The following is a 56,708-nucleotide window of genomic DNA, read 5'->3' as shown; positions in this document are numbered from 1 at the left end:
CATCGTAGCTTTCACGCAGGGTGCGCGCAGCATCGGTGAGGGGCTTCATGGCAGGCAGGAAGATCCAGGGCCAGAAACTGGCGGGCTGGGTCAGCAGGAAGGCGATGGTGCTGACCAGCGCCGCCCCCAGCAACAGCCAGTGGTAGGCGATGGCACGGTTGCGACCCAGCCGCACCGCCAGGGTGATCTTGCCGCTGACCGCATCCGTCTCTATATCCCGCACATTGTTGATGTTGAGCACGGCGGTCGCCAGCAGGCCGCAGGCAGTGGCCGGCAGCAGCAGATCCCACGCCAGTGTCTTGGTAAACAGATAGTAGGAGCCGAGTACCCCCAGCAGACCGAAGAAGAGGAACACCGAGATATCCCCGAACCCGCGATAGCCGTAAGGGGTCTTGCCCACCGTGTAGGTGATGGCCGCGACTATGGCTGCGCCACCCAGCACCACGAAAGTGAGGATCTGCAGCCACTGATCGCCAAAGGCGCAACCCAGCAGAGAGAGGCCGCTCACCACGGCAGCCAGGGCGGTCAGCCCCATAGCCACGCACATCTGCTTTTGGGTGATGAGACCCGAGACCACGGCGCGCTGAGGACCGATCCGCTCGCCATTGTCCGCACCGGATACCGCATCCCCGTAATCGTTGGCCAGATTGGAGAGGATCTGCAGCAGTATGGCGGTCAGCAGGGAGAGTGCCATTATGGTGCCATCGAAGGCCCCACGACTGGCCGCCAGCCCCGAGCCCAGCAAAATGGAGGAGCACGCGAGCGGCAAGGTTCGCAAACGCGCCGCCAGCAACCAGATAGAGAAGGTATTTGTCATATTGTGATGGCCAAACAATCAGATATTGATCGTGTTAAGGGTTATCGAACTGGATTTCGGTATACTTGGCGCCTCGGGAGGTAAGCTCCCCGGGCGATTTACATGGACGAATGGGCAGATAATATATAGGAATAATCGCTCCTTTGGCATAAACCAACGGCATCCTTCTGCAGGATTGACCGTCACTATCGGCTCATAGACGAAATCCATGTTGGCTCAGACCCATATCAAGCAACAACTGGACGCCCTGCGTCACAGCAACGCCAGCGGCTTCGTCCGGCTGCGCGTGGCGATCGAGGTAGGCTCCTTTCTGGGCTGGCTCGCGGCGCAGACTCTCTATCCCCGCATCTATTGGCATGCCAGAGGGCACGACAAGCCCGAGTATGTGGCGCTGGGCTGCATTCGCGAACTGACCCGTCCACAAGACATACAACAGGTCTGTGAGCACGCCAACCAGCTCCACGATGACAGCCCGCGCTACTACGGCGGGCTGGCGTTCGATCCCGCCCAGCCCGGCTGGCAGGGATTCGGCCCCTGCCGTTTCGTGCTGCCCCGTATCGAGCTGGTGCGCCGGGGCGAGTGTGTCAGCCTCTGCCTCAATCTCTGGCTACCGGAGCAGCAAGCAGTGGCCGAGTTCGATGCCGAAATGCTGGCCGCCGAAGCAGCGCTTGATGCCCTGCTGCCGGAAGCGCCGCTTTCCCCCTTGCTGCGGCGCGACTGGCAACGCCAGGATTGCCCTGCCCAGCCGCACTGGCAGCAACTGGTGGAACGGGTCACAGCCCCCGATTTTCAGGCGCACACCCCCAAGGTAGTGCTGTCACGGGAAAGCCGTCTTACCCTGGATGACGCAAGGACCGATGCCACACATAATGCCGGCAATGCCGTCTCCCCCTGGGCCCTGCTGGCACAGTGGGCACAGCATGCCCAGGACTGCTTCCACTTCGGCTTTCAGTTTTCCCCCGAGCAGAGCTTTATCGCCTGCTCCCCCGAGCGGCTCTACCGCCGGGAACAGGATCATCTCTTCACCGAGGCGCTGGCAGGCACCATACGCCGCTCCGGCGATGAGGCGACCGATGCAGCCCTGGCCGCGGAGCTGCTGGCCGACAGCAAGAACCGGCTGGAGAACAGGCTGGTGCATGCCGACATACTCAGTCGACTGGCCCCGCTCACTACGGGCGCCAGCCTGACCGAGCCGCGCATTCTGAAACTGCGGCTGTTGCAACACCTCAAGTGCGACATAGAGGCCGAACTCAAGCCTGGTGTGTGTGACTGGCAACTGCTGGACGCCCTGCACCCCACCCCCGCAGTGGGCGGCGCCCCGCGCGAAGCCGCTCTGGCCTTCATCCGCGAGTTCGAGCCCCATGATCGCGGCTGGTATGCCGGTGCCTGCGGCATGCTGAGCCGGGAGACCTCGGAGTTCTCCGTCGCCATCCGCAGCGCCCGCGTCACGGCGCAGACCATCACACTCTATGCCGGGGCTGGCATAGTGGCGGGATCCGAGCCCGCCGCCGAGTGGGCCGAACTCGACAACAAGATCGCCAATGTGCTCTCCCTGCTGGGATAGCGTTTTCTCATCGACCCCTCATTCAGCGAGAGCCTCATGTTTGCCAGTCAACATGCCACCTTCAATCACGTCTGGTCTTCCCTCTTGCTGGAAGAGCTCTATCGCCTCGGCGTGCGAGACATAGCGCTGGCCTCGGGCTCACGTTCGGCACCGCTCACCATGGCCGCAGCCGCCCATGCCGGCTTTCGCCGCCACCTCCATTTTGACGAGCGGGGCCTGGGGTTTATGGCGCTGGGGCTGGCCAAGGGCAGCGGTCGACCGGTGGCGGTGATCATGACCTCGGGCACAGCGGTCGCCAACCTTTGGCCCGCCGTGGCAGAGGCGCAACTCACAGGCGTGCCGCTGATTATCCTCTCGGCCGATCGTCCGCCCGAGCTTATCGACAACGGCGCCAACCAGGCGATCGATCAGCAGGGGATCTTCGGTCGCTACCCCGTCTATCAGCAGAACCTGCCGAGCCCCACCCCGACCATACCCGCGGCCTTCGTGCTGAGCTCGGTGGATCAGGCGCTGGCCCAGCAGGCTCTGACGCCGGGGCCGGTGCACTTCAACTGCATGTACCCCGAGCCCCTCTATCCCGGTGATGAGTACCTGGATTTTTCCGGCTATCTAGCCCCCCTCGGCGACTGGCTCCATTCAAACGAGCCCTGGAGCCCCTGGCAGCAGAATGAACAGATCTGTCCCCGCCAGCCCGATTGGGCGGCCTTGCAGGGCAAACGCGGCATCATAGTCGCGGGACGCATTCAGGATCCCGCCCAGGCGCAGGTGGTGGCCGAGCTGGCCGAGCGCCTCGGCTGGCCGCTGCTGGCGGACCTGCAGAGCCAGATCCGCTTCGATGCCCGCAACCTCATCCACATGGATCTTGCCCTGCAAAACAGCTGTTTCGTGGCCGAGCTGGCCCGCGCCGAAGTGTTGCTGCAATTCGGTGCCCGCCTCATCTCCAAGCGGCTCGGCCAGTTCATCAAGCAACATCCCTGGCAGGATTACTGGCTGGTGGACCCACAGCCGGCGCGGCTCGATCCCGATTACCGGCTGCGCCGCCGTCTGGTATGCGAGCACGCCGTCTTCGCCGCGACCCACAAAGTGAGCACTCGCCACCTGCCCTGGCACCGGCTGGCGGAGCGCCAGCAGAGCGCCACCCGCCAGATCCGCAGCGCTTGCGATCGCTTCTCCGAGCTCGGTGTCTGTCATCGGCTGGGCAACCTGATTCAAGGCCAGTTGTTTGTCGGCAACAGCATGCCGGCCCGGCTGATGGACATGCTCGGCGAAGCGGGCAAGGGGCCGAGCCGGGTGATGACCAACCGCGGCGCCTCCGGCATCGATGGCCTCATCGCCACCGCCTATGGTTTTGCCCAGTCGAGCGACCAGCCAACAACCCTGTTGATTGGCGATCTCAGTGCCCTGCACGATCTCAACAGTCTGGCCCTGCTCGGCAAATCGAGCCGGCCACTGGTGGTGATCCTGCTCAACAACGACGGTGGCAGCATCTTTCGCATGTTGCCGGTGCCCACCGGCGATCGGCTGCTGGAGACCTACTACTGCCTGCCCCACGGCCTGCACTTCGAGCACGCCGCCGCCATGTTCGGCCTCCATTATCGGGCGCCAACCACGCTGGCTGAATTCGAGCTGGCCTACACAGCAGCCCTGAAAAAACCGGCGCTGGAAAAGAAAGTAACCCTGATTGAAATCAAGGTACCGAGCAGCGAAGTCGCCGAGGATCTCAAGGCACTGGGGGCGGCTATTCGTGGCCTCTAACCCGAACAGCCAGGAACTGCCTCTGGTACTGCTGCACGGTCTGCTCGGCGATGGCCGCGACTGGCAGCCAGTGATCGAAGCCTTGCCTGGAATAGATTGCCACGCGCTGGATCTGCCGGGCCACGGCAGCCATCAAGGGGTGAGTGTGACCGGCTTCGAGCAGGCTAATCAGTGGCTCTGCGATGAGCTAAAAGCACTCGGCATCGAGCAGTACCGACTGGCCGGCTATTCGCTGGGCGGGCGGCTCGCCCTCTATCATGCCAGCCAATCCCCTGCCGGATTGCAGGCACTGCTGCTGGAAAATTGCCATACCGGCCTGCCGCTGGCCGAGCGGGCCGCTCGCATCGAACACGACGAGTGCTGGGCCCGGCGCTTTGAGCGCGAACCGCTGACAGAAGTGCTGGCCGACTGGTATCAGCAGGGAGTCTTTGCCGATCTCGACGAGGCCGCTCGCGCCCGCCAGATAGCCGGACGCCTTGGCAATCAGGGCCCGGCCGTCGCGACCATGCTGCGCGCCACCTCGCTGGGCCAGCAGCCAGACCTCGCGCCCTGGCTCGTCAGCACCCGGTTGCCGGTGACCTGGCTCTCCGGCAGCCGGGATCACAAATTCCATCAGCTGGCTTGCCAGTTGGTAAAGCAGGGCTGCAATATCAATCACTTGACCCTGGATGGCGGCCACAATCTGCACGCCAGCCAGCCCGAGCGCTTTGCCTCGTGCCTGCGCGACTGGATTGCGAGTACGCCATAAAACGGCATGACACCCTTTACCCGAGCCGGCGTCGCGGGCTTATCACCAACAAGAAAAAGAGAGTGCACATGATTGATGCAATGACGGAAGCGGGACTGTATACCCTCGTCCAGCATGACGATATTGCTCAACTCTATTGTTCAACTCTGCTCTACCAGATCAGAAGGAAAAAACCATGATTGAGGCAATGACGGAAGCGGAACTGTACGCACCTGTCGAGTGGCGCGATTGCTCCGCCGGTTACGAGGACATCCTCTATCACAAGTCCGGCGATGGTATTGCCAAGATCACCATCAATCGCCCTCAGGTACGCAATGCCTTCCGCCCCCGCACCGTCAAAGAGATGCTGCAGGCGCTGGCCGATGCCCGCTATGACGATCATATCGGCACCATCATACTCACCGGCTTCGGCGAGAAGGCGTTCTGCGCCGGTGGCGATCAGAAGATCCGTGGCGACTACGGTGGATACCAGGACGACGAAGGCACTCACCACCTCAACGTGCTCGACTTCCAGCGTGACATCCGCACCTGCCCGAAACCCGTGGTCGCCATGGTGGCCGGTTACGCGGTCGGTGGCGGCCACGTGCTGCACATGATGTGCGATCTCACCATTGCCGCCGACAACGCCCAGTTCGGCCAGACAGGTCCGAAAGTCGGCTCCTTCGACGGTGGCTGGGGCGCCTCCTACATGGCCCGCATCGTCGGCCAGAAGAAGGCCCGCGAGATCTGGTTCCTCTGTCGCATGTACGATGCCCAGCAAGCGCTCGACATGGGGCTGGTCAACACAGTCGTACCTTTGGCCGAGCTGGAGCGCGAAACCGTGCGCTGGTGCCGCGAGATGCTGCAAAACAGCCCGATGGCGCTGCGCTGCCTGAAAGCGGCCCTCAACGCCGACTGCGATGGCCAGGCCGGCTTGCAGGAGCTGGCGGGGAATGCCACCATGCTGTTCTACATGACCGAAGAGGGTCAGGAAGGGCGTAACGCGTTCAACGAAAAACGTCGTCCCGACTTCTCCAAATACAAGCGGAATCCCTGATGAAACTCGCTCTCTATCGCTACCAACTGCCTTTTACCCAGCCCCTGACCTTTCACGGCAAGGTGGAGGTGGCGCGAGAGGGCCTGCTGGTTCGCGTTGACAAGGGCTGGGGGGAAATAGCTCCCCTGCCCGGTTTCTCCAAAGAGACCCTGGCCGAAGCGCAAGCCGAAGCGCTCGCTTGTCTGGAGCAACTGGCTCAGGGACAGCCCATCTCGCCCCTGCTGCCTTCGGTGCAATTTGGGTTCGATTGCGCGCGCCGAATCTGGCCTGAACAGACCGCCACCCTGCCCGCACCCTATCCCCTTATTCAAGGTTCCCCCCAGGAGCTGCTCAAACACTGGAAGGACTGGCTGCATCAGACGCCCACCAAGGCCAAGCTGAAAGTGGCCCGTTATCCCATGCGCGACGAGCTGGCGCTGATCCGCCTGCTGTGCGATCGCATCCCCACTCTCAAGCTGGTGCTGGACGCCAATCAGGGCTGGACCCGTGAGGAAGCCTGGGCCTTCTGCGGTCATCTGGATCCGAACCGGATCGAATATCTGGAAGACCCTTGCGCCAACTTTGACGACATCGCCTTCGTGGCAAACCGCACCGGCATGCCGGTCGCCATCGACGAGCTGTTGGCACAAGGCAAACCCTGGGAGCCCATCCCGCAGCTGAGAGCCCTGGTGCTCAAACCCATGTTGCTCGGCTCGCTGGCCAACAGCGAAGCCCTGGTGGCCCGCGCCCGCGAGCTGCGCCTGAAAGTGATCGTCTCCTCCTGTTTCGAGTCCGGGGTCGGCCTCGGCCAGCTCGTCCGTCTCGCGGGTGAATGGGCGCCGGATCAGGCACCGGGCCTGGACACCAAACGCTGGCTGGCAAGCGACCTGCTGGATACTCAAGGCAAACCCGACCTGAGTCTGTTGGAGCCCCTGTTTCATCGTGACTGAAGGGGCCTGCATGCTGCCGACATCGGACCATCACTCCCATTTAGAGCCATGCCCGGTGCGCCACTGGGCACAAGCCGCGCCCCACCGGATCGCCATCCACACAGCAAGTCCCCTCAACTACCAGCAGCTGGATGCAAGGCTCAACAGCCTGTGCCTGCAACTGGAGGGGGCCGGCTTGAAAAGCGGCGACCGGCTGGCTGCCGTGGTGCGCGGCGCTCTGCCAGACGTCTTGCTGGCCTGGGCCTGCGTGCGCAGCGGCATCATTTTCTGCCCGCTCAACCCCGCCTTTCCACTGACCAGACAGGCCGAGCTGGCACAGCAGCTGGACGTGGCCGCCTTCTGGTCGGCGGGCGAAATTCCGGCTGGAAGTGGGTGCCCACTGCGGCTGGATTTCAGCACAGAAGTGGCGGCTACCGAGCAGCCCTGGCCACTCGCGCCTGCCCAGTTGAACAACATGATCCTCACCTCGGGCTCCAGCGGCGCACCGAAAGCCGTGGTGCATCGTCTCGCCAACCACCTGGCCTCGGCGCGAGGCTCAGCCTCCCTTATCCCGCTGGATGAGGAGTGCGGCTGGTTGCTCTCCCTGCCGCTGTTTCACGTCGGCGGCTACGCCATCCTGTTCCGGGTCTTTCTGGCAGGGGCCAGCCTGGTGCTGGACGAGCGCAGCCAGCCCCTCAAGACGCGTCTCGAATGCCAACCCATCACTCACCTGTCGCTGGTACCGACCCAGCTCTGGCGGCTGATGGCTGAGGGTTTTGACCCCGCTCGCACCCGCTTGCGCGAGCTGTTGCTCGGTGGCGCCGCCATCCCGCAGCCGCTGGTTGCTCGCCTCACGGCCATGGGCTTCACCCCCAAGTCGAGCTATGGCCTCTCCGAAATGGCCAGCCAGGTCTGTACCGGCCTGCCGACCACTGCGGGTCTGGTCGGCAGGCCGCTGCCAGGGCGGGAAGTCTGCATTCAACAAGGGGAAATTTGCGTACGCGGTGACACCTTGTTTGCCGGTTATTTCAAGGAGGGCGTACTGGAGCGACCGCTCGACGAGGCTGGCTGGTTTCACACCCGCGACCAGGGGCATGTCACCGCCAACGGAGAGCTGGTGGTGGAGGGGCGGATCGACAATCTGTTTATCTCGGGCGGGGAGAATATCCAGCCAGAGACCATAGAGCAGCGACTGGTGGATCACCCTGCCGTGGCCCAGGCACTGGTGGTGCCCATACCGAGTGAGGAGTGGGGGCAAAGACCCGCCGCCTTCATCGACTGGCATGGGGAACCTGTGCCCTATCCGGAGCTGGCCGCCTGGCTCAGGCAGACATTACCCGGCTTTATGGTGCCGGACCTCTGGCAACCCTGGCCGGACATGGGCGGGGCTCTCAAACCACAGCGAAAGCTGTATCAGCAGTCAATCTTCAAGCAATAAACCGCCATACGACAAGATCTGGCACAACAGATCCATCCGATCCGCACCGTATTCAACAAAACTCGCGAACGAGGCCAAAAACATACTCAGGCTGCAGGCTAAGTGAGAACGATTACATAAACGGCCATCTTTTTGAGTGTTTTTTGAACCAAATTAATAACCTGTAGTACCATACCCGCTGCCAGGCACCTCAATGGAAACCTAAATAATTGATAATTAAAGATATTGTAGTTTTTTCATTATTTGAACAACTGCCACATGATGGTAAAATGCACTCCTTGGCGGTAAGACGAGTCACACATGAGTAACAAAAATTATAAAATTGCAGAGGATATTATTTTCTCCGCTGCAATATTCAAGCTCTCAAAGGGAGAAAGAGACATCAAGCTCAGCAACAAGGAAGCAGAGCTACTCGAAATGCTGTGTGATGAGGCAGGCAGTGTCATTGCCAGAGGCAAGCTGCAGGAGACCTTGTGGCCAAATCAGGACAATACCGATACCAACCTTAACCGTCAGATCCTCTCTCTGCGCAGAAAACTGGAATCCATTGGTTTACTGGACGCAATCGATACTATTCCGAGAGTCGGTTATATCTTCTGTGCACCGGTTGAGATCAGCGGAGAAGAAGAGGAAACGGTAGCTACTGATAACATAGTGCCAACGCCTGCAAACATGCCACAACCAAGACGACAATATAGCCGTAGACGATATGACCGCTATTTCAGTCCAAAACGCATCATGCTGTTTGCATTGATCATGGTATCTATTACCTCATTGGTGATATTAATTTACCACTATACCAATGCCAATACCCTGAGAACGATCAATCTCAGCCATGTATCTCTTTATATGACCAGTGATACAGAGCAAACCCTGAAATTGAAGATAGAAAACCTGAAACCGCTTGCTCAGCGCATCCCTCATTATGAAGATGAACATGTTTCCATTCTCATCGGAAAGGAAGCTATCAGCTACTTTTCCATTGACAATAAAAACAAACTTCTGTCAGAAAATATTTTCCTGTTGAGAGCGGGCCACCCTGTCATGGAAGAGTTGCAATGTGTCGTAGCAACGATGGCGTTGCAGGGAGAGAATGTTTCCCACAATTATTATAACAATCCACATACCGTTGTCAGATATCATAGCAGCTGCCTGGCGCCAGAGAACTGGGTAGAAATAACCAGAAAGAGCAAGATGATTGTCACCATGAACAGAGAGATTGTGGTAGCGACCGTGATTGCAACCGATCATAAGGGACAGACACTGTTCAACCTAGATTCCGTCGGGGATGTAGAACGTGATGATGATGATATTGCGGTCGAAATAAAGAATACCATTGTCAACTTCATTGACCAGAAAGCACTCATCAATAATAGCATGGTCGCCACTCTGGTCGCAGCCTTGACGCCACCAAAACAGAAGGCGCTGTTCATCCAACTGCCGGGTGGAATATATTTATCCAGCTATATGGGGGGCGTTCTCTCCTGGCCCAGCAGAGAAAACTTGAAGGTCATCCAGCGCAATGACCCTTGAGTTATTCATAGGCAACAATGAAATTGGCCACGGCGGTATAATCGCCAGGTTTGATATTCCTTGCGGCGATGGCATCCGGGTGGCCTTCAACCCGAGCGAAAAAATTCAGCTCATTCTCTGTTGAATTGCCCAGCACATAGCCACGGGAAGGAGTACCCAAATCCAGCGGGGATTGAGTGACATCATACAACCGGATACCCGCCCCCTTGGCAGAACCTGCGGAAAAAGCCAGAGCACCGCTCATCTGCTGATCTGCCGAACCGCTGAAGGTCACCTTGGCCATGCGGAAGATGCCTGGCTTGCAGTTGGTCAGGCGGATAACAAAAGGCACCTGGGCCCCGGCACCGGCTGAATAGAGTTCCCTGACGTCAACTACCCCCATGTCGACCGACTGATCGGCTGACTCGGGTGATACCAGGCATGGCTGGTCAATAATTCGGCCATGCAGGTTGAGTGCGCCGCCAAGGAGTTCAAGGTCGTCAGCCGCAGCACTGACCCATAAAGGGATAATTAGCAACCCGAAATAGACTAAGCGCAACATACCCCCCTCCTACTGAAATGAAGCAACGATCGTACCGGTCGCATAAAAATCACCGGCTTCGACTTCAACACCGGCAGGACTTACAGGTGCCGCAATAAACCCCCAGTCACCGATATTTCCCTGCATGGAAACTGGATACCAGTCATTCAGGTTGAGAGGCGCTCCATCCAGTTGTTTGAATTTTATACCCAGGTTATTAATGGTATTTCCACCCTGATAGCCATCTCGAGTGGTTCTCAAATAATTTGAGTTAAAAGAAACCGGCTTGCCAGAAATCGCCAAATTTATTTTCATTGATGCATCTTTATCAAACACCCCGCCACTACAAACAAAGCTTAGCGGAACTGTTTTTTCATAATTATTGCCATCTAAACCGACCCCTGGCAGATCACCAAATTCAACTTCTATTGACAGACCGCCATTAATAGTACATTTTTCTGGTACATAAAGCACAGAAGACTTGATGACTATTCTTGACATGACGTCATTATTGAAGCCAACATCAGTTTTACCCAATCGACCAAACATCTCGACTATCTCATGGTCAGCAATTTGCACACCATTGATAATTGGCTTGCGAACGCGGAAGGTCACTTTTCCCTTGCTACCACTTCTAAAACCAAATTGTGCAGAGCCATTTCTCTTGTAGCAGGTGAACCTGCCCTGATTGGATTCTTCATTAAAGGGGGCCGTTACATATGCCTGACGATTACCTTCAATCCAGATATCAACCTTGAGATCCAGAAATTCATTCAACTTGACGAATCCACCGCCAACGCTGGGTAACCCTGCACTCATGACTGCTTTGTAATAGATTGGTTGATTGATAATGTCCTGGGCAGGACAGAATGCCGTACCAGGGTAAGTACCATTCAAATCCCACTTGAATTCTTTCGTTGCATTGACCTGGTTGGCTATATCTTCCTTTGTCAGTTCAATGTCATAGGTTTTTGTGGTTGCCCTAACCTCACCATTAATGGCCATCGCTGGCATGGACAAAAACATGACACCAAGTACGCCTGCACGAAATATCATGTTCATGTCCCCTTTATGGCTTTACAGGCATTGCCGACACACTGGTATTTGATATCCATATATCCGCCGTAATCGTTTACATAGCTGATTATGAATTCACTGCCCAACGTCTCGGGGATCTTGGCATCCAGCTCGGATTTGGGGGCCACCATAAAGGCAGAGAAGCCTTTAATGGATGTTTTCTCTTTGCCCTTGGGATGAGCCAGACCGACATAGGTGACGTAGTAAGGGGTCGGGTTATTGACCTTCAGGGTTGTGCCCTGTTTGGTGATCGTCACTTGATCCTGCCAGACGGCACCACGCTCCGGGAGGATGGCCTCGGGGCGGTAGAAGAGCTTTATCTTGGATTGCACGGCAATCTGCATGACGTTGCTCTTCTCGCTCTTGGGCGGGATCTCGCGCAGGTTGAAGTAGTAGATAGATTCGCGATCTTTTGGCAACGTCTCGATCGCAGGCACAGAGGCGATCCTGACAATCGACTTCTGATTGGCATCCACCCGCTGCACTGGCGGCAGCACCACGAAAGGCGAAGCGATCTTCTGCCCCTGGGCATCTTCAATCCAGGCCTGCGCCAGATAAGGCAGCTTCTGATTTTCGTTTTTGATGTTGAGACTGATGGATTTGGCACCACCAGGATAAACGGCGCGAGTACGATCCAGCACAATCGCGGCACTGACGTTCAGTGACGTCATACCCAATACGGCCAGACAGGTAAAAGAGAGCAGCTTTTTCATCGGGTTCCCATTACTTACAAGTGAGCGTCTTCATCGACAGATCGGTTACTTCGTGCGGTGCCGCTATCTTGCACTGACGGGCACCACCCCAGGAAAGTTCAAACGATTCATCCGGTTTTACTCCCGCCAGATAGACAAGGCCATCCTCATCCACAACGGAGAGTACCCGTCCGGCGTCATTGACGACGGTCGCACCGAAGGGCGGATAGGAACCATTGGGCAGCCTGACGCTGGCCAGCAACTTGAAGCCCTGGGCAATTTCAAAGGCATTATACCCAATCGCACCTTCCGTCAGGGTTCCCTGCTTGATGGCATTCATGGCATCTATGTCATCGCTCAGCTGGTCCACGTCGATACGGGTATCGCTCTTGCGATAATCGGTCATGTCGCTGATCACGGCCACGCCAAACCGGTTCGTTACCGCACGCCCATTATTGAAAGAGACATCGGCGACCTTGCCGGTATCGACCATCATGCGGGTTCCTCCACGTCGGGTCGCCTGATGCAAGGCGGCGCCATGTTCGGTCGCCGTCAAACCGCCCCGCATGCTGGCACCGACCGAGGTGTATTCGCTCTGTACGCTGTAGGCATTGAGGCTGACGGCGCCGATGTCACTGTTGTGGTTGTAATAGCCTCGCGCGACCGCATGACCATTGCTCTGCACCCCGGCCCCCAGCTGATAGGTATCATCCGGCCGGCTGTAATCCTGATAGGTTGCCAGGTGGGTGACCTTGCCGTTGGAAGACTGCACGCTGTATCCCGCACTCTTCCTGTCCCCGATCGGCATGCTGACCGTCAGCATGACACTCTTGTCATCCTCATAATTCTCTGTCTTGGTCTTGTAAGCAGACAAATAGAGAGAGACATCCTTGAAACTGCCAATATTCACACTCTTGTTGATGGACAGGCCGTAACGATCTTCCGCATCGTGATTCCAATAGGTTCTATGGGTGTAATCCATATACATGGTCAATGCCTTGGCAGCATCATCAGCCCAGAATGTCTTGTTGGCAGTAATGGTATATAGCTCTTTATCACCCCAGGTATTGTAATCATCACTCGACGCAACGTTATTATTTTCCAGTCGGTCCTTGTTATTCAGGAACTGCGACATTGTCATGAAGTTGTGTTGCGAGAAACGATAACCCGCAAAGGTGATGGAGCTGTTGTATTCATCGAACTGCTTGGCATAGTTCAACCGAAATGACTGGCCAATCTTGGTAGATAAACCCGGTAATTTCGCAATGGATTGGGTCAAGTCAGCAGAAATAGCACCGAATGCATACAGGTCGCGACCAATCCCCAGGCCCATGGAGTTATATTCGCCAGCAACCAGACTACCACCATAAAGAGACCAGGAGTTCGCCACCCCCCATGAGAAGTCCCCCGTCACAAAACCAGGACCATGGATATCGTGAGCAGAGTCACCCAGTTCTGATGGGGCGCCGACCGAGATGTTGTAGCGAACATACCCTGGCCGGGTCAAATAAGGCACGGTTGCCGTATCCACCTGAAAAGAGCTGACGCTGCCATCCTGCTCTTCCACCCGCACATCGAGGCGACCACGCACAGAACTGTCCAATCCCTGAATACGAAATGGGCCGGCAGGCACGTTGGTCTCATAAATGATGCGGCCAGATTGGGAGATGGTGACTTTGGCGTTGGTCTTGGCGATGCCGCTCACCTCGGGGGCATAGCCTTGCAAGCTGGGCGGCAACATGCGCTCATCATTGGCCAGATTGACACCTGTATAACGAAAACCATCGATCAATTGGGAGTTGAGCTGTTGTTCGCCCACGGTCAGCTTGGCGGCCATGGTCGACAGAGGCCGGTATGCGTAGAGACGGTTAAGCTCGGCTGACGACCGCTCGTCATCCCCCCAATAAGCGCTGGCCTGGTAATCGCCACGCAGGCGCCAGGGACCATAGTTCACCCCCAGGGTACCGTAACTGCTGAGGTTGCTGTTGGAGTAGTCGCGCCCTTCATTGACCTGGGCATTGAGGTTGTAATCCAGCATCAGACCAGTGACGCCGACGTCCCACTGCTCGGGCGGAATCCAGTTGGGGTCACTGTATTTCAGCCAGGCCTGGGGGACGGCAATCCTCAGCAAGCCGTTACCAATATCATTGGAGATGATGACCCCATCCAGCGCCAGAAGGTTGGCACACTGACCCTGATGCCAGCTGTCAATCTTGGCGATGGCTTCATCCGTCAGCGCCATCCTGGGGACAAGATCCTGAGGCAAGCAGGCAACGCCGCCCTTTCCCTTGCCGTCTTCCACTTCATAAAAAGGGATTTTCTGGAGTGGTAGCTTGTTCTTGTTGACCTCAATCTCAAGATAGTAATCACCAGGCAGGATATAACCTTCATCTGCAAACTGGGAAAGGTCTATCTTGGTTCGCTCGTCCAGATCAAGCGCATCAATATTAAACTCCGTTTCTGCCAACGCGTTATTTGCCACTGCCAACAGGCAAGGCACGCATAGCATAAAAGCCATTTTTAGATAATGTGTTCTAACAGAGTTTGATGTTGAAACGCTCATATATTCACTCTAGGGGTAACATAACGGTCTCACATAATGAGGTATCTACACTAAGCAATCGGGTTGCTTACATATAGTTGAGTTCAAATAGGGCTGTATTGCTCGGATAGAACAGCACACCATTATTCACCCTCAAATCAAGTTCCATATCACGGTTGACAATATCGGAGATAATAAAGTATTCCCCAGATACCTTGTGATATTTCCCGTCACTGACAATACCCAGTTCATCATTCATGACACCATGAACAGACATGGATATAAAAGGCAGTGAGGTATCCGCTCGCCCTTCTATCTGACACCCACTGACTTTCAGTACTCTGTGGTTGGCTTGTTGCTGGGGAGTTTTTCTTTGTTCATCCAAAGTGCAGCCTGACTCGGCCAACCCATCCGTTACTTCATTTGCATACGCAGGCATTGCCATCATCACAACCTGCAACACGACTGGCACAATCATTGGAGTTTTCATGGTCAAGGCACGATGTGGGGGAAACCATGTGTGAAGTTGTGGTGGTTTGCACCACCACAACCCGTATCACACGTTAAGGCAGACTATTACTCGTAGGAGAGAGTAAAGTTGGTCACTGCAGTGAAAGCACCGGCAGTCAGCGGGTTGGCAGTCTGGTCGGCATAGCCTTTCAGCACGGCGCTGAAGGGCAGCTCGTTATCACCATTCACCAAGCCAAAGGCGGAAGTCGGGGTACCCAGTACGATCGGGGCGCCGCCCGGAGCTGTCATCTTGATACCAGCACCAGCTGCCTGGCCGCCACCGATCACCAGCAGGCTGGAATCGACAGGATCTTTGGCGCCGCTGAAGGTCACTTTAACAGCATCTTCATCAGGGGTAATTTCACAGTTCAGCAGCTTGATGCTGAACGGCTTGGAGTTGGACTCACCACCTTTGACCAGCTCTTTGGTGCTGATCTGGCCCATTTCAACAACCTGGTCAACAGACTCGGGAGCAACAGAGCAAGGGGCATTGATAATTTCACCGTTAAAGGTGACTTTACCTGAACCAGCACCGCCGGCAGCAACAGCAGAGCCGCACAGCAGCATGGAACCAACACCCATAGCAACCAAAATTTTATTAGCGTTCATTCTTTATACCTACATTAACGTGTGTTTTATCTCATCACCTAAACCATGCTGGAGTCACAGTGTTAAATAATGAGGCGATATGCCACAAAGCTACTCTTGCATGACTTTCTCTTCATTAAGCCGGTGAAGATATGAGCCAGACAATCAGTTGATCTGTGTATGTCCAATTTTATCAAGCCAAGGTAGAAGACCGTATCAAAGGCAGTTCCCGCTACCTTTTATATCTGCACGAATACATATCCATGTAAGCCGTGTAGAAATACTGCTTTCAACCTTTGCTTGGGAAACAAATTAACGACGCATTTGATACATATCAAATACATTTTGATTTTTATAAATCTTTTTTTAAACACTTTAAAATCATGCACTTAAGCTCATCTTGTGACACTTTAAAATAACAAAAAACCATTAACAACTCTGCATTGAACATTGGCGATATTAAATTAACCAATAACCTAATCACACAACAAACCAAATTAACAAAAAAACAACATCGAGCACGATAAATATACTCTCCTGGCCATGCTTCTGATCACGCTCAAGCAATCAGGCAATCAGGCAATCAGGCAATCAGGCAATCAGGCAATCAGGCAATCAGGCAATCAGGCAATCAGGATTATCTGAAGCTGACTGTGATGCACAAGAGGTCACACCTTGCTCTCACGGCAGGGATAACATTCAACGTTTCCATGTCAAATAACATTGGCTTTAAAACATCCGCAGTTGTTGGCTCACTCTTTACAGGCATTCATAACAATTAATTTAATTGGAAGGAAATAAAAAATCATCAATATGGAACAGGCATATTTTCCCACCAATACTAATCGGCACTTGTGAGGTGTGACTTATATCCCATCTTTTTTTATAGCGATTGATTTCTCAAAGTGGGGTGTTATCATCCGAACATAGAGTAAAGGGCAAACCGATCGAAAGGTCGGGACGCAAAGCCACCGGTCTAAGGGTGTAGATACCTAAGACAGCGGAGCTGCCAACTGAGAAGAGTGATGTCATGATCTGAATGCCATTCTCTTTGATTGCGTTGCCCTTTTCGTACAACGACATGTGACGAAAAGGACATAAAATGAACACTTGCATCCCCTCCACCGGTTCTGTCCGCAAAAGCATTATCCGTTGCGCTTCCTCAGCCGCCACCGCCTTGCTGCTTGGTGCTGCACTGTTGCCAGCTACCGCGTCGGCTTACGATGGCACAGTGACCCTGACTGGCACCATTTATGAATCACCCTGTGACTTTTCTGACAACAGCGTGACCTGCTATTCCGGCGCACAGCGCCAAACCCTGGATTTGGCCAGCCTGCGACAAACTGGCAGCCTCAACGCCATCAATGGCACCCTAAATTACAAGCTGTCAGAAGGCAGCAATAGCATGGCCATAGTGACCGTCAGTTACCTCTAGTTTCCTCCTGAGCCTGGCTCAGGATTGCTTGAGGATAAGGGCCGGCATACCGATTGGTTTGTCGGCAGCCTGCCTTGGCCACTGGCAAAGCAACCTCTGTTGCCTTTGTGTCGCGTCCCTCTTGTCAGTCTCGGTTGCCCCTCTGCTCCGAGTCCTCTCGATCTGTTCCCCTTCCCTATTCACCCTTTCCTGGGTCACAGCATCATGACCACATAAACGCCTGGCGATCGCCAGTACAGAGCCTCCATACCATTCGGACATGAGGCCCACCTGCCCACGGCACAGCAAACCTCAAACGAGAGCTGGATCACATTCACAGCGTGGAGGCTTAGATCCCCCCCAGATGGCAGATGAGTCCTTGCTATCACTGCAGCCCCCAATGAGACTCAATTTATTTTGATAGATGCTAAATAAATGATTTATATGGCCTGATTGGTGAGTTGATACCCTTTTGGAACTGAGTACATTGCCCGCGATAACCACGCAGACTCTCATCCAAAGGGATAAAAATGAACAATCTGGGTACAAGGTTGCTGCTTCTGGTAGCACCGGGCCTGCTCGCCACCTCGGCGCTGGCCAATTACTCCCCCACCGACTGGCAAGCATACCGGCTGAACGGTGAATCGAGCCGCCAGCTGAGCGATCGCGTCACCGAAGTCACCTACGAACTCAGCGCCCGCAATGACGATGCCCCCTATCAGCAACTGCGCGTCTATCGCCGCTTCGACTGGAACGATAGCGACCTCAGTGCTCTGGCGGAGCAAGTCTGCGGCGAGCCGCAGCTCAGGATTGAGCAGGGCTGGCAGATCCGTTACCTCAGCTGCGAGCAGGTGGTGCCGGCAGGCAAAGCCATCCCGGCCAGCAGCTATGACTATGGCTACGGCATGGAGCAGGGCCGCTGGGAGCCATTGACCGGCACCCCAACCGCACCTCGCCAGGATCGTATGCCGCTGGCCGAGCGCATCATACTGGGTCACAGCGAGCAGGAGCTGGATCGCTGCGAGCTCAACGCCCAGGGCCGCTGCGCCGAGCAGGTTTGGCAATATCAGCCGCAAAACTGGCAGCAACTCAGCGTGCTGGAAGAGACCCCCAACGAGCGGGATGGCCGCCTCGAGCAGATCTTCTTCCGCCTGCAACCCGTGCCAGGCAGTCAGGCCGCCAGCCAGGTGAGCGAGATCCACGTATGGCGCAAGTACAGCTGGCAGCTGGACGAAACCAGGGCCCAGCAGGAGTGCGATGAACCCCAGACCCGCCAGGAAGGGGACAAGACCATCAGCTATCGGGTTTGCCGCCAGACCCTGCCCGCCGGCAGCGAGGTGCAGGTAGTACTGAAAGACACCGGCTATCAATACCCGGTCGGTGGCAGCGAATGGCAGACACTGCCGGAAACCGACGAGTGGCAAGAGAGCCGGGTGCTCAATCGCCCCATAGTGCTGGCCAGCAAGGAGGAGCAGCTCGACTGCCGTCGCGCCGATGGCCGCGCCTGCTCCGAGCCGGAGCAACCGGGCACGGATCTGCTGGATACCGATGCCGCCAGGATAGTGCAGGACGCCAGCGGTCAGCCCGCTCCCGTCTGGCAGGAAAACTATGGCCACGATGACACCAAGCTGCTGGCCGTATCACGGGGCATGCAGAGTCTGCTGGCGGCCAATCAGCCCGCCCATCCGGCCATGAAGCTGCTGCTCGAATATGTGCGCGCCCACAACTATCACAACTACGGCAAGCACAAGGAAGATGGCCCGGCCGCCGCCGAGGCGCTGGCTGAAGCCCTGACTGCGCTCGGTGCCCATCCGCTGCTCTATCCGGAGCAGGTCAGCGATGAGGTGGGAGCCGTCATGGGTGCCTGGAGTATCGCCCTGCATGGCCAGTTCAAAAGCCCGGCGGTGCAGAGCCGGTTCGGTACCCTGCTCGGCCAGTTCAACCAGATGCTGGCTTACAGCACCCGCCACGCCAGCGAGATCAATGGTCAGCATGCCTGGGCAACGGGTCTGTTTGATCTGCTCAACTTCCTCGACTTCGCCAGTGACTACAGTGATGCCTTCGCCACCGATTTCCGCCAGCAGGATGGTGAGCTGCGCAAACAGCTGCACGCCCTCGGCATGAGCGAGCTGTCGCTGTGGCAAGGACGGGATGGCAAGGATCTGTTCCTGCTCAACAACGTGCTGGATGCCTACACCCGCCTCTATCGGGTCACCCGTTATACCCGTCCCGACGAGAGCGAAAACTATCGCAAGCTGCTGGATGGCTCAGTCATCGACCTCATCCGTCATCACAGCCTGATCCCGGGTGGCCAGCAGAGCCAGGATCTGCTGGAGGACATGTCACTGACCCTCTCCACCTACTATCTGACCTACACGGATCGCACCAGCGAAGCCTGCATCAGCGGCGAGTTTGCCGGTCTCTGCACCCCGATACGGCTGGAGGATGTGCTGCCGTTCGAGCACACCTGCTCGCCGACCCTGCGCCTGCGGGCCCAGGAGCTGAGCCAGGATCAGGCCGACGGCATCTGCCGCGAGCTGGGCGCCGAGGAGCAGCAGTTCCATCAGCAAATGGAAACAGGCTGGCAGCCGGTGGCGGATGACAACAACGAGGCACTGGAGCTGGTGATCTTCAACTCCTCCGCCGACTGGAAACGCTACGGCGGCGCCCTGTTTGGTGGTGTCTCTACCGACAACGGCGGCATCTACATCGAAGGAGATCCGGCTCGCCCCGGCAACCAGGCCCGCTTCTTCGCCTATGAGGCTGAGTGGAAACGCCCCGCCTTCCAGGTGTGGAACCTGCGCCACGAGTATGTGCACTATCTGGATGGCCGCTTCAACCAGTACGGCAGCTTCGGTCACTACCCGCTCAATCGCACCACCTGGTGGTCGGAAGGGCTGGCGGAGTTCATCGCCCACGGTCAGTGCTTCGCCCGTGGCATGGACAATGTGGCGGGTCGCCCGGCGGCCGAACGACCGAGCCTGGCCGACATACTGCACCTGGATTACGACAAGGGTGGCGAGATGGTCTACTCCTGGTCCTATACGGTGCATCGCTTCCTGAACGAGACCGGCCGCGGTGCCAGCTGGCTTGCCATGGCCCAGGCCCTGCGCAACCCGGATCAGCAGCAGGCGATGAGCGCCTTCGAAGCCGAGCTGGATCAGTTGATCGCGAGCGACAGCGAGGCCTACCAGAGCTGGCTGAGCCGCGATCTGCTGCCCTGGTGGGAGGCCAACAAGGAATCTGACGAGTGCAAGGCCAACGACTCCTCCCACTGAGGGTGAGACGTTAGCGACAGAGGGCAGCCACGGCTGCCCTCTGTTTTTATATGAGTACTTTATATAAGTGACGGATCAAGCGGTTAGAAGACAGCCAGATGCGACAGCCTCTGCCCGAGTGACGCCATAGGCAGTTATCAAGCCTGACGCGCAGCGGCAACTTGTAATAGAATGACCCTCTGTCACCTCCTACTTCAGACCCGAACTGCACCGCGCATGAAGAAGTTTGCCAAGATCCTCCTCGCCTGCTTTTGCCTGTTGCTGGTAGCTGCCGCCATGCTGCTGGGCTACAGCGAGTGGACCGTCTCGGACACCCGCCACTACACCTATGACGACGTCGATGCGGTGCCCTACAACAGGGTCGCACTGGTGCTCGGCACCTCCAAGTACCTGATTGGTGGCAGTTCGAATCACTACTTCAAATACAGGATCAAGGCCGCCGCCGAGCTCTACAACAATGGCAAGGTGGACTACATACTGGTCTCCGGTGACAACGCGACCGTCCAGTACAACGAGCCACGCCAGATGCGACGCGCCCTGATCCAGGCAGGCATTCCGGCCAAGGTGATCTACAGCGACTACGCCGGCTTTCGTACCCTGGACTCCATAGTGCGCGCCAAGGAGGTGTTTGGTCAGGCCCACTTCACAGTGGTGTCGCAGGCCTTTCACAACGAGCGCGCCATCTTCATCGCCCGCCACTTCGGCATCGAGGCCGTCGGCTTCAACGCCAAGGATCCCAGCGCCTATCAGGGTATCAAGACCCGGGTGCGCGAGGTGTTTGCCCGGCTGATGGGGCTGCTCGACCTCTATGTTTTGGACAAGGGACCCAAATTTCTCGGCGAGCCCATCGTCATCGGCGGCCCGGTTCCCTGCCTGACATTGAGTACCCTGGGTATGAGCCAGCCCTGCCTGCCTATTCCCCCTGTGACGCAGGACAAGCAGCCGCGCGACAAGACCACTCCCGCCGTCAATGCCGCCAGCTCGGCCGCGGCGACCAGTGCCGCATCGACCACGAGCGCAGCAGCAACGACAGGTACATCGCCTGCAACCAGTGCTGCCACAGCGACCAGTTCGTCGGTTGCAACCAGTGCTGCCACGACAACCAGTGCATCAGCTGCAACCAGTTCAGCCACATCGGCCAGTGCGTCGGCGGCAACCAGTTCAGCAGGCGCCAATCCAACACCCTGACCAGACAAAAAGAGACCCGCCGGATAGCGGGTCTCTTTTTGTGAATGGAACAAGACGCTAGCAGATCAGGCCAGCGCCTGCCGGTAACGACGCTCCACCTCGTCCCAGTCGATCACCTTGTAAAACGCGGCTATATAGTCGGGACGCTTGTTCTGGTACTTGAGGTAATAGGCGTGCTCCCACACGTCCAGCCCCAATATGGGGACATGGCCCTGCATCAGGGGACTGTCCTGATTGGCACTGCTCTCCACCTGCAATTTGCCCTCCTTGTCGACCACCAGCCAAGCCCAGCCGCTGCCGAAGCGGCTCAACGCCGCCTGGGTGAAAGCCTGCTTGAAAGCATCCAACCCTCCCAGATCCCGCCGGATCGCCTCCGCCAGCTCGCCAGTCGGCTCACCGCCGCCTTGCGGGCTCATCACCTGCCAGAACAGGCTGTGGTTGGCATGGCCCCCCCCATGATTGCGCACCGCCCCCTGCACTTTGACCGGCAGGCTGTCGAAGCGGGCAAGCAGCTCATCCACCGGCAGGGCGGCCAGCTCGGGGAACGCTTCCAGTGCGACGTTGAGGTTGGTGATGTAGGTCTGGTGGTGACGACTGTGGTGGATCTCCATGGTCAGCGCGTCTATGTGGGGTTCCAGCGCATCGTAGGCGTAAGAAAGGTCTGGCAGGGTATGGCTCATGATCACCTCTTTTTATTGTGATTAATGCAGTTGATGGGCGGGCTCGGCGTGGCACAGGCACTGACCGAGGCAACGCTGAATGGCATCCTGAGTGCCGTGCTTGCGCACGAAGGCGATCAGCTCGGTATGGGTGCTGCGGGTATGGCGCAGAGCCGCGGCCCGCAGTGGGCTCGGACAGGCGGGGGACTGACTGGTAGCAAGCAGGCAATCGTGGATATGGCACAGCAGATCGGCTGCGCGGTCCGGCAGCGTCATGGCGATCAACAGATCCGCCAGATTGTGGTGAGCCACCACCAGGGCAGCCACTGCCTCGTCTGCATCGTGCCAGAAAGAGAACTGCTGGCGAGCCAGCCACAGCGCCTGCTGATAATAGGAGAGTGCCTTGGCGTACTCGCCGGCATCGAAATAGCGATTGCCACTCAGGGTCTGCTGCTTCCAATGCACCATGCTGCTGTCCGAGTCGGTTGTCCCGACCCATCCCTTCACCCAGGTTCCTGTCATGATCCCAGCCACTCAAATGATAATAATTATTATTTAATTTATGTGATGGCCGAATACAAGGGATACTTGATCTTCGCCGGCCTGACGCCCTCACCCCTCCTGCCCATATGGGTAGGGCTTTTCTGAATCTGTCTGTTTAGTGATCACTTGCACAGATGCAACTGGCCGGGTTAGCCATGCTGGCGGGTACTGGCATGAAGCCGGTGGCTGTCGGATGGACAGCCTATTTCACAAGGATGATGACGATGAAAAGATGGCTATTGGTGCTGCTGTGCGCCCTGCCCATGCTGGGTCAGGCGGCAGGTTATACCCAGACCCGTTACCCCATGGTGCTGGTGCATGGATTGTTCGGCTTCGACAAGCTGCTCGGGGTCGATTACTTCTACGGAATCCCCCAGGCCCTGACCCGGGACGGTGCCCGCGTCTATGTCGCGCAGGTCTCGGCTACCCACAGCTCGGAACTGCGCGGTGAACAGTTGCTCAAGCAGGTACAGCAGGTGCTCGCCATCACGGGGGCTGACAAGGTCAACCTCATAGGTCACTCCCACGGCAGCCCCACCATACGCTATGTCGCCTCTGTCGCCCCGGAACTGGTCGCCTCCGCCACCAGCGTGGGGGGCGTCAACTATGGCTCCGAGATAGCAGACCTGGTGCGTGCCAACGTAACCCCTGGCTCGATAGCCGAGAAACTGGCGGTCGCGGCCGCCTCGGCACTCTCTGGTGTCATCTCGCTGCTCTCCGGCGGCAGCGATCTGCCACAGGATCCTCTCGCCTCCCTCGATGCGCTCACCAGCGTGGGAGCCCAGCGCTTCAACCAGCACTACCCCGAGGGGCTGCCTAGCCAGTATTGTGGCGAAGGGCCGCTGCGCGCCGCCAACGGCGTCTATTACTTCTCCTGGAGCGGGCGCGGCAGCATGACCAATGTCCTGGATCCGGTGGATCCTGCGCTGGCCCTCACCAGCACCTTTTTCAGCGAGCCCAATGACGGCCTGGTCGGGGTATGCAGCAGCCACCTCGGCAAGGTGATCGGTACCGGCTACCGGATGAACCATCTGGACGAGGTCAATCAGTCGTTTGGCATCCATCACCTGTTTGATACCGATCCTGTCACCCTCTACCGCCAGCACGCCAACCGCTTGCAGGGTCTGGGGCTATGAAGCGATCCCTCCTTCTCGCCCTGCCTCTGGGCGGAGCCTTCTTGCTGGGGGCCGCCCTGTTATGGCCCGACCCGCCGCCGAGTCTGAATGCCGCCCCCGAACAGGGAGCCCTGCGTCATCAGCTGGCCCAACGCCTGGAACAGGGCGAGGCTGACGCAGAGAGCCCACTACTGGCCCGCTACCAGGTTTTTCTGGCGGCGGAGGGCCGCCTGACGGTGCCGACGGCTCCGGACCTCGCCAGCCTGCAGCAGCTGTTTGACCAGCGTGAACAACTTCGCCAGCAGAGCTTCACCCCGGCCGAGCAGGATCAGCTGTTTGCCGAAGACAGACTGATGGAGCAGTGGACCCTGCGCCGCAAGGCGCTGGCCCAGGCGAGCGAGGCCGACAAGAAGATGCTGGCCGATGAACTCGAACTCTGGCTGACGGAGCAGCCCCAATGGTTCAGAGAAGCAGAGGTCAACAGCCGCCTGCTCAGCGAGTTGCAGACGCTGGCGCAATTACCCCCCGCCGAGCGAGAAGCCGTGCTGCTGGAGCAGCTGGGACCAGAGGCCGTGGATCGGCTGCATCAGCTGGAACAGAGTCAGCAAGGGTTCGAGCAGCAGCTGGCAGGCTATCTGGCCGAGCTTACCCCTTTGCCCGCCCTTGATCGGGCCGAGCAGCAACAGGAGATACTGGCGCGCTGGTTTCCCGCCGAGCAGTGGCGGCGGGTCGAGGCACTGACCCGACTGCGGCTCGAAGAACAGCCATAAACAGCAAGGGGGCCGCGATGGCCCCCGTGTTTCATGCTGCAACCGCACTCATTGTCGCTTGTTGGCGCCGGGCAGTGGCTGCCAGGTTCAGGGGAATAGACCATAACGACAAGGGGCCCTGACGGCCCCCTTGTTTCATGCTGCAACCGCACTTATTGCGGCTTGTTGGCGCCGGGCAGTGGCTGCCAGGTGAGACGGGTCACCTGGGTGCCTTGCACGTCGCACTTGAGGTTCAGATCCTGCCAGCCCTTGTCCTGGCGCAGGGAGACCTCTCCTTCGATGCCCGATTCACTCACCTTGAGCGTCTTCTGCTCGAAGGTCACCTTGTCGCCCCTGGCCAGATCCATCAGCTTGCCGTTGCAGAGCCAGTGGGTGAGTTCGGCCCCTTTCAGCTTGACGCTGCCACTGCTGGCTTTCTGCTCCGCAGGGCTGATGGCAAACAGCCTGGCCAGGTCAGCAGATCGCTTGGTGAGCCAGGCTTCACGCTGTTGCATGCTTATTTTGCTGACGAACTCGGCAGGCTGTCCCTTGTTGTCAAGCCAGTGAGTCAGCTTGCCTTGCTCATCGAAGGCAAACTGGGCGGCAGGTTCTCTGACCCCGAACAGCTTGCCCCCCTTGAAGTAGTAACGGCTCTCCCCTTGCAGCTTGCCCTGCTCGTTCATGATGGGCACGGCTATGATGACGGGGGTGCCATCGATCCAGGCCTTGATCTCCACACCGTCATGACTGAACAGACGAGTGTCGAGGGCGCTCTCGGCCCCCCGGTCGATCAGGGTGAACTGCTCCGCAAGAGAAGCGGCCAGAGAAGGTAGGGAACAGAGTCCCAGTGTCAGAGCAGTCACTGTGTTGCGCATTATGTTCCTATGCATGGTTTTCCTGTGGTGGGCCAACAGGCCAAGGTTAACTCTCTATCAGCCAGGCCCGCAGCGCTTCCCTGTGCCTGTCACTCAAGGGCAGGGATTGGCGGGTCTGATAGTCAAAATGGATCAGGGTCGTTTCGCCGGTGACGGCCAGCTCACCGCCCTGCCAGGCTTCCTGCCAGAGCGTAAAGGAGCTGGAGCCGATGCGGCGCACCCCTGTGTTGATCGATACCTGCTGACCATAAAACAGCTCGCGTTTGAACTGTACCGTATAGCCCGCGATGATCAGGTGCCAGTTATGCACATCCAGCTCGGGAGAGAAGATGCGAAACAGGGGATCCCGCGCCGCCTCGAACCAGACCGCCGGCACCGTATTGTTGATGTGGCCGAGGGCATCTGTCTCTTGAAAACGGGGTTGGATCTGCATTTCCAGCATGGGCGACTCCTTGTCAGCAGGGGCTTGGCAGCTAGCCATCATCAATGAATCAAGATGTTACCTGATATCCAGTCCAAAAGGACAGGGGCGGCACTGCTCTCCGGTACTGGCCAATCTCTGTCGCAACCCCAGGCAAGTCTTGGCTCAGGACAAAAAAATACCCCGCACACCCGGGTGTGCGGGGCCGTCGGGTCAGCCTTAACTCATCAGATCAAAGCGGTCCGCATTCATCACCTTGTTCCAGGCACTGATGAAATCGCAGACGAACTTCTCCTTGTTGTCATCCTGGGCATAGACCTCGGCGTAGGCACGCAATACCGAGTTTGAGCCGAACACCAGATCGATCCGGGTCGCCGTCCATTTCACCTTGCCGCTCTTGCGATCGCGCACTTCATACAGACGATCTCCCGCCGGGTGCCAGGTGTTGGCCATGTCGGTGAGGTTGACGAAGTAGTCGTTGGTCAAGGCCCCTTCCCTCTCGGTAAAGACACCGTGCCGGGTGCCGCCATGGTTGGTGCCGAGCACTCGCATGCCGCCCACCAGTACCGTCATCTCATGGGCCGTCAGCCCCATCAGCTGGGTGCGATCCAGCATCAGCTCCTCCGCAGTGACCGCATAGTCCTTCTTCAACCAGTTGCGGTAACCGTCGGCCAGCGGCTCAAGCACGTCGAACGACGCCACATCGGTCTGGGCCTGACTGGCATCACCGCGACCCGGGCTGAAGGGGACTGTCACCTCGACTCCGGCGGCCCTGGCCGCCAGCTCAACACCCAGGTTACCCGCCAGCACTATCACATCCGCCATGCTGATCTGGCTGGCGGCGGCGATGGGCTCGAGCACCTTGAGTACCCGCGCCAGTCTGGCCGGTTCATTGCCTTCCCACTCCTTCTGCGGGGCCAGCCGGATACGGGCACCGTTGGCACCGCCACGCAAATCCGAGCCCCGGAAAGTACGGGCGCTGTCCCAGGCGGTACTGACCATATCGCTGATGGAGAGGCCACTGGCGGCAATGCTGGCCTTCACCGCAGCCACGTCATAATCGGTACGCCCGGCAGGCACAGGATCCTGCCAGATAAGATCTTCAGCTGGCACATAAGGCCCCACATAGCGGCTTTTCGGCCCCAGATCCCTGTGGGTCAGCTTGAACCAGGCGCGGGCAAAGGCATCCGAGAAAGTCGCCGGATCAGCACGGAAACGCTCGGCGATCTTGCGGTACTCGGGGTCGAACTTCAGCGCCATGTCGGCGTCTGTCATGATGGGGTTGTGGCGAATGGCAGGATCTTCCACATCCACCGGCTTGTCCTCTTCCCGTATATTGACGGGCTCCCACTGCCAGGCACCGGCCGGGCTCTTTTTCAGTTCCCACTCGTAGTTGAACAACAGGTAGAAGTAGCCGTTGTCCCAACGGGTGGGGTGGGTGGTCCAGGCCCCTTCAATACCGCTGGTCACCGCATTGCGGCCAATACCGCGCTGGGTCTTGTTGAGCCAGCCCAGCCCCTGATCCTCGACTGCGGCACCTTCCGGCTCGGGCCCGAGCAGCCGGGCATCCCCATTGCCGTGACATTTGCCTACCGTGTGCCCCCCGGCCGTCAGGGCGACCGTCTCTTCGTCATCCATCGCCATGCGGGCAAAGGTGACCCGCATGTCCTTGGCGGTTTTCAGAGGATCCGGATTGCCGTCGACCCCTTCCGGGTTGACGTAGATGAGCCCCATCATCACTGCCGCCAGCGGGTTGTCCAGATCCCGCTCGCCAGAGTAACGACCGCCGGGCTTGCTGCTCGGTGCCAGCCACTCCTTCTCCGCGCCCCAATAGATGTCTTTCTCGGGGTGCCAGATATCCTCGCGGCCGAAGGCGAAGCCGAACGTCTTGAGCCCCATGGACTCATAAGCCACGGTGCCGGCCAGAATGATCAGATCGGCCCAGCTGATCTTGTTGCCGTATTTTTTCTTGATGGGCCACAGCAGACGCCGGGCCTTGTCCAGGTTGGCGTTGTCAGGCCAGGAGTTGAGCGGAGCAAAACGCTGATTGCCGGTACTGCCACCACCACGGCCATCGGCGATACGATAGGTGCCGGCCGAGTGCCAGGCCATGCGGATCATCAGGCCGCCGTAGTGGCCCCAGTCTGCCGGCCACCAATCCTGGCTGTCGGTCATCAGGGCGGTCACATCCTGCTTGAGGGCGGCCATGTCGAGCTTCTTGAGCTCTTCCCGGTAATTGAAACCGGGCCCCAGCGGATTGGTCTTGGTGTCGTGCTGATGGAGAATGTCGAGGTTGAGGCTCTTCGGCCACCACGCCATGTTGGCTTGCTCGCCGGAGGTGGTACCACCGTGCATGACCGGGCATTTTCCTTGGGAACGTTCTGAATTGTTGCTCATCTTTTTCCTCATTTGCTCTGCTTTCCATAACCTGAACCAGCATGGCACTTTGGAATTGAATGTCCAATGAACTGCGGCCCGCCGACCCATAGTAAAAACGGCAATTAAAACAGGATGACAATCTGCCGGAAGAGCACCTTGCAGGTACAAGGTGAGGCGAGGCAGGTTCAACCCGCCACATAAGCATCGTCCTTACTCGGGGCGAAGCCAGGCACTGCGAAAATCAAACCAGCCGAGGGCCGTCATGCGCACCCCGTGCACGCCGACCCGGCTCTCCAGCTCCAGCCAGTGGTGGAACAGGGGCACGAACCAGCCCTGTTGCTGCACCCGGGCCAGCAGGGCGCGCGGGCCCGGCTCCTCACCGCTGGCACGCCACCGGGTCAGGCCCTGCCACAAAGCATGCTGGCTGGCCCACACCTTGTGCAGCAGCGGCGTGCCCAGCAGCCAAGCGTAGGGGGCGAAGGCATGCTCGTGCTCCAGATTGAGGGTGCCGAGCCAGAGATCCACATCCTCATCCACCCCGCTCACCCAGCGGCCGTAATCCAGGGTGCGAACCTCCAGCCGGATCCCCTGTTCTGCCAGCAGGCTGGCCATGGCGCCGGCACACTCGTTGAACTCCAGATGCTGATTGAAACAGGCCAGCACCAGCCGCGTCGGCAGTTGCTCCGGCGTTGGCAATGACGCAGGCAGGGCCTCGCGCCAGTGGGGCAACAGACCCAGCGCACTGGTCCAGCCCCGCTGCAACTCGGGGGCGACCCGTGCCATCAGGGCGATGGGGTTGAGCAGCTGGGCCAGCCAGTGACGCAGGGCGGGAGCCTGCAAGGAGACGGATCTGTCGTCCTGCAGCAGGAAGTAGCAGCCGGATTCAAGCTCGGACTCACCGCGCATGGTGCCGAGTTCAGGGCTGTCACGTCCCAGCTGCAGGTGGGTCTCCAGCCGCTCCGCCAGCTCCGGCAGCATCCAGATGTCGATCTCGTCAAGCAGGGCACGCAGACCGAAGTAGTCGTCGAACGCCTCCAGACAAAGGTGGAGGGGATCGTTGGCGGTCACCTTGTAGGGGCCCGTGCCCACCGGCTGCAGGGCAAAGCCCGCCTCCCCATTGAGCTCCCGTGGCAATATGGTCGCCACCGGTTCGGCCAGCAGATGGGGCAGCAGAGGATCCGGGCTGTCGAGATACATATCCAGAGTGCGTGGCCAGGGGCTCTCCAGCCGAACCAGATGGGCGAACAGGGGGCGATCCCGCAGTGCCAGCAGACTCTCCATCACATCTTCTACCACCAGCTCGCGACCGTGGTGAAAGCGCACCACCGGCCTCAGATAGAAGCGCCAGTGGCAGGGCCCCAGACACTCCCAGTGGTGGGCCAGATCTCCTTCGATTTCCCCATTTTCCTCATTTCGTCGGGTGAGACCGTTGAAGATCTGCCGGCTCAGGTGAATTTCGGAGCGACGCAGCGGATCCGTGGGCAGCAGCTGGGGCAGCGGCCGGTAGTAGGGCACCCGCAGGATCTGGCGCCCCTCCCGGGTGGCCTGGCCGAGCTGCTCGATCAGCAGCGGGGTGAGCAGATCCAGCCGACCTTCCGCCAGCCGCACCGCCTGGGCAAGCTGGCCCTGACTCAACAGATCCCGCAGGCGGCGCCGGGTCAGACTCTCCTGGCTGTCGAGCAGGGTGAGCCGGGAGCGCCGTCCCCTGCCCGCCTCGGCTGACCAGCTGAGCCAGCCCTGATCCTGCATCCGCCGCAGCAGCAGGCGGGCGTTGCGCGGGGTGCAGCAGAGCAGGTCCGCCACTTCGGCGAGACTTGCCTCCCGCTCATCGCAGCCAAGCTGCTGGGCGAGTCGTTGAAACTGCTGATAGAGGCGACTGGTCGGCATAAAAGAGGAAATCCTGTTGCTATAATTCATCAGTTTTTACTTCCTCATTTTAACTCAATACTGCTGATGAACATGAGAGCCACAGCACAGGAGCATCATCATGAACCAGCAAAGCGCCCCCAAACCGAACCGGATCCAGCAAACCCTGCGTCGCTACTTCAAGCGGATCCTGCCTCGCCCGCTGACCCTGATCGAGGATCCCATGAGCCAGCTCAACCGCCTGATGCAGTGGGACATGCACCAGATCGATGACAAGGAGTATCGTCGCCGCCTCTGAGTGCAGCGTCAGTTGCTCAAGGGCGAGGCCCATCGTCAGCGGATGCCATTGCTTTACCGGATTGGGTGGTTTACATCGCCGCTGAGCCTGATAGATTGGACGTCTATCCATCTATAACTGCCCAGCTGTCACTGCGACAAGCAACATCCAACAAGGAGTGTGTGATGAAAGATGCGACCCTGGCCCTGCACCACGGCTTTTCCAGCGATCCCACTACCAAGGCGGTCGCCGTGCCCATCTACCAGACGGTGGCCTACGAGTTCGACAGCGCCCAGCACGGGGCGGATCTGTTCAATCTGGCGGTGCCGGGCAACATCTATACCCGCATCATGAATCCCACCAACGATGTGCTGGAACAGCGGATGGCCGCGCTGGAAGGGGGCATCGCCGGGCTGGTGGTCTCGGCAGGTTCCGCCGCCATCACCTACGCCATCCAGGCGCTGACCGCCGCCGGTGACAACATAGTCTCCACACCCCAGCTCTATGGCGGCACCTACACACTGTTCGCCCACATGCTGCCGAGCTTCGGGGTCGAGGTACGCTTCGCCAAAGATGACAGCGCCGAGGCCATCGCCGCCCTCATCGACGACAAGACCAAGGCGGTCTACTGCGAGAGCATAGGCAACCCGGCGGGCAACATCGTCGATCTGGCAGCTTTCGCCAAGGTGGCCCACGCCCGTGGCGTGCCGCTCATCGTCGACAACACGGTCGCCACCCCTGTGCTGTGCAAACCCATAGAACACGGCGCCGACATAGTGGTGCACAGCCTGACCAAATATGTCGGCGGTCACGGCAACTCGCTGGGCGGCGTCATCGTCGACTCGGGCAAGTTCCCCTGGGCGGATAACGCCGAACGCTTCCCCCAGCTCACCCAGCCCGAGCCCTCCTACCACGGTGTGGTCTACACACAAGCCTTCGGCCCCGCCGCCTTTATCGGCCGGGTTCGCACAGTGCCCTTGCGCAATACCGGCGCGGCGCTGGCACCCATGAACGCCTTCCTGCTGCTGCAGGGGCTTGAAACCCTGAGCCTGCGCATGGAGCGCCACGTGGACAACGCCCTTCAGGTCGCCCACCACCTCAAGCATCACCCGAAAGTAGCCTGGGTCAGCTACGCCGGTCTGCCGGGACATCCCCACTACCTGCTGGCGGAGAAGTACATGGGGGGCCGGCCGTCGGCCATCCTCTCGTTCGGCTTGAAGGAGGGCTATGAGGCCGGGGTGCGCTTCTACGATGCGCTCAAGATCTTCAAGCGGCTGGTCAACATAGGTGACGCCAAGTCGCTGGCTTGCCACCCCGCCTCCACCACCCATCGCCAGCTGAGCGAGGAGGAACAGGTCAGGGCCGGGGTCAAGCCGGAGATGATCCGCTTGTCTGTGGGGATAGAAGCGATCGAGGACATATTGGCGGATCTGGATCAGGCGCTGGAGGCCTGAGTCAGCCAACAAGAGAGCGGGCACTGCCCGCTCTCTTGATTTCTCCATGCCGGTGAACCAGTCACCTCGCCGACGCGTATACCGACTCCTGCCACCGAATCGAGGTTCCAATGATAATCCTGCACCACCTGAACAAATCCCGCTCCCAACGCATCATCTGGCTGCTCGAAGAGCTGGGCTTGCCCTACCAGATCAAGGCCTACCAGCGCGACGCCACCACCTTTCTGGCGCCGCCCGAGCTGAAAGCCATCCACCCCCTCGGCAAGTCGCCTGTCATCGAGCGGGAAGGACGAGTGATGGCGGAATCCGGCGCCATCACAGAGTACCTGATTGCCCGCCACGCCCCCGAGCGGCTGGCGCCAGCTCAGGATAGCCCCGACTACCCCGAATACCTGCAGTGGATCCACTTTGCCGAGAGCTCCGGCATACTGCCGCTGCTGCTCGACATGTTCGTGCGCAAGGATGGCAGCCCGATGCGCTTCCTGCCGGACTACGCCAAAGCGGAGTGCGCCAAGGTGCTGGGTTATCTGAACCAGGTGCTGGCAAGCCGCCACTATCTGGTGGGGGACCGTCTCTCCGGCGCCGACATCATGAACTCCTTCCTGGTGGATCTGCTGGCCCAGGGCGGCCAGCTGGCACACTTCCCGCACCTGCAAACCTACTGGGAACGCCTCAATACCCATCCAGCCCGCCAAAAAGCAGCTGTGCTGGAGCGCGAGCTGGATCTGGGCGCCTGACCCTCTGCCTTCAGCGCCTCACCCCGGAATGCAAAACGCCCCGACAAACGGGGCGTTTTCTTTTCAGCTCGTCAGCCAAATGCTCAGAGCGCGTGGGAAAGGATCCGCGCTACCTTGTCAGGATCTATGTCCTGCTGCTCACCGAGGGCGGTCAGGCCGAAGCGCTTGAGGTTGGAACAGATGCCGGGGATGCAGCTCTCGTTCAGGCCGTAGTCGGCGAGGCGGGTGCCCACCCCCATCTGCTGGAAGAACTGCTCGGTGCGGATGATCGCCTCCTCGATGCGCAGCGCCTTGTCCTCCCGGCTCGAATGCCAGACCCGCTCGGCGAACTGGGCCAGTTTCTCCTGCTTCTGGGCCGCCTGCTCACGCAGCAGGGAGGGCAGCACCACCGCCAGACTCTGGGCATGATCCAGCCCGTGCAGCGCGGTGAGCTGGTGGCCGATGGCGTGGGTGGACCAGTCCTGTGGTACGCCGCGGCCGATGAGACCATTGAGCGCCAGGCTGGCGGCCCACATCAGGTTGGCGCGCACCTGATAATGGGTGGGATCCACCAGGGCTTTGGGGCCGTTATCCACCAGCACCTGCAGCAAGCCTTCCGCCAGCCTGTCCTGCACCTCGCCCCCCACAGGGAAGGTGAGGTATTGCTCAATGATGTGGACGAAGGCATCCACCACCCCATTGCCGATCTGGCGGGTGGGCAGGCTGTAGGTGGTGGTGGGATCGAGCACGGCAAACACAGGTTGCACCAGCGGATTCATGAAGGAGAGCTTGGCCTCCCCCCGACTCACCACGGCGGCGGGATTGCTCTCCGAGCCAGTGGCGGGCAGGGTCAGCACGCAACCCAGCGGCAGGGCCGCCTTGACGGGCGCCTTGTGCAGCAGTATCTCCCAGGGATCCCCGCCCTCGAAGCAGGCCGCCGCGGCCACGAACTTGGTGCCATCCACCACGGATCCGCCGCCGACCGCCAGCAGGAAGTCGATGCGCTCGCGCTTGACCAGCGCCACCGCCTCCATCAGCTGATCGTAATGGGGGTTGGCCCCTATGCCTGAAAACTCCTGCCAATCCCTCCCCGCCAACGCCTGGGTCAACTGGTCATAGACGCCGTTTTTCTTGATGCTGCCACCGCCGTAGAGCACCAGCAGGCGACTGCCTGCCGGGATCAGGTCGGGCAGCGTGGCTATCTGGCCGTCACCAAAACAGACCCGGGTAGGATTGGCATATTGGAAGTTGTACACGGCAAAGCCCTCGGTTGAATGCATGCAAGGGGATTGTGCGCCCGTGGCTCCGGCAGGTCAAAAAACGGGAGCCGGCTATCAAAACACGCATTGCGTTCGAGTCCAGCGGGTTGGTCAGGCGCGGCTCTGCTATGGTCTGTCAGGAAGGCGGTGCCATGTGCCATCCGGGCCTGCATGCCCACCTCCTTTCATCCTCATTTCCCGTCATAAGGTCTGAAACATGAAATTGAAGCATGCATGGATTGCCGGTCTGCTCTCCCTCTCGACCTGCCTGGTGCAAGCCGCCGAGGTGGTCACCGAAGTCGCGACCGCCCCGGGCAAGGCCAGTCTGGTTGAAGCCGTGACTGCCCAGGCGACGGTGACTGCCATCGACATGGCGAGCCGCAGGGTCAGCCTGAAAAATGACGCCGGTGAAGCGTTCGACATAGTCGCCGGTGAACAGGTCACCAACCTGCAAAACCTCAAGGTTGGCGATACGGTGGCACTGAGATACCTGCAGATGCTGGATCTGGAACTGCTCAAGGGCACGGCTGGCGTCAGACAGCGCGTCGTCGAGATGGATGCGGACAAGGCCGCCGCTGGCCAAAAGCCGGGGGCCGGGGTGGGAGTCAAGGTCACACTGTATGGGGACGTCATCGACGTCGACAAGGTGCAGCAGACGGTCACGGTCAAAGGGGTGGATCACACCCTGGTGGTCAAGGTGCACAACCCGGCGCAATTTGCCCTGATCGCCAAAGGGGATCAGATCAAGGCCGTCCAGACCCAGGCGGTGGGTATCGGCATAGTACCCGAGAAAAAATAGTACCCGAGAAGACATAGCGCCGGAGCAGAAACTGGGCCGGGAAGGCAGCAGCCCCAAAGAGCGAGCCTGTAAATAATTCTGTGTAACTGCCCACCCCATTACAGGTGACCGTTCAAGCGATCACCGAACTCGATAATAAAGCGATTCAGGGCAGGCTTCCAATTCTGGATCGGCATGGTCCACTTCTTTGAAGCCTGCTGTATCGCGAGAAACGCCACTTTTAGCGCAGAGTCGTCGGTCGGGAACAGCTTCCTTTGCTTGGTCGCTTTGCGCAGCACGCTGTTCAGTGACTCAATGGCATTGGTGGTGTAGATCACCTTCCGGATTGCGGGGGGATAATCAAACAGCGTGATCAGATTGTCCCAGTTATTCTGCCACGAGCGCGCTATCTGCGGGTACTGGCTATCCCAGCGCTCGCCGAAGGTCGCTAGTGCCTGTTGAGCTTCACGTTCCGTCGCAGACTGGTAGATCTGCTTCAGTTCAGCCGTCACCGCCTTGTAGTCCTTCCAGGAGACATAGCGCAACGAGTTGCGCACCATATGGACGATACACAGTTGCACCTTGGTCTGGGGATACTCCACGGCAATCGCATCAGGGAAGCCCTTGAGACCGTCCACACACGCGATCAGGATGTCTTCCAGGCCGCGGTTCTTCAGCTCGGTCAGGACCGAGAGCCAGAACTTTGCCCCTTCGGTCTCGGCCAGCCACAGGCCCAACAGCTCCTTGTGCCCCTCCATATTGATGCCCAGTGCCAGATAGAGCGACTTGTTGATCACCCGCTGGTTCGCGCGGATCTTCAGCACAATGCAGTCCAGATAGACGATGGGATAGAGCGGATCCAGCGGCCGGTTTTGCCATTCGTGGACCTGCTCGATGACGCGTTCGGTCACCTTCGATACCAGCCCCGCCGAGATGTCGGCGTCATACATCTCTTGGAACGCGTCCACGATATCCCGCGTGCTCAAGCCCTTGGCGTAGAGGGCGAGGATCTGGTCGTCCATCTGGGTCAGGCGTGACTGGCCCTTGCGGACGAACTGAGGGTCGAAGGACGAGTTACGGTCACGAGGCGCCTGGATGGTGACCTCTCCGTGCTGCCCTTGTAGGCGCTTGGTGGAATAGCCATTGCGATTGTTGCCGGTCCCGCGGCCTTGTGGGACGTGTTTCTGGTAGCCCAGATGCTCATCCATCTCGGCATTGAGCGCGGTCTCGACGGTAAGCTTGATCAGCTGTTGGGTGAGGGTGCCGAGATCTTTTTCAGACTTGATGTCTTTGGCCAGCTCAGCGGCCAGTGCTTTGAGTTTGTCTTGGTCCATTTGCTTACCCACGAAGGTATCCTTTTGAAAAAGTTACTTATTCGTGGGCGGTTACACAATTGGATTTACAGGCTCCCAAGAGCCCGTCAAAAATGGAGGGACATCACCCCTCCCTTTCTCATTGTGATGTCATCATTCCTTCCACATGGGAAAGGCGGCGTCATTACCCGAGGCAACACCTTGCCCCCGATGACCACAGATTGCCGTTCGAGTCGTGCAGGCAATCACTCAGGTAGTCTTGGTCTCTTCCTTTGGCTCGCTCTTCTTGCCGGTGAGGCGATCCATGGCATTTTGCAGCATGGTCTCCTTCTGCTCGTTCAAGGCCTTGCTCTGTTGCTCGCGCTCTTCGGGGGTCAACTGCCTGTTGTCGGCGATCGCCTTGAGCTTCTCCTCTATCTCGTTGAACTTCTTGCGATCAAACCCAAGCGCCTTGTCCACCAGCTGCTGCATCATGCCCCCCTTGTCCGAGTTCATGTCCAGCGCGGGCGGCAGCTTGCTGTTCTTGGCCAGATGCTCATAGGTGAGCGCCTGCTGCGCCTTGCTGGTCAGTCGCTGGGAGGAGAGGTTGACCAACTCCTCCCAGCCGCCACCCTGACCACTGTCGGCACCGCTGAGGGTGGCGAGGGCGCGGGAGTTGGACGCACTCTGGGCAAGTTGCTGGCTGTAGGGTTTGATATCCATGGGGACTCCAATCTGTATGCCGATCCGGCATGACGCTTTGGCTGATTCGATAACATGGGGCGCCAGGCCCCACCATTGTCAATTAAACCAGCAAGTTACAGGCCAACTTTCCAGATGGGGCCAAATCCCGCACTCAGGCTGGCGCCGCGCCCATTGCTCGCAGCAAGCCAGGCGTCAGAATCATGACTCCTGCGCCGCCCCGTCATGATATTGCGGCACATCTCTCTACACTCGAGCGCCTCTGCCAGAGAAAGCCAAGGATTAGCGCGCAGATCACAAAACAAAAAACTGCAGAAGCCTACAATTTTGGCGCACGATAGAACCAGCAAGCAGTGTTATGGATGAAATGTTTGCGACATCAATGATCGGCAGACCAATCCACCGGCATACTTCCATGCCGCCATCGGCCTGCGGCAGCGCGCATCCCATTCCACCGCCTGACTTTCACTCACAGTTACGCTTCGGGCAATGCCATGAAAAAACACACCTTGAGTCTCCTCTCCGCCACCCTGCTCACCCTGCTTGGCACCAGTGCCGACGCTTGCACCGGCCTTGTCGTCGGCAAGGGCGCCAGCGCGGATGGCAGCGTGATGATCGCCAGAAACGAGGATTTTGGCGTCAACAACTGGAACAAGTATTTGGCCTTCCGGCCCGCCCAGCAGAACGAGGGCAAGAGCTGGAAACTGGGCAACGGGCTGGAAGTGCCCATGCCCAAGGCCTTCCTCGCCTACTCCGCCATTCGTGACTGGGACGCCGCCACCAGCGACCCGGCAGGCAAATATTATGAGGAGCGCGGCATCAACGAGTTCAACGTCGCCCTCTCGGCCACCACCAGTGCCGAGGTCAACGACAGGGCCCAAAAAGCCGATCCGCTGATCGAGAAGGGAGTGATTGAAGCCATCATCCCCACCCTGCTCCTGCCGCAGGCCAGGACGGCCAAAGAAGGCGTCGCGCTGCTTGGCCGCTATGTGGAGCAATATGGCGCCGGTGAGGGCAACAGCCTTTACCTGGCGGATGTGAACGAGGCCTGGCTGATGGAGATAGGCTCCGGCCACCACTGGATCGCTGTGCGGGTGCCGGACGACAGCTACGCCATGGTGGCCAACGGCCTGCGCATCCACGGCGTCAATCTAGACAGCGCCGATGTGCTGCACTCGCCCAAGCTGCTGGAGTTCGTGCGCGAGCACAAACTGCTGGATAACGCCGACCCCAAGGACTTCAATTTCGCCAAGGCGTTCGGGGTGATTGCCGACCCCTACAACGTGGATCGGGAGTGGCTCGGCCAAAAAATGCTGACCGCCTCCCACCAGCAGGCGACCCGGCAGGCGCAATATCCGCTGTTCATGAAGCCGGATGCCCCCATCGCCGTGCCGGACGTGGCCAGGGTGCTGAGCGCCACCTATGAGGGCACGCCGCTCGCTGGCAAGGCGGAGCGACCGATCCGCATCGATCGCCAGCTGGAATCTCACGTGATCCAGCTGCGCAAGGAGATGCCCAAGGAGCTGCAGGGGCTCATCTGGCAGAGCTACGGCGTGCTGGCCGAATCCGTGATGGTGCCGCTCTACAACACGCTGGAGTCCTACCCCCTGCCCTATCGCACCGGCAGCGACAGCTACTCCGATGACTCCGCCTACTGGCAGTTCCGCAGCCTGACCGCGCTGGCCAACACCAATCCGGACAAATATCTGCCGCTGCTGCGGGGCGTCTGGAGCAAGGAGAGCGCCAAGCTCTACAAAGAAGTGGCGGTGCTCGACAAGACCCTCAAGCAGACCTACACCAACGACAAGGCCACCGCGCTCGGGCTGGCCGCCGACTACTCCTACGGCCAGCTGGAGCAGACCTACCAGATGGCCAAAGAGTTGCGCTACAAGCTGATGACGGATCTCACCAAGAGCACGGAGAAGAAGTATTCAGAGGAGGAGTTCAAGAAGATCATGAGCCTCTGACCGGCTTGGAAAACAGAAGAGGCACCCCGGGGTGCCTCTTTCATTTCATCAAGCAGGGAACTCAGCCACGGCTGATATGGAGCGGACCAAAAGTCTGGGCCACCGGCATTATCTCTATGCTGTTGATGTTGACGTGGGCGGGCTGCTGGCTGACCCAGAGCACTGTATTGGCGATGTCTTCCGGCTGAATGGCCTGCACCCCCTGATAGACGGTAGCCGCCTTGGCGTCGTCACCGTGGAAGCGCACGTTGGAGAACTCGGTGCCGCCACACAGACCCGGCTCCACATTGGTGACGCGGATGGCGGTGCCCGCCAGATCGGCACGCAAGTTGAGGCTGAACTGCTTCACGAACGCCTTGGTGGCGCCGTAGACGTTGCCGCCCGGATAGGGGTAGGTGCCGGCGATGGAGCCGATATTGATGACGTGGCCGCGATTACGCGCCACCATGCCCGGCAGCAGCAATCGGGTGAGCAGGGTCAGCCCGCTGATGTTGGTGGCTATCATCTGCTCCCAGTCTTCGAGGTCCGCCTTGTGGGCAGGTTCCAGCCCCAGAGCCAGCCCGGCATTGTTGACCAGCAGATCCACTTCTTGCCAGGCAGCAGGCAAGCCAGCGATGGCGGCTTGAGTCGCAGTCTTGTCCTGCACGTCGAATACCAGCGGCAGGAAGCTGTCACCCAGCTCATCGCCCAAGGCAGCCAGACGTTCAGCACGTCGGCCTGTGCCTATCACCCTGTAACCCGCGTTCACCAGCTGGCGGCTGATGGCCTCCCCAAAGCCGGACGAAGCACCCGTTACCATTGCAATCATCTGAACCTCCATATCTACACCGATATTGTTATTTATGTGTTTGAATCCACTCAGATTCATTCATCGCTCAATTCACGCCCGGTCACCTTGCGCCAGACAAATACCACCAGATGGAGCAGAAACAGGCCCGAGCCTCCCAGCGCGAACAGCAGACCAGTGAGGGCATTGACCGAGGTGTCGGCACCAAACCACCACCACACCAGCCAGCCGATCAGGCCGATGACAAACGTCTGGATGGCACAGACGGGGCAGCGCCCCAGCTTGGCCTTGATGGCGGTGGCAAGGCAGTCTTCACAACTCATCCTGAGCAGCCCGCCTTGCCGTGTTGCAAGGCTGCTTTACCGCCTATGCGGTGCTTGCGGGCCAGACCGCGCAGCTGACGCTCCTCGTCACCAATAAGTGACAACACCAGCCGGTGAGCATGCTGGTCTCGGCCATAGTAATCCGGCAACCTCTGCTGAGCCTTGAATCCCAGCGCCTGATAGAGGGCAAGCGCCTCTTCATTGGCATCGCCCACCTCGAGGCGCACAGCCCCCCAGCCAGCTTCGCGCCCCTCCCGGATCACCTGTTCCAGCAGACGGCGGGCCCAGCCCTGACGACGAATGGTCCAGCGGATGGCGAGGGTCTGGATCACCAGCCGATCCCACCCTCTGTGCTCCAGCAGGCTGAGATATCCCATCAGCTGCGACGTCTCATCCAGCAGCAGCAGGGTGCGCCCCTTGGCGTGGGTGAGCAGATAGTGCCAGCGGCTGCGGCCAAAGGCGACTTCGGGGGGAAAGCAGTAGCGTTCCAGCTTAACGATGGCGCCCAAATCATCGGTTCGGGCCGCGCGCACGGTCAACACAGGGAGTCCTTGTTCGGTTATTTATCTTCAGCACCAGAAATGCGACTTGTATCACAAGTTACCAAAGCAGAATATTAGGCACTGTAACCTCTTGTTTCCCCTCGCGCCATTGTCGTGCTTGTCGGTGCATCGAAGCCCACTGGGGATACTGCCATTCAAGGCAGTCCTTTCTGTGGAGCCGAAGAACTATGAGTACCTATGTCATCGTCGAAGAGCTGGGCGACTGGCCTTGCCATGCCGATTATCTGCTGACCGCCCGCACCTACCTGCAACACGGCGTGCCGACCACGGGCGGCAGACCCCGCATCATCAACCTCTGCCGCGATCTGGAGCACCTGAGCGCGGGCTACTACTGCTCCCTGCTGGCGCAGGCCCGGGGCCATCACTGTCTGCCGGGATTGCAAGCCATCAGCGTGTTGCAACCCCAGCAGCCGCCGGCCAAGCTGTGGCGCAAGGTGCAGGGCTGGCTGGCCCAGCAGAGCGAGGATCGCATTCGGGTTCGCGCCATCTTCGGTCAGAGTGAACAGAGCGAGCTGGCGGGACTGGCCCGCTACTACTACGGCCTGAGCCAGTTGCCGCTGCAGGAGCTGACCCTCAAACGCGGTCGGCACGGCTGGTCGGTGCGCCAGCAACAAAGCCTGTCTCCGCTGGATCTGAGCCAGAGCGAGAAGGCACTGATGCTGCACCATGCCCAGGCGCTGGTTGGCGCCGGGGATGGGGAACATGCGGCGCCGCTCTACCAGCTCGCCATCCTGGTGGATCCCGATGATGGCCGCGCCAGCAGCGATGCCCTGGCCCTCGACCGCTTCATCAAGACGGCCGCTGCACAGGGGATCCAGGCCGAGATACTTGCCCCCTCCGCCATAGAGCGGCTGCCGGAGTTCGACACCCTCTGGCTGCGGGCAGAAACCGCCGTCGGCCACTACACCTTCGAATTTGCCCGCCGCGCCGAACAGCTCAAGATGCCGGTGATCGACAGCTCCCGCGCCATCCTCGCCTGCAGCAACAAGCTCTATCTCTACGAGCTGATGGTGCGCAGCGGCGTGCCCATGCCGCCCACCATGGTGGTCACCCGCCGTGGTCGCCACCAGGTGGACGAGCTGGTGCAGCGGCTCGGCCTGCCGCTGATGGTAAAAGTGCCCGACGGTGCCCAGGGGCGGGATCTCGCCATGGCCAGCGATGAACAGCAGCTCGCCCGCCTGTTGGACGAAGGACTGGGTCGCTCCGCCCTGCTGCTGGTGCAGAGCCGGATCCCTGCCGAATTTGACTGGCGCATCGGCTTTCTCGACGGCTCGCCGTTGTTCGCCTGTCGCCGCTACCGCCCGGAACCCGGCAACCGCATCCGCCGCCGCAAACACCCCCTCGACATGAGCCGGATAGAGGCACTACCGCTCACCGAGGTACCGGAGCGAGTGCTGCAAACGGCCCGCCGCGCCGTGCATCAGCTTGGCAACGGCCTGTTCGGGGTCGACCTGCGCCAGCAGGGGCGCGACTGCGTGCTGCTGGAAATCATCGACAATCCCTGGATACGTGGCGATATTGAGGACAGAGAGGCAAAGGACCTCTACGAGCGCCTGGCCAGGGCCTTCCGGCAACGGCTGGAAAACCGGGGGCAGAGCGCGGCAGGATAACAAGCATCGACAGCAGAGGTGATTATGATGACAGCGGATTGGTGGGACATAGCGCCCCTTGGCTGGGAGAACATCCTGGCCTGCCTGGTATGCGGCACCCTGGTGGGGCTGGAGCGGCAACTGCGTGGCAAGCCGGTCGGGATCCGCACCTCTTCGCTCATCATTCTCGGCACTTACTGCTTTCTCGCCATCGGTGCCGCCGTCAGCCCCCAGGGGGCCGATCAGGCACGGGTGCTGGGTCAACTCATCACGGGGATCGGCTTTCTCGGCGCCGGCGTCATGATGACCCGGGATGGTCAGGTACTGGGCGTCACCTCGGCTGCGACCGTCTGGATGCTGGCGGCACTCGGCGCCCTCATCGGCATGGAGATGCTGCACCAGGCCGTGATGCTCACCGGCGTCACCCTGGCCATTCTGGTGGGAGTGGATTATCTCGAGACCAGCTTCAAGAGTCTGCGCCGCGGGGTGCACAACCGGCTGGAGAGCTGGCGCCACGGCAATAGCCATGCGCCTGCCGCCAATACCCATCAGGACGAGCTTGGCAGCGGTATCGAGAAGTAACCCACCACAATGAACAAGGGCTCCAAACTGGAGCCCTTGTTGTTACTCGCCAGCCTTATTGCAACAGCAGGAAGCGACCGCTCAGCGGTGGCAAGTCCACCGTCACGCTGCTGCCACCCAGCGCCAGACTCTCGCCGCTTTGCAGATCCACCAGGGCACTGCCACTGCGCAGTTTGCCGACCGGCAGGGCATAGCTTTGAGGCGTGGTGGAGACGTTGAGCAGGTAGACAATCTGCTCTGCCGCCGTCTGTTTGATGTCGCCATAAACGCTGCCATCGGCCACCAGCTTGACTCGCTCCCCCTGATAGAGGGCGGGATGCGTGGCGCGCATCGCCAGCAACTGGCTGAGCCACAGCTTGAGTTCGGCCTGATCGCTGCTCGGCACGAAACCGGTGACACCGGGCACCTTGCCATCGCTGCGGGCCACGTGATCGTCACAGAGTCCCTGCGCCGCACAGTCGCCACTCACCTGCTTGGCAAAGCCCGGCACCTCGTCGCCAAACTCCTCGCCGTAATAGAAGGTGATGGGGCCTGAGCGCGCCGCGAGGAAGCTGAAGGCCGCCTTGTGGCGCTGCCAGTAGTCCGCCGGATTGAAATTTCCCCGCTCCAGCAGGTCACCGAAGCGTACCAAATCGTGGTTGCCCAGCATCAGATTTGGCATGGCGTGGTTCGGATAGCTCTCTACCTTGTTCCAGCTGGCATCCAGCACGCTGGCCCCCTGCCCGCCCTTGCCGGACTCCTCCACCGCCAGCGCCTGTACTATGCCGTAGCGCAGCGGGAAGTCGAATGCCGAGGAGAGCGCCGGCTTGTCGCTCGGGCCATAGGCCTGGGCCCGGATCTCGTCAGCACTCTTCCATACCTCACCCACCAGGTAGCCCAGGGTGCCCCACTGTTGGCCCGCCGCCTTGCGTGCCGCACTGGCCTGTTCGACCTCGCCGCGAATGGCACGCCATTCGTCCAGCCCCAGCTGATAGGCCTGATCCAGTCGCCAGCCGTCGATGCCGTACTGTTCGACCCAGTAACGCGCCACCTCCTTGAAGTAGGCGAGGCTCTCGGGTTGGCTGTAATCCACCAGCTGACCGGGATAACCGGCACCCCCGCTCTTGAGCACAGGCTGGCGCCCCTCTGGCGACGGCTTGCTCACTCCCACCTTGTTGACGTGACCGAACACGCCATCGAGGAAGACGTAAAGGCCGCGCTGGTGCGCCGCATCCACCAGCTGTTTGAGCTGGGCATTGCTGCCAAAGTTGGGATCCACGGTGAAAAAATCACAGGCGAAGTAGCCGGTAGCATCCAGCTTGTCATCCCCCCCCTGACCCGCGCAGGAGTCAAATACAGGGGTGAGCCAGATGGCGTTGACGTTGAGACTCTTGATGTGATCCAGGCTGTCGATGATCCCTTGCAGATCGCCGTTGTGCCCGGAGGGGCCATAGCCGACGCCATAGTTGGCGGCGCTGTCGCCATCGACGAAAGACTCCACCATCACCTGATAGGTTCTCAGGTTGCAGGCGGCCTGGTCATTGCCATAACAGGCGCGGCTGGCAGAGGTCACCGGTGGATTGACCACGGGGGGCTGAGCCTCGCTGCTGGAGCCGCCGCCCCCGCTGCCGCACGCCGTCAGGAACAAGGCGGCCCCGAGCAGGCCGCCATAGCGCAAACGTCCTTGTTTCATTGTTATCTTCCCGCTGTGGTGGTGCTGGCGCAGAGCGCGCCACCCTTGAAGCCATGATACCCAGCTCACCACTGCAGGTCTGTGACTGAAAACGTTACCCGCTTCAGTCGGTTAGAGCCTCTCTGACTGGCAGTTGGCACGTACCCGGTTCAAAGCACGCCGGCAGAGGCGAAGCGATAGTTGACTGACAGCCAGAAGGCGCGCCCCGGCTCGGGAATACGACCAATCTGCTCATACCCCAGCCCCGCCTGGCTGGCGTGTACCGACTTGGAGAGGTGCTCGTAGTAGAAGGTATCGAACAGGTTGTCGATACCGGCGGACAACTGCCACCCTTCGCTCACCTGCCAGGCCCCGCTCAGGTTCATGGTGAAGAAACCAGGTGTCTCCCCCTGATCCTGACCGGCCACAGTGCCAGACCCCACATCTACCCTCTTCTGCGCCGCGACGGCGCGCCCCAGCAGCGTAAAGCTCCAGTCCTCATCCGGCTGCCAGCCCAGGGCCAGCTTGCCATCGAGTGGCGGCATCTGGGCCAGCGGCTTGCTGTCGCTCTGGTTTTCGCCGTAGACCACTGCCAGACCACCATCGAGGCGCCACTGTTCGGCAAACTGCCAGCGCCCTTCCAGCTCGCCGCCCCGGGTCTGGGCCTCTATGTTGCGCACCTGGTTCGACTTGCTGTGATAGAGCAGGTAGTCCTTGATGTCGGCACTGAACAGGGAGAGGGTCAGATCCAGATCGCGGCTGCGCAGGGCCAGCCCGGCATCCCACTGGCGGCTGCGCTCGGGGTTGAGGGTGAAGGGGATGCTGTCCTTGCTGCGCTCCCAGTAATCTGGCGCCCGCTCGGCCTGGCCCCAGGCCAGATAGCTCGACCAGGCTGGCGACCACTGGTATTCGTAGCGGCCAAAGCCGCTGTCGAGCACCCGCTTGTCGCTATAGAGGGTCTGATCGCCGGCGCCATATTTGGTGGTCTCCACCCGATCCTGACGGTAACCCCCCTTGTAGCTATGGGCTCCCTGCTGGCGACCCAGCTCGCTGAACCAGCCTTGCTGTTCGAATCGCAAAGTACGCTGGCGAGGCTGGCTGGCGTAATCCACACCGCTGCGGGCCCTGTGCTGATCCCGGTTGGCATCGAGTCCGGCGGTCAGCAACCAGTCGGCCGGCAGGGCGATATCGTTGGCCCAGCGGCCGCCGGTATTGCGACGATCCGGGTTGGAAAGCATCTTGATGCCGCTGTTTGGCCGCAGGCTGAAGTTGTCCATGATGTGGTCTATGTCGTTGTCCCACAGCGTCAGCTCACTGCGGCGCCACTGCTGGCTGATCGCCTCCTGCTTGAACTTGAGACCGAAAGACTCCCGGTCGAACATGGGGCCATCCATCATGCGATCCGCATAGGCGGCGCGGGCGTTGCTGCGCTCGGCGGTCAGCTCGAGCAGGGTGTTGTCGCCCGGCGTCCAGCCCAGCTGGGCCGTGCCGTTTTCCCGACGATAGAAGGAGCGCACCTTGTCGCCGTGACCATCGTGGTAGTCATCGCTGTCGGAGTGGGTGAACTGGCCGCGCAGATAGCCCTCGGGGGCGCCGACGGTGGCATCCAGCATCTGGTCGTCACGACCGGAACTGCCATACAGCGCCGAGGCTTCGGCCTTGACACCGGGAGCACTGAACTCGGGTCTGTCTCGCTCGAACAGCACGGTACCCGCCAGGGTGGCACCCTGCTCCAGGGATTGCGGCCCCTTCAACACCCGTATCCGGTCGAAAGATTGGGGAAATACATAGGCGGTGGGCGGGTCCATGCGACCGCCACAGCCGCCGGCCAGCATGCCGCCATCCATCTGCACGTTGAGGCGGGACATGCCCATCCCCCGCAGCACGGGGTCGCCCCCCAGCCCCCCTTTGCGCACCATGCTCATGCCGGTGACGTTCTTCAGATAACCGGCGCCATCGGCGGCAGGCATGGGGGAGCCAGGCTTCTTGGGATCCAGCGTCACTTCCAGAGTGCTGGTCGGGCGGCTGGCGACCACCACCATGGGCTCCAGCCGTTGCACCTGCTCCTGACCGGCTGCGCCGTGGCAGGCGAGGCCACCCACCAGCAAGGCGAGAGGGGTGCGAATAAAATGAGCCATGAATTTTCCTTATCTATCTGTTTATCTTGTTTTTTTAATCTCCACCAACAAACCTTTCCGCTGCAGTAAGGTTTGCCATCTGGCCGCAAAAAAGGCCCGCGACCAAGATGTGGCAAGCCTTGTCAGGCGACGGCAAGAGAAGATTGGCAAAATGTTGCGCAGGTTTTATCCAAATTGGGTAGAGAAGGCAAACGGACAAACATTCCAGTTACAGGAATCTGGGGGTGGCTCACAAAAAAGAGGGTTAGTTGAAGGCTTCCCGCTCATTGATGGGTTTGATCAGGTGATACACCTCGTGGGCCGAGAGGGTGCAGCCAGCGGGCCATTCCAGCTGATGACGGCGGTTGATGAAGACCCTTGCACAGCGCCGCTCCGAATCCAGCGCCGCAAACAGGGGCTGTGTGCGCCAGGGGGCCAAATCCAGCGCTCCCGTGGTACCGTCGGAGAGCACCACAAACAGCCGCCATCCCTGCAAATATTCCACATCGATAAAGACCGGCATCCCTTCGGCTCCGATTGAGAAAATTCGGCGCCATTATAAACAAGCCCCCAGCACTGCTTTGCAGGACGGATCACACTTTTCCCAGCCATTTATGCTGTCTTCAATCCCTGAGTCTTGTCACATAAAAGGCATAAATCGTGCCAAAACATCCCTTTTATCGGCAACTACACGCAACCTTTCTCAAAGCTCAGTGTCATAAGCCTGCAATATAAAAACAATGTGCCCGAGGACGGGTGCAAACAGGCTTGTAGGAACAACAATGACCACTATCAGACAATGGCTGGGACCGTTTTGGCCCATCGCCGTTTTTTCATTTATCGCGCTTGTCTCTCTCTCCGCCAGCCGAATCGGCCTCGGCGTTTGGCAACTGGAACGGGTCGATGCCGTCGCAGGTTGGCCAGAGATGCTGCTGCAAGGGCTGCGGGTCGATATCGCGACCCTCTGCTGGATATGGGGTGTCCCCGCCATGCTGACCATGCTGCTGGCCGGGCCCCACGCCATTGGCCGGACCTGGTTGCAGCTCATCAGGGTCTGGCTGACGCTGGGACTCTGGCTGATGCTCTTCCTCGAGATCTCCACTCCCTCTTTCGTGACCGAGTACGGCGTTAGGCCCAACCGCCTCTATGTGGAGTACCTCATCTATCCGAAAGAGGTGCTCTCCATGCTGTGGGCCGGCCGCAAGGGTGAACTGCTGATCGCCGGGCTGTTCAGCATGGCTGTGCTGTCAGGGGGTTGGTGGCTGAGCGGTCGTCTGCTGCGCGGACTGAGCTTTCCCCGCTGGTATCTGCGCCCGGCCTTCGCCCTGCTCATTCTCGCTATCGGCTTCCTCGGCGCCCGCTCCAGTCTGGGTCATCGCCCTCTGAATCCGGCCATGGTCGCCTTTGCCAGCGACCCTCTGATCAATGCCCTCACCGTCAACTCCGCCTACTCGGTGTTTTTCGCCATCAAGCAGATGGGGGGCGAAGAGGATGCCAGCCAGTTCTATGGCCAGTTGCCTCGGCAACAGATCCTCGACCTCATTCGCCAGGAGAGCGGCCGCGAGCCCCATGACTTCAGCTCGACGGCCCTGCCCAGCCAGACCTTCAACGAAGCCAGCTATAGCGGCCAACCCAAGAATCTGGTGATCCTGTTGCAAGAGAGCCTGGGAGCCCAGTTCGTCGGCTCCCTCGGCGGTCTGCCACTCACCCCCAATCTGGATGCGCTCTCGCAACAGGGTTGGGCATTCGAGCAGCTCTACGCCACAGGCACCCGTTCGGTGCGCGGCATAGAAGCTGTGCTGACCGGTTTCACGCCGACCCCGGCCCAGGCCGTGGTCAAGCTAGGCAAGAGCCAGACCAACTTCTTTACCATCGCGGATCTGCTCAAGCAGCGCGGCTACGACACCAGCTTCATCTATGGTGGCGAGAGCCATTTCGACAACATGCGCAGCTTCTTCCTCGGCAACGGCTTCACCACCATAGTCGAGCAGAAAGACTTCAAGAACCCGGTATTCGAGGGCTCCTGGGGCGCCTCCGACGAGGACCTGATGACCAAGGCCGACGAGACCTTCAAGGCACTGCACAAGGAGGGCAAGCCCTTCTTCAGCCTGGTGTTCAGCTCCAGCAACCACGATCCCTTTGAATTCCCGGACGATCGCATCGCGCTCTTTGAGCAGCCCAAGCAGACCCGCAACAACGCCGCCAAGTACGCGGACTACGCCATCGGCGAGTTCTTCAAGAAGGCGAAGCAATCGGACTACTGGAAAGACACCCTGTTTCTGGTCATCGCCGACCACGACAGTCGGGTTGGCGGTGACAGTCTGGTCCCCATCCCCCGCTTCCACATTCCCGGCGTCATCGTCGGTGACGGCATAGCCCCGAAGCAGGACCCGCGCATCGTCAGTCAGATCGACATGGCACCGACCCTGCTCTCCCTGATGGGAATAAGCGCCGACTATCCCATGCTGGGCAAGGATCTGACCCGCATGCCAGCCGACTGGCCGGGGCGCGCCATCATGCAGTACGACAAAAACTTCGCCCTGATGCGGGGCAAGGATGTGGTGATCCTGCAACCGGAACGTCCGGCGCAAGGCTTTATCTACGAGAGCACCACCGAGACGCTTACCCCGGCACCGCAACCGGATGCCATGAAGGATGCCGCCCTCGGGCTGGCGCTGTGGGGGAGTCTGGCCTACCAGAAAGGGCTCTACCAGACGGCGCCGGATACCCGGACAGTGCTGAACTGATCCCGCCAACGCAACAACATAAAACCCGCCAGTTGGCGGGTTTTATGTTGGGCGAGACATGCCATCAGATATTGAGGAAACAGGGCAGGGAACGGCTGAATCTGTGCTCGAACACCAGCGAGGTTTCGAGGTGCACCACCTCTTCCCGTGAAGTGAAGTGATCGAACACGAAGTTGCGCAGATGCTCGGTATCGGCGACGCAGAGGTGCACCAGAAAGTCATCCTTGCCACCCATGTGAAACAGGCTGATCACCTCGGGCAACGCCAGTATGGCATCGCGGAAGGCATCGATGATCTGGCGGCTGTGGCGCGCCAGTTGCAGCGAAACCATGGCCTGGATATGGCCACCCAGCGCCTGATGATCCACTTCGCAATGTGCCCCCTTGAGCACCCCGTCCTGCTGCAGCTTGCGCACCCGCTCCAGGCAAGTGGACGGAGCCACCCCGACCAGGGCAGCCAGATCCTTGTTGGTCATGCCCGCATCGCGAAACAGATGGGCCAGGATATCCAAATCCAGTTGATCCAGGTTTCTCATCTTAACTCCTTGAACCGATCAATTTTTTAGACTCTGCCCGTAAACCGGGCCGAACACAACGCAGATTGACATAGAGGCAGCACCCCCTATGCTTTGGCGCACTCAGGATCCGGGCCATGTCAGGCCCCCTCCCCCTTGCAGGCCTCATAAGGACCTTTATGTACTCGTCTCATCCCTTCTGGAGCCAGGAAGTGCCCCGCGTCGATGGCCAGTTGCTGCTGACCCCCTGCCCCGGCACCCAGCAAGTACCGCTGCCACTGGCGCTGGATCAGCTGAGGTTTGCCGGTGCCCACGGGGTAGTGACGCTCATGACCACCACCGAGCTGGCAGAGCTGGATCTGGCGCACCTCGGTCGTCAGGTCGAGCAGGAAGGCATGCGCTGGTTTCACCTGCCCATCGAAGATGATCAGGCCCCCGATGCCGCCTTCGAACACGCCTGGCAGCTGGCGTTGCCACAACTGAGCGCGCTGCTGCACGATGGCAAGCATCTGGTCATCCACTGTCAGGGGGGCAGTGGCCGCACCGGTCTGGTCGCGGCCGCCCTGCTGATCTCCCTCGGCCAGCCACAACAGGAGGCCATGGCCGCCATCAAGGCCCACAGGCCCAAGGCCTTCACCCTGCCGGCGCATCGCCAATGGCTGGATGCCCTGGCCACGCGGCTGGATCAGGCCGACTGACCCTGACCGCTGGCCCTACTTGGGTTGCTGGTAGGTAAACACCTTGCCGATATCTTCCACCCGATAGCTGGTGAGCTGGTAGACGTAGTAGTTGAGCCAGTTGGAAAACAACAGGTGGCCATGGCTGCGCCAGCTGGCGCGCGGCGGCTGGGCTGGATCATTGTTCGGGTAGTAGTTGACCGGAATGATGGGGTCGAGCCCGGCCGCCAGATCCCGCTGATACTCTCCATCCAGGGTCAGCACATCGTATTCAGGGTGGCCGGTGACAAATACCTGACGACAATCCTTGGTGGCCGCCAGGTAGACCCCCGCCTCCTCGGACTCGGCAAAGATCTGCAGGTCGGTGTGGGCACGGATGAGATCCCCGTCGAAGGCCGCATAGCGGGAGTGAGGCGCGACGAACTCGTCGTCGAAACCGCGCAGCAGCGGCTCGTTCTCATCGAGGCGATGGTGGCGATAGACACCGGACAGCTTCTCGCCATGGGTCTGCTTCTCCATGCCATACAGGGCCTTGAGCGCCGCCTGTACGGCCCAGCAGAGGAACAGGGTCGAGGTCACGTGTTGATGGGACCACTCTATGATCTCGACGATGCGCGGCCAATAGACCACCTCCTCGAACTCCACCAGCCCGAGTGGTGCCCCCGTGATGATCATGCCGTCATAGTTGTTGCCGCGAACCTGCTCGAAATCGTGATAGAAGTTCTCGAGATGGGCCTGAGGCGTGTTCTTCGACTCCCGATCGTCGATCCGCAGCAGATCCACGTCCACCTGCAGCGGCGAGTTGGAGAGCATCCGCATCAGCTGGATCTCGGTTTCAATCTTCTTGGGCATCAGGTTGAGGATCAACACCCGCAATGGGCGGATGTTCTGGGTGACGGCCCTGGATTCCGTCATCACGAAGATGTTCTCCTGCCCCAGCACTTCGGCGGCAGGTAACTGATCCGGGATCTTGATCGGCATGCTTACTCCCTGTACTGCATCGGTAAATATGTCTGGACATCCAGAAGCCTATAACAAAGCCACCCAGCCTGTCATCAGATACCTTTTGTATTCACCCCCACCTTTGACTAGCATACGGCTCAGTGTGTCTCTCGCAGCCAAGACAATGACAGGTATCAAAATTTCCGTAGACCGACTGCAAGTCGGCAATTTCGTCTCTCTGCCACTGGGTTGGCGCGAACACCCCTTCCTGTTTTCCAGCTTCAAGCTCAAGAATGAAGAAGAGATAGAGTTGATCCGTCGGCTCGGGCTCAAGATGGTCACCATCATTCCGGACAAAAGTGATGCGCCGCCCAAGCCACTGAGCCAGATCCAGGCACAGCCTGCCGAGGTGCCGGACACCTCGCTGCGCCAGGCCGAGATGCAGCGGGATAAAGAGCAGCGCATCGAGCAGTTGCAACAGTATCGTCGTGATTTGCAGCAGTGCGAGAAGCAGTTCCAGCAATCCCTGGCGCAAGTACGCAGCGTCATGAGCAAGATCCAGTCCCGTCCCCTCAACGCCATCGGCGAGGCCCAGGAGCTGATCAACGCCATGACGGAGCAACTGCTGGCGGTGGATGAGATGGTGCTGCACCTGGTCTCCGACAGCGAAGATAGCAACAACCTCTACTTCCACTCCCTCAACGTCAGCGTGCTCAGCATGCTGCTGGCCAAGGAGTGCAACATGTCGGCCGACGAAATTCGCCAGGTCGGCATGGGCGCCCTGTTCCACGACATCGGCAAGCTGAAGATCCCGAGCCAGATACTGCGCAAGACAGCACCACTCACCAAGCCGGAGCAGAACCTGATGGCCCAGCATTCACGCTACGGCCTGGATCTGCTCAATCTGGCCAAGGATTTCCCGGCCGAGGCGAAAGGCATAGTGCTGCATCATCACGAATATCTGGATGGCAGCGGGCCCGAGGGGCTCAAGGGTGGGCAACTCGACCCGCTCACCCAGATGGTGTCGCTTATCAACGAGTACGATAACCTCTGCCACATGCAGGCCAAGGTGCCCTACTCGGCCCTGAGCGGCCTCTACAAGCAGCGCAAGGCCCAGTTCAACCCTGAATACCTCAGCATGCTGATCCGGTTGATGGGCATATACCCGCCAGGCAGCGTGGTGCAGCTCTCCAACGGTCAGGTGGGACTGGTGATGTCGGTCAATGCCTCCCGCCTGCTCTACCCCTCTGTGCTGGTGTACGATCCGCGTATCCCTCGTCAGGAGGCTGTCATCATAGATCTGCAGCAGGCCGAGCTGTCCATCGCCAAGGTAATCCACCCCAAGCGACTGCCGCCAGCCGTGTTTGAATACCTCAATCCACGCACCCGGATCAGCTACTACTTCGAACAAGCCAAACCCTGATTGCCCCGGCCATGCTGCATGGCCGTCCCAGTTCACTTCCCCAGCCCAAGGAGCACCCATGCGTATCGAGATCATCAGCACCGGAGACGAGATAGTGACTGGGCTGGTGGTGGATACCAATGCCGCCTGGCTCAGCGCCCTGCTGCTGGATCAGGGCTGGCAGGTGCGCCGCCGCGCCACAGTGGGGGACAACCTCGCCGACCTGAAAACCGTGCTGCAGGAGAGCGCCAGCCGCGCCGACGTGGTGCTGGTATGCGGCGGTCTGGGCCCCACCGCCGATGACCTCACAGCGCAGGCGGCAGCCGAAGCGTTCGGACAACCGCTCACTCTGTTCCCTGAGTGGCTGGCCACCATAGAGGCGCGCTACGCCAGTCGGGGCCGCCCCATGGCGCAAAGCAACGCCAAGCAGGCCTGGCTGCCACAGGGGTGCGAGATCCTGGACAACCCGGTCGGCACCGCCTGCGGTTTCGTGGTCAGTCAGATGCACAGCCAGGGCCGGAGTCAGCTCTTCTTCACCCCGGGCGTACCGTTCGAGTTCAAGCAGATGGTGCGCGAGCAGATTTTGCCGCGCCTCAAACAGCTGGCTGGCGCACAGACCGATACCGAGCTGCGCCGTTTCTACAGCTTCGGCATCTCGGAATCGGCCCTCTCGGACATGCTGGATGCGGCGCCCTGGCCGGCAGGCATAGAGCTGGGTTATCGCTCCGCCATGCCGTTGATCGAGCTGAAACTCATCGGCCACGGAGCGACCAGGGCAGACATGGAGGCCGCCGAGGCGCGGCTGCTCGCAGCCATCCAGCCCTGGCTGGTGGGACGCGGGAATGACGAACCCGCGCAGCAGATCCTGACCCTGCTGGGAGACAAACCGCTGACGCTGCTGGAGGGGGAGAGTCGGGGTGCCCTGCTTGCGCTCTGCCACGATCACCCCCGGCTGGAGGCTCACTACAGCCCCCATCTTGCCAGCGAGCTGGCATTGCTGCCCGGTACCACAGCGGGCTTGTATCTGACCATAGGACAAGAGGGGGCTGACGGCGTGCCGCTGCTGCTCTGCGCTCATGGGCAGCAGACCGGCCAGACGGTGAGGGTCAACCATCCGGACCCCGATAGCCGACGCAAGATCCTCGCCTTCGCCGCCCTCGACATGCTGCGCCGCCACCTGCAAGGCTTGCCCGTGCTCGGCGACTACCTCACTCTGGCCAGAACGACGCAGCGCAGCAGCTAGGCATCAACCGCCGCTACCCGCGCAAGCTGGCATCGGCGTACGCTTCAATCCAGACTCTTCTTGAACCTGTGGGCGGCCAGGGTCAGCACCAGCAGGGTGAACCCCGCCAACCAGAGCACATCCGGCAGCAACTCCGACAGCTCCCCGCCCCGCAGCACTATGCCCCTGATCAGCCTCATGAAGTGGGTGGCAGGCAGCACCTCTGCAATCCACTGGGCCGCCACCGGCATCCCCTCATAGGGAAACATGAAGCCCGACAGCAATATGGATGGCAGCAGTATGAACACCGTCATCTGCATCGCCTGCAACTGGGTCTGTGCCAGAGTGGAAATGAGCAGCCCCAGAGTCAGGCTGGCGGCAATAAACAACAGGGTCGCCAGCAGCACCTGACTGAGTGCCCCGTTGATCGGTACGTCAAAGATGAAGTGGCCGAGTCCGAGTATGATGGCCACCTGGACCAGCCCCACCCCGATATAGGGCAGTATCTTGCCAAGCATCAGCTCCATGGAGCTGACCGGGGTAGTGATGAGCAGTTCCAGATTGCCGCGCTCCCGTTCGCGCACTATGGCCGCCGAAGTGAACATGATCATGGTCATAGTGAGGATCACCCCGAGCAGGCCGGGCACTATGTTGACCGCAGATCGCCGGGCCGGATTGAAGTAGAGCACTGTCTCGAAAGTGGGTGGGGCAGATTCAAGGCCCGGTTTCAGGTCCGAGAGCGGCATGTTGCGAAGACCGAGCAGGGCCCCGGCTATCATGGTATCCGAGCCATCCACCAGCCACTGGCCCGCCGTCTCACCGGCGCTGAGGCGGCGGCTCAAGTCGGGAGGCAGCACCAGTACGGCCCGCACCTCGCCCCGGGTCAGGGCGGCCTCCGCCTCCTGTACCCCCACATAATGGTGTTCTATGCGCACCACCTGGCTCGCCTTCACCGCCTCCACCAGCAGCCGTCCCGGCACGCTCTGGCTCATCTCCACCAGCCCCACCGGTATGTGGCGCACATCCGTGTTGATGGCGTAGCCGAACAGCAGCAGCTGGATCAGGGGTATCATGACCACCATGCCAAACGTCAGTCTGTCCCGCGCCAGCTGCCTGAGTTCTTTCTGGGTAATAGCCCAGAGCCGTCGCAGACTGTTCATACCCCCGGCTCCTGACCGGTACAGCTGACAAACACATCCTCCAGACTGGGCCTGACCAACGCCATGGCAGCCCCGCTCAAGGCCGGACAGACCTGCTGCAACCAGGCAACCGGTTCAGCCAGCTCCTTGTCCACCAGCACCCGCAACCGCTGGCCAAGCTGGGCGGCGGATCGCACCTGTGTCAGCTGCAGCAACTGCTGCTTGAGCAACCGCAAGTCGCTGGTCTGTACCTCCACCACCTGGATGCTCATGGCATCCATCAGCGCCTGTGGTGACCCCTGGGCCCGCACCTGCCCCGCCTCCATGATGGCCAGCGCATGGCAGCGCTCCGCCTCGTCCATGTAGTGGGTGGTCACCAGTATGGTGGTGCCCCCTTCGCTGAGATCGAACAGTTTCTCCCAGAAATCGCGCCGGTTCTGCGGATCCACCGCCGAGGTGGGTTCGTCGAGCAGCAACAGGTCCGGATGGTGGATCACTGCCGCCGCCAGCGCCAGCCGCTGCTTCTGGCCGCCGCTCATGGCACCGGCCCGCTGCCGCGTCAGCGACGTCAGTTCATAGGTTTCCAGCAACCCGTGCAGGCGCGCCGTCAGCGACTGGCCAGCCATGCCGTGAATACGCCCCATAAACTCCAGATTTTCCCAGGTCGTCAGCTCGTCATAGAGGGAGAACTTCTGGGTCATGTAGCCAATCCGGCGCCTGAGCGCTTCGGCCTGTTTCGGAATGCTCAGACCCAACACCTCCACCTCTCCCGCCGAGGGAGTGAGCAGGCCGGTCAGCATGCGCAGTGTGGTGGATTTGCCGCAGCCGTTGGGGCCGAGAAAACCGTGGATCTGCCCTCTGGGCACGCAGAGATCCAGCCCGTTCACCGCCAGAACATCGCCAAAGCGCCGGCTGACCCCCTTGGCACGGATCGCCAGCTCACTCATGAGCAGGCCCCTCATCGCCGGGATCGGCCTGCAGCGGCAAGCCGCTCGGCAGATCCTGCGCCCCGTCGGGCAGGTCTATCTCGGCCAGATAGACGAGTCGGGCCCTGTCCTGTTCGTTGAGGGCGTAGTAGGGAGTGAAAGCCGGTTCTTTCGAGATCCAGCGCAACCGGCCGGTGAGCGGCTCGGCCACCCCATCCACCACCACCCGCACCGGCTGGCCGATGCGGTAACTGGCGAGGGAGGGCTCAGGCACATAGACCCGGGCGTAGGGCGCCTGATCCGCCTGAATGGCGGCCAGCACGGCACCGACCGACACCCTTTCGCCGATATGATATGGCAGGCTGTCGAGCCGACCACTGCGAGTGGCGACGATGGAGAGATCCGCCAGCTCCCGTTCGGCCAGCGCTACCTCGGCACTGGCTGCCTGCAGGGCCGCATCGGCCTCGTCAATGTCTTCGCTGCGTACGCCACGGGCCAACTTGTCGAGCTGCTGGCGGGCCCCATCCTGCTCTGCCAGCGCGCCGTCGCGCAGGGCGCGGGCCTTGTCGAGATCCGCCGGGCTGACCAGCTTCTGACGCACCAGTCGGTCGATACGTACGAAGTTGCGCTCGCTCTCCCTGACATTGGCCTGCGCCTTGTCGAGGCTGGCCCGGGCGGCGGCAATGTCCTCCGGTCGCTCGCCATTGGTCATGCGGGCGAGGGCCGCACGAGCTTGCGCCTCCCCGGCACGGGCACGGGCCAGCACCGCCTGCTGGCGGCGATCGTCCAGCCTTGCCAGCAGGGTCCCCTCCTCCACCATGCTCCCCTGGGCCACCGGCAAGGCCCGGATAATCTCGCTGGCGGTGG

General features: G+C 59.9%; 50 protein-coding genes and 1 riboswitch (2 of these 51 running past the window's edge). Of the genes, 23 read left to right on the top strand and 27 right to left on the bottom strand.

What is annotated here, in order from left to right:
• Positions 1-817 carry the 5' portion of a 1,4-dihydroxy-2-naphthoate polyprenyltransferase gene (locus tag AACX78_RS02330; RefSeq protein ID WP_058394859.1) on the bottom strand. 89 nt of this gene lie to the left of the window's left edge, so the window shows 817 of its 906 coding nt (coding positions 1-817); the start codon lies at positions 815-817; its stop codon lies beyond the left edge, outside the window.
• Between the two features lie 208 nt (positions 818-1,025).
• On the opposite strand from AACX78_RS02330, the gene AACX78_RS02325 reads away from it, so the two are divergent.
• The 7 genes from AACX78_RS02325 to AACX78_RS02295 all read left to right on the top strand — a co-directional run bounded on the left by AACX78_RS02325 (position 1,026) and on the right by AACX78_RS02295 (position 9,799).
• Positions 1,026-2,381, top strand: coding sequence for an isochorismate synthase (locus AACX78_RS02325; protein WP_159165279.1), 1,356 nt, complete (start codon positions 1,026-1,028; stop codon positions 2,379-2,381).
• Between the two features lie 36 nt (positions 2,382-2,417).
• On the top strand, positions 2,418-4,136 hold the full coding sequence (menD, locus tag AACX78_RS02320; protein WP_159165278.1) for a 2-succinyl-5-enolpyruvyl-6-hydroxy-3-cyclohexene-1-carboxylic-acid synthase: 1,719 nt from the start codon (positions 2,418-2,420) through the stop codon (positions 4,134-4,136).
• Positions 4,126-4,884, top strand: coding sequence for a 2-succinyl-6-hydroxy-2,4-cyclohexadiene-1-carboxylate synthase (menH, locus tag AACX78_RS02315; RefSeq protein WP_159165277.1), 759 nt, complete (start codon positions 4,126-4,128; stop codon positions 4,882-4,884). Before menD ends, menH begins: the two co-directional genes overlap by 11 nt.
• A gap of 175 nt (positions 4,885-5,059) precedes the next feature.
• Positions 5,060-5,920, top strand: coding sequence for a 1,4-dihydroxy-2-naphthoyl-CoA synthase (gene menB / locus AACX78_RS02310; RefSeq protein WP_042868847.1), 861 nt, complete (start codon positions 5,060-5,062; stop codon positions 5,918-5,920).
• Positions 5,920-6,849: an o-succinylbenzoate synthase gene (menC, locus tag AACX78_RS02305; protein ID WP_159165276.1), complete on the top strand. Its 930-nt coding sequence runs from the start codon at positions 5,920-5,922 to the stop codon at positions 6,847-6,849. Before menB ends, menC begins: the two co-directional genes overlap by 1 nt.
• A gap of 10 nt (positions 6,850-6,859) precedes the next feature.
• Entirely contained in the window at positions 6,860-8,266 is a 1,407-nt protein-coding gene (locus AACX78_RS02300) for an AMP-binding protein (RefSeq protein ID WP_159165275.1), read from the top strand.
• A 300-nt stretch (positions 8,267-8,566) separates the two neighbouring features.
• Positions 8,567-9,799, top strand: a complete 1,233-nt coding sequence (locus AACX78_RS02295; protein WP_159165274.1) for a winged helix-turn-helix domain-containing protein — start codon at positions 8,567-8,569, stop codon at positions 9,797-9,799.
• Position 9,800: 1 nt separating this feature from the next.
• On the opposite strand, the gene AACX78_RS02290 is transcribed toward AACX78_RS02295, so the two are convergent.
• The 6 genes from AACX78_RS02290 to AACX78_RS02265 form a co-directional block, all read right to left on the bottom strand.
• Positions 9,801-10,340: a fimbrial protein gene (locus tag AACX78_RS02290; RefSeq protein ID WP_159165273.1), complete on the bottom strand. Its 540-nt coding sequence runs from the start codon at positions 10,338-10,340 to the stop codon at positions 9,801-9,803.
• A 9-nt stretch (positions 10,341-10,349) separates the two neighbouring features.
• Positions 10,350-11,375: a fimbrial protein gene (locus AACX78_RS02285; protein ID WP_159165272.1), complete on the bottom strand. Its 1,026-nt coding sequence runs from the start codon at positions 11,373-11,375 to the stop codon at positions 10,350-10,352.
• A 2-nt stretch (positions 11,376-11,377) separates the two neighbouring features.
• Complete coding sequence (locus tag AACX78_RS02280) at positions 11,378-12,109, bottom strand: fimbrial biogenesis chaperone (RefSeq protein ID WP_021140104.1); 732 nt, start codon at positions 12,107-12,109, stop codon at positions 11,378-11,380.
• 10 nt (positions 12,110-12,119) lie between these two features.
• Positions 12,120-14,651 carry a fimbria/pilus outer membrane usher protein gene (locus AACX78_RS02275; protein ID WP_159165271.1) on the bottom strand — a complete coding sequence of 844 codons (2,532 nt, stop codon included), beginning with the start codon at positions 14,649-14,651 and terminating at the stop codon, positions 12,120-12,122.
• Positions 14,652-14,718: 67 nt separating this feature from the next.
• Positions 14,719-15,108, bottom strand: a complete 390-nt coding sequence (locus AACX78_RS02270; RefSeq protein ID WP_159167430.1) for a hypothetical protein — start codon at positions 15,106-15,108, stop codon at positions 14,719-14,721.
• A 98-nt stretch (positions 15,109-15,206) separates the two neighbouring features.
• Positions 15,207-15,749: a fimbrial protein gene (locus AACX78_RS02265; protein ID WP_034523670.1), complete on the bottom strand. Its 543-nt coding sequence runs from the start codon at positions 15,747-15,749 to the stop codon at positions 15,207-15,209.
• Between the two features lie 906 nt (positions 15,750-16,655).
• Positions 16,656-16,742: riboswitch (cyclic di-GMP riboswitch) on the top strand.
• Between the two features lie 88 nt (positions 16,743-16,830).
• On the opposite strand from AACX78_RS02265, the gene AACX78_RS02260 reads away from it, so the two are divergent.
• The 3 genes from AACX78_RS02260 (at position 16,831) to AACX78_RS02250 (ending at position 21,608) form a co-directional block, all read left to right on the top strand.
• On the top strand, positions 16,831-17,163 hold the full coding sequence (locus AACX78_RS02260) for a hypothetical protein (protein WP_005316030.1): 333 nt from the start codon (positions 16,831-16,833) through the stop codon (positions 17,161-17,163).
• A gap of 509 nt (positions 17,164-17,672) precedes the next feature.
• Entirely contained in the window at positions 17,673-20,420 is a 2,748-nt protein-coding gene (locus tag AACX78_RS02255; RefSeq protein ID WP_159165270.1) for a collagenase, read from the top strand.
• Between the two features lie 216 nt (positions 20,421-20,636).
• Positions 20,637-21,608, top strand: a complete 972-nt coding sequence (locus AACX78_RS02250; RefSeq protein WP_201302759.1) for a SanA/YdcF family protein — start codon at positions 20,637-20,639, stop codon at positions 21,606-21,608.
• A gap of 65 nt (positions 21,609-21,673) precedes the next feature.
• Here AACX78_RS02250 and AACX78_RS02245 read toward each other — a convergent pair whose 3' ends face one another.
• Complete coding sequence (locus AACX78_RS02245) at positions 21,674-22,288, bottom strand: superoxide dismutase (RefSeq protein WP_159165268.1); 615 nt, start codon at positions 22,286-22,288, stop codon at positions 21,674-21,676.
• Between the two features lie 21 nt (positions 22,289-22,309).
• A complete protein-coding gene (locus AACX78_RS02240; protein ID WP_034523673.1) occupies positions 22,310-22,735 on the bottom strand; it encodes a hypothetical protein in 426 nt (141 codons plus the stop codon).
• 299 nt (positions 22,736-23,034) lie between these two features.
• Here AACX78_RS02240 and AACX78_RS02235 point away from each other — a divergent pair, with 299 nt between their 5' ends.
• Both AACX78_RS02235 and AACX78_RS02230 read left to right on the top strand, forming a co-directional pair.
• Positions 23,035-23,946: a lipase family alpha/beta hydrolase gene (locus AACX78_RS02235; RefSeq protein ID WP_201302758.1), complete on the top strand. Its 912-nt coding sequence runs from the start codon at positions 23,035-23,037 to the stop codon at positions 23,944-23,946.
• Positions 23,943-24,695 (top strand): lipase secretion chaperone, encoded by a 753-nt coding sequence (locus AACX78_RS02230; protein ID WP_159165266.1) that lies wholly within the window; start codon positions 23,943-23,945, stop codon positions 24,693-24,695. The genes AACX78_RS02235 and AACX78_RS02230 overlap by 4 nt, the downstream gene beginning before the upstream one ends.
• Positions 24,696-24,847: 152 nt before the next feature.
• On the opposite strand, the gene AACX78_RS02225 is transcribed toward AACX78_RS02230, so the two are convergent.
• The 4 genes from AACX78_RS02225 to sgrR form a co-directional block, all read right to left on the bottom strand.
• Positions 24,848-25,549, bottom strand: a complete 702-nt coding sequence (locus AACX78_RS02225; protein WP_021138976.1) for a hypothetical protein — start codon at positions 25,547-25,549, stop codon at positions 24,848-24,850.
• Positions 25,550-25,595: 46 nt separating this feature from the next.
• A complete protein-coding gene (locus AACX78_RS02220) occupies positions 25,596-25,991 on the bottom strand; it encodes an acyl-CoA thioesterase (RefSeq protein ID WP_159165265.1) in 396 nt (131 codons plus the stop codon).
• Positions 25,992-26,189: 198 nt separating this feature from the next.
• Positions 26,190-28,367, bottom strand: a complete 2,178-nt coding sequence (gene katG, locus AACX78_RS02215) for a catalase/peroxidase HPI (protein WP_159165264.1) — start codon at positions 28,365-28,367, stop codon at positions 26,190-26,192.
• Positions 28,368-28,559: 192 nt separating this feature from the next.
• Positions 28,560-30,236, bottom strand: a complete 1,677-nt coding sequence (sgrR, locus tag AACX78_RS02210) for an HTH-type transcriptional regulator SgrR (RefSeq protein ID WP_201302757.1) — start codon at positions 30,234-30,236, stop codon at positions 28,560-28,562.
• A 100-nt stretch (positions 30,237-30,336) separates the two neighbouring features.
• Between sgrR and AACX78_RS02205 the strand changes: the two genes are divergently transcribed.
• From AACX78_RS02205 to AACX78_RS02195, 3 genes are all read left to right on the top strand, one after another.
• On the top strand, positions 30,337-30,513 hold the full coding sequence (locus AACX78_RS02205; protein ID WP_005316058.1) for a hypothetical protein: 177 nt from the start codon (positions 30,337-30,339) through the stop codon (positions 30,511-30,513).
• Positions 30,514-30,677: 164 nt separating this feature from the next.
• On the top strand, positions 30,678-31,946 hold the full coding sequence (locus tag AACX78_RS02200; RefSeq protein ID WP_042039148.1) for an O-acetylhomoserine aminocarboxypropyltransferase/cysteine synthase family protein: 1,269 nt from the start codon (positions 30,678-30,680) through the stop codon (positions 31,944-31,946).
• A gap of 110 nt (positions 31,947-32,056) precedes the next feature.
• Positions 32,057-32,683, top strand: coding sequence for a glutathione S-transferase family protein (locus AACX78_RS02195; protein ID WP_201302756.1), 627 nt, complete (start codon positions 32,057-32,059; stop codon positions 32,681-32,683).
• Positions 32,684-32,766: 83 nt separating this feature from the next.
• Here AACX78_RS02195 and AACX78_RS02190 read toward each other — a convergent pair whose 3' ends face one another.
• Positions 32,767-33,942 (bottom strand): iron-containing alcohol dehydrogenase, encoded by a 1,176-nt coding sequence (locus AACX78_RS02190; RefSeq protein ID WP_159165262.1) that lies wholly within the window; start codon positions 33,940-33,942, stop codon positions 32,767-32,769.
• Between the two features lie 196 nt (positions 33,943-34,138).
• Between AACX78_RS02190 and AACX78_RS02185 the strand changes: the two genes are divergently transcribed.
• Positions 34,139-34,720: a hypothetical protein gene (locus AACX78_RS02185; protein WP_159165261.1), complete on the top strand. Its 582-nt coding sequence runs from the start codon at positions 34,139-34,141 to the stop codon at positions 34,718-34,720.
• 98 nt (positions 34,721-34,818) lie between these two features.
• Here the strand turns inward: AACX78_RS02185 and AACX78_RS02180 are convergent, their stop codons facing one another.
• Positions 34,819-36,033: an IS256 family transposase gene (locus AACX78_RS02180; protein ID WP_159167428.1), complete on the bottom strand. Its 1,215-nt coding sequence runs from the start codon at positions 36,031-36,033 to the stop codon at positions 34,819-34,821.
• 228 nt (positions 36,034-36,261) lie between these two features.
• Positions 36,262-36,714, bottom strand: a complete 453-nt coding sequence (locus tag AACX78_RS02175; RefSeq protein WP_159165260.1) for a hypothetical protein — start codon at positions 36,712-36,714, stop codon at positions 36,262-36,264.
• Positions 36,715-37,187: 473 nt separating this feature from the next.
• On the opposite strand from AACX78_RS02175, the gene AACX78_RS02170 reads away from it, so the two are divergent.
• Positions 37,188-38,660 (top strand): C69 family dipeptidase, encoded by a 1,473-nt coding sequence (locus AACX78_RS02170; RefSeq protein ID WP_159165259.1) that lies wholly within the window; start codon positions 37,188-37,190, stop codon positions 38,658-38,660.
• 61 nt (positions 38,661-38,721) lie between these two features.
• Here AACX78_RS02170 and AACX78_RS02165 read toward each other — a convergent pair whose 3' ends face one another.
• The 3 genes from AACX78_RS02165 to AACX78_RS02155 are packed head-to-tail and all read right to left on the bottom strand — an operon-like array spanning position 38,722 to position 40,312.
• Entirely contained in the window at positions 38,722-39,468 is a 747-nt protein-coding gene (locus AACX78_RS02165) for an SDR family oxidoreductase (RefSeq protein ID WP_159165258.1), read from the bottom strand.
• 56 nt (positions 39,469-39,524) lie between these two features.
• Positions 39,525-39,770, bottom strand: a complete 246-nt coding sequence (locus AACX78_RS02160) for a DUF3624 domain-containing protein (protein ID WP_099991521.1) — start codon at positions 39,768-39,770, stop codon at positions 39,525-39,527.
• Positions 39,767-40,312, bottom strand: coding sequence for a GNAT family N-acetyltransferase (locus tag AACX78_RS02155; RefSeq protein WP_011899119.1), 546 nt, complete (start codon positions 40,310-40,312; stop codon positions 39,767-39,769). Before AACX78_RS02155 ends, AACX78_RS02160 begins: the two co-directional genes overlap by 4 nt.
• A 188-nt stretch (positions 40,313-40,500) precedes the next feature.
• Between AACX78_RS02155 and AACX78_RS02150 the strand changes: the two genes are divergently transcribed.
• Together AACX78_RS02150 and AACX78_RS02145 are read left to right on the top strand one after the other, a co-directional pair.
• Positions 40,501-41,943, top strand: a complete 1,443-nt coding sequence (locus tag AACX78_RS02150) for a RimK family protein (protein WP_159165257.1) — start codon at positions 40,501-40,503, stop codon at positions 41,941-41,943.
• Positions 41,944-41,967: 24 nt separating this feature from the next.
• Positions 41,968-42,504, top strand: coding sequence for an MgtC/SapB family protein (locus AACX78_RS02145; RefSeq protein ID WP_201302755.1), 537 nt, complete (start codon positions 41,968-41,970; stop codon positions 42,502-42,504).
• Positions 42,505-42,559: 55 nt separating this feature from the next.
• Here AACX78_RS02145 and AACX78_RS02140 read toward each other — a convergent pair whose 3' ends face one another.
• The 3 genes from AACX78_RS02140 to AACX78_RS02130 all read right to left on the bottom strand — a co-directional run bounded on the left by AACX78_RS02140 (position 42,560) and on the right by AACX78_RS02130 (position 46,795).
• Complete coding sequence (locus AACX78_RS02140) at positions 42,560-44,176, bottom strand: alpha-amylase family protein (protein WP_159165256.1); 1,617 nt, start codon at positions 44,174-44,176, stop codon at positions 42,560-42,562.
• 149 nt (positions 44,177-44,325) lie between these two features.
• Positions 44,326-46,293, bottom strand: a complete 1,968-nt coding sequence (locus AACX78_RS02135) for a TonB-dependent copper receptor (RefSeq protein WP_159165255.1) — start codon at positions 46,291-46,293, stop codon at positions 44,326-44,328.
• 244 nt (positions 46,294-46,537) lie between these two features.
• Complete coding sequence (locus AACX78_RS02130; protein WP_021138962.1) at positions 46,538-46,795, bottom strand: DUF2442 domain-containing protein; 258 nt, start codon at positions 46,793-46,795, stop codon at positions 46,538-46,540.
• Positions 46,796-47,054: 259 nt separating this feature from the next.
• On the opposite strand from AACX78_RS02130, the gene AACX78_RS02125 reads away from it, so the two are divergent.
• Positions 47,055-49,019 carry an LTA synthase family protein gene (locus AACX78_RS02125; RefSeq protein WP_159165254.1) on the top strand — a complete coding sequence of 655 codons (1,965 nt, stop codon included), beginning with the start codon at positions 47,055-47,057 and terminating at the stop codon, positions 49,017-49,019.
• 64 nt (positions 49,020-49,083) lie between these two features.
• On the opposite strand, the gene AACX78_RS02120 is transcribed toward AACX78_RS02125, so the two are convergent.
• Positions 49,084-49,554: an Lrp/AsnC family transcriptional regulator gene (locus AACX78_RS02120; protein WP_021138960.1), complete on the bottom strand. Its 471-nt coding sequence runs from the start codon at positions 49,552-49,554 to the stop codon at positions 49,084-49,086.
• Between the two features lie 158 nt (positions 49,555-49,712).
• Between AACX78_RS02120 and AACX78_RS02115 the strand changes: the two genes are divergently transcribed.
• A complete protein-coding gene (locus AACX78_RS02115; RefSeq protein ID WP_201302754.1) occupies positions 49,713-50,231 on the top strand; it encodes a cyclin-dependent kinase inhibitor 3 family protein in 519 nt (172 codons plus the stop codon).
• Between the two features lie 15 nt (positions 50,232-50,246).
• On the opposite strand, the gene metA is transcribed toward AACX78_RS02115, so the two are convergent.
• Complete coding sequence (metA, locus tag AACX78_RS02110) at positions 50,247-51,191, bottom strand: homoserine O-acetyltransferase MetA (RefSeq protein ID WP_159165252.1); 945 nt, start codon at positions 51,189-51,191, stop codon at positions 50,247-50,249.
• A 145-nt stretch (positions 51,192-51,336) separates the two neighbouring features.
• On the opposite strand from metA, the gene AACX78_RS02105 reads away from it, so the two are divergent.
• The gene (locus tag AACX78_RS02105; protein ID WP_201302753.1) at positions 51,337-52,575 is read left to right on the top strand and encodes an HD-GYP domain-containing protein; all 1,239 of its coding nucleotides are present in this window, start codon (positions 51,337-51,339) and stop codon (positions 52,573-52,575) included.
• Between the two features lie 58 nt (positions 52,576-52,633).
• Complete coding sequence (locus tag AACX78_RS02100) at positions 52,634-53,797, top strand: CinA family nicotinamide mononucleotide deamidase-related protein (RefSeq protein WP_159165250.1); 1,164 nt, start codon at positions 52,634-52,636, stop codon at positions 53,795-53,797.
• Between the two features lie 44 nt (positions 53,798-53,841).
• Here the strand turns inward: AACX78_RS02100 and AACX78_RS02095 are convergent, their stop codons facing one another.
• The 3 genes in view from AACX78_RS02095 to AACX78_RS02085 are tightly spaced (each overlapping or abutting the next) and all read right to left on the bottom strand, a layout consistent with a single transcriptional unit that may run on beyond the window.
• Positions 53,842-54,936, bottom strand: coding sequence for an ABC transporter permease (locus tag AACX78_RS02095; protein ID WP_159165249.1), 1,095 nt, complete (start codon positions 54,934-54,936; stop codon positions 53,842-53,844).
• The gene (locus tag AACX78_RS02090) at positions 54,933-55,862 is read right to left on the bottom strand and encodes an ABC transporter ATP-binding protein (protein ID WP_159165248.1); all 930 of its coding nucleotides are present in this window, start codon (positions 55,860-55,862) and stop codon (positions 54,933-54,935) included. Before AACX78_RS02090 ends, AACX78_RS02095 begins: the two co-directional genes overlap by 4 nt.
• A protein-coding gene (locus tag AACX78_RS02085; RefSeq protein ID WP_159165247.1) for an HlyD family secretion protein crosses the window boundary here: on the bottom strand, positions 55,855-56,708 show its 3' portion. The gene runs 121 nt beyond the window's last position; only the last 854 of its 975 coding nucleotides appear in the window; its start codon lies beyond the right edge, outside the window — the gene reads right to left on this strand; its stop codon occupies positions 55,855-55,857. The genes AACX78_RS02090 and AACX78_RS02085 overlap by 8 nt, the downstream gene beginning before the upstream one ends.

The organism is Aeromonas sp. 9A (assembly GCF_963900955.1).
GTDB classification, from domain to species: domain Bacteria; phylum Pseudomonadota; class Gammaproteobacteria; order Enterobacterales; family Aeromonadaceae; genus Aeromonas; species Aeromonas salmonicida.
Note: the sequence above shows the minus strand (reverse complement) of the source record. Positions and strands in the feature narration are given on the sequence as shown.

Coding starts and splice junctions, on each gene's coding strand:
- sgrR (WP_201302757.1), bottom strand. CDS start 30,236: ATGCCGACCAGTCGCCTCTATCAGCAGTTTCAACGACTCGCCCAGCAG.
- AACX78_RS02150 (WP_159165257.1), top strand. CDS start 40,501: ATGAGTACCTATGTCATCGTCGAAGAGCTGGGCGACTGGCCTTGCCAT.
- AACX78_RS02295 (WP_159165274.1), top strand. CDS start 8,567: ATGAGTAACAAAAATTATAAAATTGCAGAGGATATTATTTTCTCCGCT.
- AACX78_RS02235 (WP_201302758.1), top strand. CDS start 23,035: ATGAAAAGATGGCTATTGGTGCTGCTGTGCGCCCTGCCCATGCTGGGT.
- AACX78_RS02285 (WP_159165272.1), bottom strand. CDS start 11,375: ATGATATTTCGTGCAGGCGTACTTGGTGTCATGTTTTTGTCCATGCCA.
- AACX78_RS02160 (WP_099991521.1), bottom strand. CDS start 39,770: ATGAGTTGTGAAGACTGCCTTGCCACCGCCATCAAGGCCAAGCTGGGG.
- AACX78_RS02255 (WP_159165270.1), top strand. CDS start 17,673: ATGAACAATCTGGGTACAAGGTTGCTGCTTCTGGTAGCACCGGGCCTG.
- AACX78_RS02130 (WP_021138962.1), bottom strand. CDS start 46,795: ATGCCGGTCTTTATCGATGTGGAATATTTGCAGGGATGGCGGCTGTTT.
- menD (WP_159165278.1), top strand. CDS start 2,418: ATGTTTGCCAGTCAACATGCCACCTTCAATCACGTCTGGTCTTCCCTC.
- AACX78_RS02105 (WP_201302753.1), top strand. CDS start 51,337: ATGACAGGTATCAAAATTTCCGTAGACCGACTGCAAGTCGGCAATTTC.
- AACX78_RS02185 (WP_159165261.1), top strand. CDS start 34,139: ATGAAATTGAAGCATGCATGGATTGCCGGTCTGCTCTCCCTCTCGACC.
- AACX78_RS02120 (WP_021138960.1), bottom strand. CDS start 49,554: ATGAGAAACCTGGATCAACTGGATTTGGATATCCTGGCCCATCTGTTT.
- AACX78_RS02220 (WP_159165265.1), bottom strand. CDS start 25,991: ATGCTGGAAATGCAGATCCAACCCCGTTTTCAAGAGACAGATGCCCTC.
- AACX78_RS02270 (WP_159167430.1), bottom strand. CDS start 15,108: ATGATTGTGCCAGTCGTGTTGCAGGTTGTGATGATGGCAATGCCTGCG.
- AACX78_RS02165 (WP_159165258.1), bottom strand. CDS start 39,468: ATGATTGCAATGGTAACGGGTGCTTCGTCCGGCTTTGGGGAGGCCATC.
- AACX78_RS02265 (WP_034523670.1), bottom strand. CDS start 15,749: ATGAACGCTAATAAAATTTTGGTTGCTATGGGTGTTGGTTCCATGCTG.
- AACX78_RS02225 (WP_021138976.1), bottom strand. CDS start 25,549: ATGCGCAACACAGTGACTGCTCTGACACTGGGACTCTGTTCCCTACCT.
- AACX78_RS02205 (WP_005316058.1), top strand. CDS start 30,337: ATGAACCAGCAAAGCGCCCCCAAACCGAACCGGATCCAGCAAACCCTG.
- AACX78_RS02200 (WP_042039148.1), top strand. CDS start 30,678: ATGAAAGATGCGACCCTGGCCCTGCACCACGGCTTTTCCAGCGATCCC.
- AACX78_RS02275 (WP_159165271.1), bottom strand. CDS start 14,651: ATGAGCGTTTCAACATCAAACTCTGTTAGAACACATTATCTAAAAATG.
- AACX78_RS02100 (WP_159165250.1), top strand. CDS start 52,634: ATGCGTATCGAGATCATCAGCACCGGAGACGAGATAGTGACTGGGCTG.
- AACX78_RS02095 (WP_159165249.1), bottom strand. CDS start 54,936: ATGAACAGTCTGCGACGGCTCTGGGCTATTACCCAGAAAGAACTCAGG.
- metA (WP_159165252.1), bottom strand. CDS start 51,191: ATGCCGATCAAGATCCCGGATCAGTTACCTGCCGCCGAAGTGCTGGGG.
- AACX78_RS02260 (WP_005316030.1), top strand. CDS start 16,831: ATGAACACTTGCATCCCCTCCACCGGTTCTGTCCGCAAAAGCATTATC.
- AACX78_RS02245 (WP_159165268.1), bottom strand. CDS start 22,288: ATGAGCCATACCCTGCCAGACCTTTCTTACGCCTACGATGCGCTGGAA.
- AACX78_RS02125 (WP_159165254.1), top strand. CDS start 47,055: ATGACCACTATCAGACAATGGCTGGGACCGTTTTGGCCCATCGCCGTT.
- AACX78_RS02170 (WP_159165259.1), top strand. CDS start 37,188: ATGAAAAAACACACCTTGAGTCTCCTCTCCGCCACCCTGCTCACCCTG.
- menC (WP_159165276.1), top strand. CDS start 5,920: ATGAAACTCGCTCTCTATCGCTACCAACTGCCTTTTACCCAGCCCCTG.
- AACX78_RS02280 (WP_021140104.1), bottom strand. CDS start 12,109: ATGAAAAAGCTGCTCTCTTTTACCTGTCTGGCCGTATTGGGTATGACG.
- AACX78_RS02140 (WP_159165256.1), bottom strand. CDS start 44,176: ATGAAACAAGGACGTTTGCGCTATGGCGGCCTGCTCGGGGCCGCCTTG.
- AACX78_RS02250 (WP_201302759.1), top strand. CDS start 20,637: ATGAAGAAGTTTGCCAAGATCCTCCTCGCCTGCTTTTGCCTGTTGCTG.
- AACX78_RS02135 (WP_159165255.1), bottom strand. CDS start 46,293: ATGGCTCATTTTATTCGCACCCCTCTCGCCTTGCTGGTGGGTGGCCTC.
- AACX78_RS02090 (WP_159165248.1), bottom strand. CDS start 55,862: ATGAGTGAGCTGGCGATCCGTGCCAAGGGGGTCAGCCGGCGCTTTGGC.
- AACX78_RS02195 (WP_201302756.1), top strand. CDS start 32,057: ATGATAATCCTGCACCACCTGAACAAATCCCGCTCCCAACGCATCATC.
- AACX78_RS02115 (WP_201302754.1), top strand. CDS start 49,713: ATGTACTCGTCTCATCCCTTCTGGAGCCAGGAAGTGCCCCGCGTCGAT.
- katG (WP_159165264.1), bottom strand. CDS start 28,367: ATGAGCAACAATTCAGAACGTTCCCAAGGAAAATGCCCGGTCATGCAC.
- menB (WP_042868847.1), top strand. CDS start 5,060: ATGATTGAGGCAATGACGGAAGCGGAACTGTACGCACCTGTCGAGTGG.
- AACX78_RS02300 (WP_159165275.1), top strand. CDS start 6,860: ATGCTGCCGACATCGGACCATCACTCCCATTTAGAGCCATGCCCGGTG.
- AACX78_RS02230 (WP_159165266.1), top strand. CDS start 23,943: ATGAAGCGATCCCTCCTTCTCGCCCTGCCTCTGGGCGGAGCCTTCTTG.
- AACX78_RS02175 (WP_159165260.1), bottom strand. CDS start 36,714: ATGGATATCAAACCCTACAGCCAGCAACTTGCCCAGAGTGCGTCCAAC.
- AACX78_RS02190 (WP_159165262.1), bottom strand. CDS start 33,942: ATGCATTCAACCGAGGGCTTTGCCGTGTACAACTTCCAATATGCCAAT.
- AACX78_RS02180 (WP_159167428.1), bottom strand. CDS start 36,033: ATGGACCAAGACAAACTCAAAGCACTGGCCGCTGAGCTGGCCAAAGAC.
- AACX78_RS02145 (WP_201302755.1), top strand. CDS start 41,968: ATGATGACAGCGGATTGGTGGGACATAGCGCCCCTTGGCTGGGAGAAC.
- AACX78_RS02240 (WP_034523673.1), bottom strand. CDS start 22,735: ATGGTGCATTGGAAGCAGCAGACCCTGAGTGGCAATCGCTATTTCGAT.
- AACX78_RS02325 (WP_159165279.1), top strand. CDS start 1,026: ATGTTGGCTCAGACCCATATCAAGCAACAACTGGACGCCCTGCGTCAC.
- AACX78_RS02290 (WP_159165273.1), bottom strand. CDS start 10,340: ATGTTGCGCTTAGTCTATTTCGGGTTGCTAATTATCCCTTTATGGGTC.